Origin of the sequence: Oceanicoccus sp. (genome assembly GCF_029238675.1) — a bacterium.
Lineage (GTDB): Bacteria > Pseudomonadota > Gammaproteobacteria > Pseudomonadales > Dasaniaceae > Oceanicoccus.
Genome location: NZ_JAQWFR010000002.1, coordinates 115,344 through 173,014 on the forward strand (window position 1 = coordinate 115,344; position 57,671 = coordinate 173,014).

Below are 57,671 nucleotides of genomic sequence, written 5' to 3' on the forward strand. Positions count from 1 at the left end.
TTGGTGCTTCCATCCCCGTTCTAAATCCTGCCAATGTACAAGAAGTGTTAGACCTCGGTGTCTATGGTTGGGAACTCTCTCGTTTTTGTGGTTCATGGGTGGGTATGAAAGCGATTACCGATAATATGGACTCCGCCATTTCTGCCGAAGTTGATCCCAACCGCGTCAATATTGTTATCCCTGACGATTTTAAAATGCCAGCAGACGGTGTCCATGCCCGCTGGCCTGATAAGCCTTTAGCCCAAGAGCAAAGGCTGAATAAATATAAAATTTATGCGGCCCGTGAATTTGCCCGTGTTAATGGCCTTAACAAAGTTGTGATTGATAGCGATAAACCACGGTTAGGCATTATGACTACCGGTAAAGCTTACCTTGATGTGATGCAGGCGCTGGAAGATTTAGGGATTAATGAAGAAAAAGCCCGCGCTATTGGCCTGCGTATTTTTAAAGTCGGTATGAGTTGGCCGCTTGAACCCGTAGGCACCCATGAATTTGCAGATGGACTGGAAGAAATTCTGGTGGTAGAAGAAAAGCGTTCAATTCTTGAAGACCAGTTAACCAGTCAGTTATATAACTGGCCTTTAGAGCGCCGCCCGCAGGTGATAGGTGAGTTTGACGAGCAGGGCAATGATCTACTACCCAACCAGGGTGAATTAACACCGGCGATGGTGGCCCGTGTGATTGCTGCGCGTTTGGCGGGCTTTTATCAGGACGATATTATCGATAAGCGTTTAGCCTTTTATGACCAAAAAGAGCGGTCTTTGGCGCAACCACGCAAACTGTTAGAGCGCATCCCGCATTACTGTTCAGGCTGTCCCCATAGCAGTTCTACCCGTGTACCGGAAGGCAGTCGTGCTTTAGGTGGTATTGGTTGTCACTATATGGGCACCTGGGAAAAGGGCGATCGTCGCGCCGATACCTTTACGCAAATGGGTGGCGAAGGGGTGAGCTGGGTAGGGCAGGCACCGTTTACCAATACCAAACATGTTTTTCAAAACCTTGGCGACGGCACCTACTTCCACTCCGGTTTATTAGCTATTCGACAGGCGGTGGCCGCCAACGTTAATGTCACTTATAAAATTCTCTACAATGATGCGGTCGCTATGACCGGCGGTCAGCCTGTTGATGGCCCCTTATCGTTGGATAGGTTGATATTGCAACTTCGTGGAGAAGGTATTGAACGTATTGCGCTGGTATCAGATTACCCTGAAGACCATAAAGGGTTAGAACGGTTTGATGGCTTTAGTTTGGATCACCGTGATGATCTGATCAGTATTGAAAAAGAGCTGCGTGAAATTCCCGGCACCACAATTTTAATTTACCAACAGACCTGCGCCGCCGAAAAACGCCGCCGCCGTAAAAAGGGTTTAATGGTTGATCCACCAAAACGCGTCATGATTAACCCCGAAGTCTGTGAAGGCTGCGGTGATTGCAGCATTCAATCTAATTGTTTGTCGGTAACACCGCTGGAAACCGAGTTAGGCCGTAAGCGTGAAATTGACCAAAGTGCCTGTAACAAAGATTATTCCTGCGTCAAAGGTTTCTGCCCCAGTTTTGTTACCGTAGTAGGTGGCAGTCTCAAGAAAAGCACCTTGGCTGAAAAACCTAACAACTTCACAGAACTACCTGTACCAGCTGTTGCCCCGATTGATGACCAACCCTGGAATATTATTGTTACCGGTATTGGCGGCACGGGTGTATTAACCATTGCCGCGTTGGTCGCCATGGCTGCCCATATCGAAGGAAAAGGCTGCGCCACGATGAACCAAACCGGTTTGGCACAAAAGTTTGGAGCTGTGGTGAGCCATGTTCGTGTTGGCAAAAGTCAGCAAGCGATAAATTCAGTGCGGGTACCCGCTGGCGATGCCGATTTATTATTGGGTTGTGACTTAGTAGTTAGTGCCGGTGACGAAGCTTTGGCCAAGGTCAATGTCGATCGCTCCTATGCCATTATCAACGATCACCAATCAATGACCGCTGAATTTATTACCGACCCTGATCTACGCTTTACTTCCGATGATATGAAAAAATCGATTCTCGAAGAAGTGGGAGACACTAAGACCGGTTTTATCAATGCTACAGCAATTGCTACACAACTCTTTGGGGATTCTATTGCCAGTAATTTATTTTTACTCGGCTATGCCTGTCAGCAGGGTTATGTTCCAGTAACGGTAGATGCCTTAGAGCAAGCGATTGAATTAAATGGGGTTGCCGTCGACTTCAATAAAAAAGCATTTCTATGGGGCCGCCGTGCCGTGGTTGATTTAGAACAAGTACTAAGCTGCGCTGAAATCCAACCAGCCTTTAAACCCTTGTCAAACATCAAAGATATTATTGCCGACCGTAGCCGCCGCCTGACGGGTTACCAAAACAGTGCTTATGCGGAGCGCTACAAACACATTGTTACCCAGGTACAAGAGATCGAGCGAAAAACCATAGAGAACAATGATGGCCGCTTAGCCAAAGCGGTAGCCAAACATCTCTACAAATTAATGGCCTATAAAGATGAATATGAAGTTGCCAGACTCTATAGCAATGGTGATTTTCAGCAGCTTATTCAGCAGCAGTTTGAAGGTGATTACCAGCTACAGTTCCACCTGGCACCACCAGGTTTGGCAAAAAAAGATTCCGATACCGGCCTGCCGCTTAAGCGTAAATTTCCTCAGCTATTAATGGCGGGTTTTAAAGTCCTGGCCAAGTTTAAATTCCTTCGTGGTACGGCTTTTGATGTATTTGCTTACTCAGCAGACCGCAAGCTGGAAAAAGAACTACTGGATGAATACAACGCGCTGATTACAGAGATCACCGAAAAGCTATCACCCAAAAATTATGAAGTGGCGATAGAGCTAGCTTTGATGCCTGAACATATTCGCGGCTATGGTCATATTAAAGCTCGGCATGTTGAGGCTTTATCCGAACGTAAATTAACCCTGCTAAAACAGCTGCGCGGTGAGATTATTGATGTGCTTGCTGTGGCTGCCTAAACCTAAACCCTTACTACCGAGAAAGAGCTATGAATGTTTTTGATCACCCGGACTTTGATCACCACGAATTAGTCGCCTTTAAAGATGACCAGGCTTCAGGATTAAAAGCCATTATTGCAGTACATAATTCTACCCTGGGCCCTGCGCTGGGTGGTTGTCGTATGTTCTCTTATACATCTAATAGTGAAGCCTTGAGTGATGTTTTGCGTTTATCACGGGGTATGACTTATAAGTCTGCGCTGGCAGGTATTGCACTCGGTGGTGGCAAGTCAGTGATTATCGGTAATCCACAGCAAGATAAATCTCGTCAACTGCTATTGGCCATGGGGGGGTTTATTAATAGCTTAAGCGGTACCTATATTACTGCAGAAGACTCGGGCACAGGTGTTGCGGACATGGCTGTCATGGGAGAAAAAACCCCTTATGTATCTGGAGTAATTAGTGGTGAGGAACATGGTGGTGATCCTTCTCCTATTACGGCCTATGGTGTTTACCGGGGTGTGGTGGCCTCGGTTGCGCACAAATTTAAGAGCGACTTAAAGGGTGTGCGTATTGCTTTGCAGGGTATTGGCAATGTGGGCTTTCATCTGGCCCGCCAACTGGTTGAGTCCGGTGCAACGGTTTATGCGGCGGATATTAACCCCGCCAATATCCAGCGGGCTGTTAATCAGCTTGGGGTGATTGAATTACCCCTTGAAGATATTTTAAGCGCCGATGTGGATGTGTTAGCACCCTGTGCATTAGGTGGTGCCATTAATATAAACAGTATTGAAAGCATTAAGGCCAAAGTCATAGCCGGTGCCGCCAATAACCAATTGGCAACTGCAGATATGGGAGATGCCTTAAAACAGAAAGGAATTTTGTATGCCCCGGACTATGTGGTTAACGCCGGCGGTATTATTGATGTCTATTATCAAACCCAGGGTATTCGCGACAGGAAAAAAGTGGATGCCCATGTTGAACGTATTGGCGATACCTTGAAAACTATTTTTACTCGCGCAGATCAAACAGGTAGTGCTACCAGTCGTATTGCTGATGAGTTGGCCGAAGAGATATTGGCCGGTGATGTTAAAGAAATGAGCGCCTGAAATCTCAATGATGCCGATGCCGTGATTGATTTAGCTCAAAACTGCCATAAATCAGGCAGGACAGAGTGCTCTATATTCCCTATAATCCTCGCTGAAATTAACGCACCGGATTTACGTTCCGGCTAGCTGAGGAAGCCACCATGTCTATCGACCCCTATGTCGTCTGTGCGATGTATAAATTTGTCCGTTTGGGTAACTATGAAGCCCTGCGCGACCCCCTGTTAAATGCCATGAAGCAGCTGAATATCTGCGGCACTTTACTATTAGCCCAGGAGGGCATTAACGGCACCGTAGCCGGTTCCCGCGAGGGTATAGATCAATTACTGGCATGGTTGCATGAGCAGCCCGGCTTAAATGATATTGATTGTAAGGAATCAACCACTACCAAACGGCCATTCCTGCGCACCAAAGTAAAACTGAAAAAAGAAATCGTTACCATGGGTGTTGAAGGTATCGACCCCAAAGAAGTGGTGGGAACTTATATAGAACCCAAGGATTGGAATGATCTAATTAGTGACCCTGATGTTGTGCTGGTAGATACACGCAACGATTACGAAGTACAGGTAGGCACATTTAAAAATGCCTTAAATCCAAACACTGAAACCTTTCGTGAATTTCCACAATACGTTAAAGACAATCTCGACCCCGAGAAACACAAAAAGGTCGCGATGTTTTGCACCGGCGGTATTCGCTGTGAAAAGTCGACAGCTTATTTAAAAGAGCAGGGCTTTGATGAGGTTTATCATCTTAAGGGCGGTATTCTAAAATATCTGGAAGAAGTGCCGGAAGAAAATACTCTGTGGGATGGTGAGTGTTTTGTGTTTGATGATCGTGTAACCGTTAATCACCAATTAGAAAAAGGTAATTACGACCAGTGCCATGCCTGTCGTTTACCGATTACCGAAGACGATAAGCGAAGTGATAAGTATCAACAGGGGGTTAGCTGTCCTTCCTGCTATGACAAGCTGAGTGAACAGCAGCGCCAGCGTTTTAGTGAGCGTGAAAAGCAAATGTGTTTAGCCAGCCAGCGTGGCGAGGCCCATATGGGCTCCGAGGTGGTTGACCAGTTACAAAAAAAGCGCGAAGTCAAAGCAAAAATACTTGAACAGCAACGCCAACAAAGCCGGCCTGGTTGCGAATAGTAAAGTTATGGTTGTTAATGCTGAACCTTTGCAGTGCTTGCTGAAGAATCCACCAAGATACTTGACGACTAATTTTCATCCAGATAATTGTTCTGGTAAGTTGTCTGTCCCATCTGTTCTATTTGTTGCGCAATCATCCAATCCATCGTGTTCAATAGCGGCTGATACTTTTTATTGTTCTGTTCCAGGGTTGCTAACACTTCACTAATAGCTTCAACGGTAGAAACCGCTTCCGGTACGGGTTCCTTGCGTATTTTGTAGCGGGATACCGGCATGGGCATGCTGATGCGGGGCAGGTTGGCCAATAGTGTGGATTCATGCAGCATCCTGCGGGTTTTTCTCCAGCTGCCATCTAAAAATAACAACGGTCGAATAGCTTGTTGGCCAACTTCAGCAACGGGCTGGCTTTGTTCACCGGGGTAAACCAGCCATGGTCGTGTTTGCCTTATTTTTTCTGCAAAGTCTTTGTCCTCTTCAGGTGTTGTTGCAATTACCGTCTGGCAATTTTTTAAACTCAGCTGGGCAATACGGGCCGTACCAATAGCATGGCTGGCTTCTCTGGGGTGTTGCAGAATATAAACCGGCCACTCATTGGAGATGCTTGTTAAAGTATGGCAGTAACAAACCCTGGGTGGACGTAAACAGTGCTGGCATATAGTTCTTGGCATAACTAATTAAGGTTTGGGTGAAAGGCTAATATGGAAAAGAGTCGGCCAGTATTTTCCTGTGACCAACAAACGTTTATTCTCTTTGTCGTAGGCAATACCATTTAGCGCATCGGTTTTTTGGCTGCGCTGATTTTTAGGCAATAAATCTTTTAAGAAGACTTTTCCCACCACTTGACCATTATCTGGATCAATCATAATAATCCATTGGCTATGCCAGATATTGGCATAGATTAAACCGTCAATCCATTCGAGTTCATTGATGTTATTGACCGCAGTATTTTCAACGCGAACCGTAATGCTACGCAGAAGCTTAAAGTTTTCCGGGTCGATAAACTGAAGTTGTGAAGAGCCATTGCTGACAATTAATACTTTGCCATTATTGGTTAAGCCCCAGCCTTCACCGTTAATAGTAAATTGCCCGCTGGGTTTTAAGGTTTTGGGGTTATAAATAAAGCCTTGCTGTGATTGCCAGGTTAGTTGATAGAGCTGTTGGTTGAGTAAGGTAATACCTTCGGCAAAAAAACGTTTGTTAAGGTGGTGGTTTTGAATGGGTTGGAGTTTGTCCAGAGTTCGGGTGATTACTCGAGATTGGCCATAGCGGCCAGCACTTTCATAGAGAATACCATGGTGGTATTCCAAACCTTGAGTAAACAAGTCGGGGTCATGTTGAAAACGCTCAACCACTTGATATTGGTATTCAATAACCGGCTGGGCGGCGAAGCTACTAGCGCAAATTAATAAGCTAAACAGGAAGCTTGACGTCTTAGCCTGCATCGTATGCTTTGTTACTGCTATCAACGAACTTAATTGCTTGAGTGACGGCTTTATCGACTTTATCCACCATTTCCTGACGCTCGTTGGGCGACAGATAAAAAGCCATATCTACATCGTGTCGAATATATCGTGGGGGTAAATTATTAAGCGCTACACAGGCAATATCGGCGGTATAATCATTACTGCCAAAGCGATTAGGTATTTTTTCCCGCAGAGCGGTAAATACCATACGTTCATAGTAATTGTGAATACTATCAAGCTCAGTAGGTATGGCTAAAGGGCTTTCGTGTGACAGTAACATAGTGATCTCCAACACAGGGTTGACGGTTCGGCTTATTGTAGAGCATTTTTATAGCTTGTTGCGAATTAGGTCCCTGATGACAAAGCGGGCGGGATTCAATGCCGTTACTAAATGCCTTGGCAATGGTGGTGCCTCGGCACAGATCATGGCCGCGATTAACTCGCTGCACAGTGGGGTTGAGGTCAAACCCCTCGAGCCATGGCCAATATTGATATACAAGTTAGGGTAGTAGCTACCGGGCGTGGCAATATCACTATGGGCGTTTTTGCGCAGTAATGCATAGTCTTCGAGAAATTGCTGCTGATTATGCAGGGGACCTACGATAGGCAAATAATCCGGGCTGGTACAGCGTAAGCCAGCTCTGCCAGAGAGTGTATTGGCATCAATCGCTTGATGTTCGGATAGCAACGAAGGCACCATCCTTTGCAGACTATCGAGATTACGTTGGTGGTCTTCCAGACGAGTACTGGTATCTGTATCGCCATTATCAAAGGTGGCACCTAAATTATGAGTATTGTTTATAGCTGGGGTGACATAGCCTTCGTGGCAAATCACGGTTTTTAAACTCGAGCTAACTTCCGAGGTTTCTAATAGAGTTATTTGTCCGCGAATGGCCTTGGCAGGCACAGATTGGCTTTGTTCAAACTGCAGGGCATCACGGCTATTGGCAATAACCACTGAGTCGGCCTCTAGTATTGTGTTATTACCGCCCAGTAACTGCCATTGCTGATCTTGCTGTTCAAGCTTAATGACTTCCTGATGATAGACTGTTTCAATATTAGGGTGACTGGCTAACGATTGACATAAGTGAGCCGGCGATACCCAGCCAGCCCCGGGAAAAAACCAACCCGGCAAATCAATATCAACACCGGCAAGCTCTGAGGCTTGCTGCGGGTCAACACATTGAATCAGTTCAGGGTAACTGGCAAAAGCTTGTTCTAATAAAGGTACTAAACGCTGCTCTTTTTTATTAATCGCTAATTGCAATACACCACAGAAATCGACATGGTCGGCTGAAATACTATGTTCTTGTTGCCATTGCCGATAAAAGCGTAAGGCATATAAATAACTGCTTAAAGTAAACTGATTTAAGGTGCCAGCTTCAGTAGAGAGTTTGGTATATAACATACCCTGTGGATTGCCTGATGCGCCTGAGGCAAGTTGTTGTTCCCGCTCCACCAGAGTTACTTTGCAGCCGCGTCGTGCCAAGGCGTAAGCGCAGCTGGTGCCGGCTAAACCTCCACCGATAATGGCAATATGGTTGCCGTTGCTGGCAGACTTTTTCCGAAAGTACCAAGGTGCAGTGATGCTTTTATTTTTTGGTTTCTGCGCGGCTGTTTGGTTTTTCATTCGGTTATCGGGATTAAACTGCCCAAACAACATCTCCCGTTTTCGAAAGCCTTTGGCTTTTTGAATATCAAAACCCTGTTGGGATAAACCTCTGCGAACGCTACCAACGGCGGTAAAGGTGGCCAGTGTTGTTGTTGGCCCACTTAGGTCAGCCATTAAGGCATATAAGCGATCATTCCATAGGTCGGGATTTTTCGAGGGTGAAAATCCATCTAAAAACCAGGCGTCAATAGTAGGGTGGTTTTGTGTTTGCCACTGGGGATGGTCATTGCTGCGTAATTGTTCAATGCTTTCAATACCATCACCCAGTAAGAGATGTAGACTGATACGACCATGGTCAAACTTTAGTAGGTGATGGCCGGCTGTTAATGTTGGATACTGTGCCAGTAGTTGTTTTGCGTAGTCGGCCAGTTCCGGCCATGCGGATAATGAACGTTCTAAATCAGTATAAGTTAAGGGATGTTTTTCTACTGAGATGAAATGCAGCTGAGCTGTTTGGTCAGCAGTTTTCTGCCATAGTTGCCAGGCCGCCAAAAAATTTAAGCCAGTGCCAAAGCCTGTTTCACCAATACTAAAATGTTCAAAGGGTTCAAGTTGTTGCCAGCGTTGTTGTAATTGATTGTGTTGTAAAAACACATAGCGGCTTTCTTCCAGACCTTGTTGTAACAGGAAGTATATATCGCCGAAGTCTTTGGCTTCAGGTACATTGTCCTGTTGCCAATTTAATCGAGCAGTCTGTAAATAGTAGGGTGATTTTTCAGACATATTGTCCAGATAGATTGTTACCGTTCATTCTAAAAGTCTTATAACCCACTAGCCAATGCTAATGGGTGGTAATTCAGGTTTTGGCAAAGATAGTTTTTCGGTCGGGGCGATAACCTCAGCGCTGCCTTTGGCAACGGTTGTGCCATCCTGATTAATAGCCACCGTATCCAGGGTGACATAGTTCTTGCGGTCATTCTTATTGGTGACTTCCAGATTAACAGTGATGGTGTCGCCAACCTTAACCGGGGCCCGGAAGGAAAGATTCTGACCCAGGTAAACCGTGCCCGGCCCGGGCAGTTCAAGGGCCAGTGCTGCGGAAATAATCGAGCCAGTCCATGCGCCGTGGCCAATACGCTCTTTAAACATGGTAGTGGCGGCAAACTCCGCATCCAGGTGCACGGGGTTAACGTCGCCAGAAACGGTGGCGAATAGCACCAGATCGTCTTCGGTCAGGGTTTTACTATAGGTCGCGGTCTGGCCAATGCTGATTTCGTCGTAGGTAATATTGTCAATGGTGTTCACGGTAATTCCTCATACTGTCTAAATGGAAGCTGATTTTTGGCGGCCATTGTAAACCATTTTCTCAGTCAATATGGATCATCTTTGCCTATGGCTCCAGTTGGCTGCTGTTGGCGTCAGGTGTGCGGGAATGACGTTTTGATTGTATTAGCGTTATAATGTCGCCTTCACCCTAAGGCGTTTATCAGTACTCGTGGACCAATCGCAACACTCCATTCTCAACAAGCTAACACCAATGGTTAGCCAGTGCATGCTGGTTGACCGCCATCCTGTGCAGAGAAAATTACAGCAATTGGACAAACAGCTGGCTGAAGGCAAGTCGATTACGGATGCCGTGCAATCACTGCAAAGCCGCATTGCAAAATCCATTGCCCTGGTAGAGCAACGTCAGCAGCAAGTGCCCAGCATAAACTTTCCAGACCTTCCTATTGCTGATAAGCGCGATGAAATTGCCCAAGCTATCAGCCAGCATCAGGTGGTTGTTATTGCGGGTGAAACCGGCTCTGGTAAAACCACCCAGTTACCAAAGATTTGCCTTGAGCTGGGTAGGGGTGTGAACGGTTTAATCGGCCATACCCAGCCCCGCCGTTTGGCTGCGCGCACGGTGGCGCAGCGAATTGCTGATGAACTGGAAACACCATTAGGTGAAGGCGTAGGTTATCAGGTTCGCTTTACCGACCATGTTTCGGAAAACTCCCATATTAAATTAATGACCGATGGTATTTTGCTGGCGGAAATCCAGCGGGATAAATACCTGAATCGCTATGACACGCTGATTATTGATGAGGCCCATGAGCGCAGTTTAAATATTGATTTTTTATTGGGGTTTCTAAAACAGCTACTGCCGAAGCGTCCGGATTTAAAAGTGATTATTACCTCGGCGACCATTGATCTGGAAAGTTTTTCCAAACACTTTAACGATGCGCCAATTATTGAGGTGTCAGGTCGTACCTATCCTGTTGAAACCTTATACCGACCGTTAGATGACCTGTCTGCCGAGGGTGATTTAATCACCGGTATTGAAATGGCGATCAGCGAGTTAATGAGTGTCGAGGGTAGCGCCAAAGGTGATGTGTTAGTTTTTCTCAGTGGTGAAGGGGATATTCGCGAGGTTGCCCGGCACTTACGCCAATTACAAAAAGATGAAAGGGCATGGCAGCACTGTGAAATACTGCCCTTATATGCGCGCCTAAGTAATGCCGAACAAAATAAAGTGTTTAATATCACGGGGCGTCGTGGTCGGCGAATTATCCTGGCCACCAATGTGGCAGAGACCTCTTTAACAGTACCGGGTATTCGCTATGTGGTTGACCCGGGCTATGCGCGTATTAGTCGCTATAGTTACCGCACCAAAGTACAGCGCCTGCCTATTGAGCCTATTTCACAGGCCAGCGCCAACCAGCGAAAGGGGCGTTGTGGCCGTGTGGCTGAAGGCGTCTGTATTCGCCTGTATGAAGAAGCGGATTTTAACAATCGCCCCGAGTTTACCGACCCTGAAATTAAACGCACTAACCTGGCCTCGGTGATTCTGCAAATGCTGGGTATGCGCATGGGAGCAGTGGATAAATTCCCCTTTGTAGACCCCCCTGACCATCGCATGATCAGTGATGGTTTTAAGTTATTGGAAGAACTGGGCGCTGTCGATAAAAAACGCCAGCTTACCTCCGCCGGCAGAACTTTAACCCGTTTTCAGGTTGACCCCCGTTTAGCGCGGATGATTATTGCTGCGGAAAAACTGGATTGCCTTGAAGAAATTCTGGTGATTGTTAGTGCCTTGAGTATTCAGGATCCACGAGAACGACCCGCAGACAAACAACAGGCCTCCGATGAAAAACACCGTCGCTTCTGGCATAAAGAATCGGATTTTTTATCCTATGTAAACCTCTGGAATTATTACGAAGAAAAACGCCAGGAGCTGAGCCAGGGGCAGTTGCGCAAACTCTGCCAGCGTGAGTTTTTGGCTTATATGCGGATGCGGGAATGGCGGGAGATTCATCATCAATTACGCCTGGCTTGCCGCGACTTAAAATATAAGCTCAACAAAGAACCGGCAAATTATGAATCTGTGCATAAAGCCTTATTGTCTGGCCTGTTAAGTCATATCGCCAATCTGGATGATGATCGACAATATCTTGGGGCGCGTAACAGAAAACTGCGTATTTTCCCCGCCTCGGCTTTATTTAAGAAAAATCCCAAATGGATTGTCGCCGCTGAAATTGCTGAAACCTCCCAGGTCTACGCCCGTTGCTGTGCGCAGATACAGCCCGAGTGGCTATTGGGTATTAACGACCCCCTGTTTAAACGCAGTTATAGCGAACCCCATTGGCAACAAAAAGCGGGCAGAGTGATGGCCTATGAGCGACTTAGCCTTTACGGCTTAATAATTCGTGAAAAAACCCGCGTTCATTACGGGCCTATAGAGCCCAGGCTTTCCCGCGAGATATTAATTCGTGCCGGCTTGGTAGAAGGCAATATTCCTAAAACCCTACCCACCAGCAAAGCGTCTTTTTTTAGCCATAACCAACAGTTGGTTAAGGATATTGAAGACTTGGAAGCCAAATCCCGCCGCCGGGATATTTTGGTGGATGACCAACAGCTGTTCCAGTTTTACGATGAGCGTATTGGCCTGGATGTTATCACCCTGAAACACTTTGAAAAGTGGCGCAAAGGGGCGGAGCATAAACAAGCCAAACTGTTATATATTGATAAAGAGCGTCTAATGCAACATGGCGCGGCCCATATCAATGAGATGCAATTTCCCGCCCGGTTAAGCGTCGGTGATTTGGTGTTTGGTCTCAGTTATCGCTTTGAACCTAACCACCGGGCTGACGGTGTAACTGTTACCATTCCTATTGGTTTGCTTAACCGAATCCCTCGTCATCGTTTTGAATGGTTGGTGCCGGGTATGCTCAGGGATAAATGCATTGCGCTGGTAAAACTATTACCCAAAAATTTGCGCAAGCAGGTTGTGCCCGTACCTGAATATGTCGACAAGGCATTGGCGCAGATTAGCCCCGATGATTCACCTTTACTGGAAGTGTTAACGCGCCAACTAAAGCAGGTTGCTGGAGTTGTTATTCCCATGGAGTCCTGGTTGCCGGACCAACTGGATGATTTCTACCGCATGAATTACCGCGTCGTTGATGCCGATGGAAAACCGTTGGGGCAGGGGCGCAACCTGGAAAAACTGTTAGCCAATTTTAAAGGTCAGGTAACAGAAACCCTGCAAGAACAAACCCAGCAGCGCTTTCAAACCGACAATATTAAACAGTGGGATTTTGGCGAGCTGCCCACGGAATATCAATTTAACCAGGCGGGTGTGACAGTCACCAGCTATCCGGCTTTGGTGGATTGTAAAAACAGTGTTGCGATTGAGCTAAAAGACTTTCCCGAGCAGGCCGAGTTGGAAAGCCAGCGGGGTTTGGTGCGGCTATTTATGTTGCAAATGCCCCAGCAGTTAAAATACCTGCGTAAGGAATTACTCCGTGGCAATACCATTAGCCTGCAATTAGCCGGTATTTCCCAGCAGCGAGATGAGTGGCTGGATGACCTGTTGTTCTCGGTGTTTCATCGTGTATTTATTGCCGATAAACCGTTGCCACGCTCTGACGAGGCTTTTCAGCAGCGCCTGCAGGCGGAAAAGAAAAATCTGGTAGAAGAAGCTAGTCGTGCCGCTGAAGTACTCTCAGAAATTGCAGCTATCTATACCGCTATCCGTAAACAATTAAAAAGCGCCAATGAGCTGTCCTGGGCTTTGGCCATTGGCGATATACAACAGCAGCTATCACTGTTATTTGCACCGGGTTTTATCAAAGACACCCCCTGGCAATATCTGCAGCAATATCCACGCTATCTAACCGCTATTGATCAACGGTTAGAAAAACTCCGTGGACATTTTCAACGTGATAAGCAATTGCTGGTGGGTTTAAGAGAGCTGAGTGAACCCCTTTATGCGCAGTGGAAAAATAATCATGATGCTGAAATGCGCAGTGAGCAACTACTGGCATTTCGTTGGTTGCTGGAGGAATACCGAGTCTCACTGTTCGCGCAAAAGCTGGGGACCTTACAGCCCGTTTCAGAGAAGCGTTTGAAGGCTATGTGGCAGGAAGTAAAAACTTCTTTACTGGATGTCAGTAGCTAAATTAACGTCATCCCCGCGGGAATGACGTTTTTAAAATAACTGCTAAAATAAACCGTATGAAAAAACAACTTAAATACGAATCTATCACAGTACCTTTGCCCTCGACGGATCAGGCCCACCTTACCCGTTTTTATAGGGATAAGAGAAATCTGGGTACTCCTGTGTTTATGTTGCACTCAACACTGCAAGATGGCAGTACTTTCTTTAGTGATAAAGGCACCGGTCTTGCCTGTTATCTGGCACGGCAAGGCTATGATGTTTTTGTGGGGGATATGCGCGGCAAGGGTAAAAGCTGGCCGCAGGTAAATGCCTCGTCGGTCTTTGGTTCGCATCAAGCGATTAATGAAGACATCCCTGCGATGGCACACAAAATCAAAATGCTGCGAGGCCATATTCCGCAGATTTGGGTAGGCCATGGTTGGGGTAGCGTTTTGATGGCCAGTTATTATGCTCGCTATGGTGATAGCTTGTGTTCTGTGGCAAAAATGGCGCATTTTGCGGCCCGGCGCCAAATCCTTTCCGGCAATTCTGCAAAAACATTTTTTATCAATTTTCTATGGCGCAAGTTGGGTAAGTTGCTGATCTCAATCAATGGTTATATACCAGCGAAGAAAATGCATCTAGGGGCGAGCAATGAATCCAGGGCCCATTACCAGGATTACCTGAGATGGTCGAGCAGCGACCAGTGGGTTGATGCTGAAGATGGTTTTAGCTATGGCGAGGCCATTCGCCAACAGCAACTACCACCAAGTTTCTATTTTGCCGCCAGTTCAGACAAAGCCTATGGCGACCCGGATGATGTGCGGGAATTTATGAAAGAACTGGGCCCGCATGATGGTCGTTTAATGGTCTTAAGTCGCCGTGGCGGCAATGCCAGGGACTACAACCACCTTAATATGGTGCGCCATAAAGACTGCGATACCGACCATTTCCCCCTCCTGTTAGACTGGCTGCAGCAGGCCTAGCTATAGTTTTGGTGGAATATATTTCACCCTACGTGGGGTGGATCGCGATCCACCATCATCCCTGGCACCGTAGAAAGTGAGATTTATTGATATTTTATGATCAATGATGAACTTGTTAGTATGACCTGAGTCATAGCCCTCACAGCAATTGTGGTTGCCTGCATTGGGAATCCGCTTATTGTTGGCGACACCGCTGATACTAGCTACACTAGGAGTGCATGTATTATTTGCACATTATTTAAGATGGAAGCTGGACTAACAGGCTAAGACCTGCAGCAAACTTAATTTAACCCCCGGGCAATTGGAGATCCCTATGTCTAAGTCCTCAAACAAAACCCAAATCGCAGCCGCTTTAGGTGCTGCATTCCTTGCAACTTCAGTTGCTCCCATCGCGTCTGCTGACGTTAACCCATTTTCAGCTACCCAGCTAAATGCCGGTTATGATCTGGCCAACTATGGCGACCACGAAGGTAAATGTGGCGAAGGTAAATGTGGTGGCGATAAAGCCGACAAAGAAGGCAAGTGCGGTGAAGGCAAGTGCGGCGGTGATAAAGCCGACAAAGAAGGCAAGTGTGGTGAAGGTAAATGCGGCGGTGATAAGGCTGGCAAAGAAGGTAAATGTGGTGAAGGTAAGTGTGGTGGCTAAGCATTATGCTTAACCTATCGCTTATCATTTCCTGAAAACATCGTCATTCCCGCGAAGGCGGGAATCTAGCCTGCCTGCTTATGCTGTTATTTCCGCTAAAGCGGAAATTGACAGCACTGGATTCCCGCCTTCGCGGGAATGACGTGTGTTCTAGTACTGACGTTTATTGATCATTCTTCCATGCATAAAACTTTAAAACCCAATACAGCAGGTCTTGGCTTACGCAGAGCCCTGATGGATCCATTGGCAGATTTACCCGACGGTGCCCTCGACTTTATGGAAGTCGCTCCAGAAAACTGGATTAACCTGGGTGGTCGGCTCAAAAAACAATTTCGACAATTCTCTGAACGCTATCCTATTCACCTGCACGGTTTATCCCTCAATATTGGCGGCGTAGCCCCGTTGGATGAAGAGCTGCTGCAAGCTATCAAAGCGTTTATGGATGAGCATCACTGTCCTATTTACACTGAGCATCTCACCTACTGTGGTGACGATGGTCATCTTTACGATTTAATGCCAATTCCCTTTACTGAAGAAGCGGTGAAGCATGTAGCTGCCAGGGTAAAACGGGTACAAGATGTTTTGGGCCAGCGCATTGCCCTGGAAAATGCCTCTTATTATTGTGCGCCGGACCAGCAGATGTCCGAGAGCGAATTTATTAATGCAGTGCTGGCGGAGGCAGATTGTGATTTATTATTAGATGTTAATAATATCTATGTGAACAGTATTAATCACCACTATGACCCCTACCAGTTTTTAGCCAGCCTGCCATTACACAAAGCCCGTTATATTCATATAGCAGGGCATTATGATGAAGCGGAAGATTTACGGGTAGATACCCACGGTGCCGATGTGATTGACCCGGTATGGGATATTCTCAGGGCTGCCTACCAGCATTGTGGCCCCTTACCCACCTTGTTAGAACGCGACTTTAACTTTCCTGCGGTTGAGGAATTATTAGCCGAAGTGGACATGATTCGCTCATATCAAACCGCCTTTAATCCCAGTGAAAAGGTGGCACAGTAAGATGAGTTTAGACTCAGTGCAGCGCCAACTGGCCTCCCATATTCGCAACCCTGAAAAAGTGGCTGGACCTCAAGGGGTTGAGCCTCGCCGCCTAAAGATCTATCAGGACCTGTTTTACAAAAATATTGAAAACTTTATCGCCAACGGTTTCCCTATATTACGCAGCCTTGTTGACGACGAAGCCTGGCATGCCATGGTCAGGGATTTTATGGTTCATCACCAGTGTCATACTCCTTACTTTTTGGAAATCAGCCAGGAGTTTTTGCTGTATTTGCAAAACCAGCGTCAGTGGCAAGCTGGTGACCCGGTGTTTATGCAGGAGCTGGCTCATTATGAATGGGTAGAGCTGGCATTGGATGTGGCGGACGAAGACCTGGCCAACTTTGAGGGTGACCCGCAAGGGGATTTGCTAACGGCTTTGCCCGAAGTATCGCCCCTGGCCTGGTCACTGGCTTACCAGTTTCCCGTGCACCAAATCGGTGTGCAGTTCCAACCCACTCAGCCCGGTGAGCAGCCCACGTTCCTTGTTGTCTACCGCAACCGGGACGATAAGGTGGGCTTTATGGAAGCTAATTCGGTGACGGCCAGACTGCTGGAATTACTACAGTCAGACGAGGCGGTATCTGGCCAGCAAGTTCTGGAGCAAATAGCTCAGGAAATACAGCATCCCGAGCCGCAACAAGTTGTAGCCGGTGGCTTGGTTATTCTTCAGGAGCTGCTCTCTCTCGATATTATTTTGGGCACAAAATAATCATATAGCCCTCCTGATGTTAAATCCGGCTCTTTTTCTCGGGCTATAGCCCATAGAATACTGGAAACTCGGTTTTGTTTAGATTATTGTTGCCTGCTTAGCGGGGAAAGGGCCGTTGCCAGGTCCATAAGACTATAAATATCGGATAAAAAGAATAGATGATTGGCACAGGGGTATTTTACAAGACCAGGGCGCAGGGCTTAACGGCCATGTTACCTTTACTGCTGTCTTTATTATTGCTGCTTTCAACGGTCGCCACCGCCGAAGCTCAAACTCCGCAAGAGGATGGAGATGCCCGCTTCTGGGAAGTGTGGAATGCCTATATCGTTGAGTTAGTGGAGCAGGAATTATCCACCCCGGACCCCTGGGAGCCACTCAACCGCAAGATTTTCGCCTTTAATGATTTCGCCGACCGCTATGCATTAACCCCTGTAGCCAAAACCTATCAGTTTATTACCCCTGACCCGCTGGAAGCCGGTATTGGTAATATGTTTTCCAACCTGTTTGAAATTACCACCATCCTTAATGACCTGTTGCAGCTTAAGTTTGGCCAGGCTGCCTCGGATGCCGGGCGATTTTTATTAAACTCCACGGTTGGTCTGTTGGGGCTATTTGATGTGGCCACACCGGTCGGCTTAGAGAAGCATGAAGAGGACTTTGGCCAAACACTGGGTTATTGGGGCATGGGCTCAGGTCCCTATATCGTCGTGCCTATTATTGGTTCTTATACCCTGCGTGATGGTGTGGGTGCCTATATCGATAGTTACAGTGACTATGTCACTGATCTCAACCATATCCCCACCCGCAATCAACTATGGTTGATGAGGAATATCGACAATCGAGCAAGGCTATTTGCTGCTGAGGAATTGATTACCGGTGATCGCTACACTTTTATTCGCGACGCCTATTTGCAGCGCCGGGAATATTTGGTCAACGATGGTGTGGTGGTGGATAGTTTCGGTGAAGAAGACTGGGATGACGAAGACGACTGGAACGAAGAGTAGGGGGCGGGTGGATTAAAATCCACCATCCCTGCCGGATTACGCTACGCTAATCCAACCTACCTAATCACGGATTTCTTTAATCGACAGCCCAATACTAAACTGCCCATCCTCTGTTGGCTCAATCCTGGATACTTCTGCGGTGGCATTAAAGGGCAGATGGGTTTCACCCTGCTGGGCAATAGAGACTTCCAATTTAGACCCTGGCTCAAAAGACTGTTCTGACCGCACGTACATACCCGCACCACTCAGGTCTTTACAGATACCCTCATAGTCTTGCCCATTCTGGCGCATCGTCAGCTGAGAATTAATCTTCATGCGAATAAAATCGCGTTTTTCGTTATAGCTTCTCTCACTACAGTTTTTTTCATTGATCGACATAAAAACACCCTTATCGCATATCCCGTTGCATTTATAGTACGACAGCCAAGCCGCGTCAATCCACAGCATTGAGCACTGGTTTATATTTTGGCAAATTTCTTTCATTGTCAGCGCTTTTAGGTTGCACAGCCTGCTGCTTAAGAGTAGTGTTCTGCGGCAACAATAAACACCCGTGATAGAGCAATGACTACTGCAGTCCCGTCTATTTTATTGATTGATACTAACGCCAGTGAGCGTGAAGCCTATGCCGCCTATCTTAAGCAGCAGGGTTATAGCGTTTATGGCACTGCCGACCTTCAGCAAGCCTACGGCATTGTTGAACAACATAGTCCCCAGCTTGTCCTCTGTGACTTAAATGTTCCAACACTGAGCGAGCAAACGATATTACAAGCCATCCAGTCAAATTTTACCCATTGCCCGGTCATCGTGATGTCCAGCGGCGGGGTAATGGCGGATGTGTTGGCGGCTTTGCGCCACGGTGTCAGTGATTTTCTGGTTCGCCCCCTGGCCGATATGGAGGTACTGGCTCACGCGGCTAAGCGGGCTCTGGAACAGAGCCAGTTACGCCAGCAAAACCAGGACTACCGCGAGCAGTTGGAGCGCACAAACCAGGAACTACAAGCCAGCCTGCAACTGCTTGAGCAGGACCAGCTTGCCGGCAAGCAGGTGCAGCGCAAAATGCTACCTGCTAATAACAAGCAGTTTGGCAATATCACCTTTAGTCGCCGCATCGTACCCTCAGTTTATATCAGCGGTGATTTTATCGACTACTTTACCGTGGGTGATGACTATGTGGTGTTCTTTATCGCCGACGTCTCTGGCCATGGGGCATCTTCGGCCTTCCTGACGGTGTTATTAAAAAATATGTTTGCCCGCAAGCGCAGCGACTTTTTTCACCGGGATGACAATACCATCCTGTCACCGGTGGGTATGTTGGATGTTGCCAATCGCAACCTGCTCAATACCAGTATCGGCAAGCATGCAACTCTGTGTGTGGGGGTGATAAACCTCAAAGATAATAGTCTGCTCTACAGTGTTGCTGGCCATCTGCCATTGCCGATTATGGCGGCAGGGGGAGAAGCCAATTATTTACACTGTGAAGGTATGCCAGTTGGCTTGTTTGAGCATGCGCACTATTCAGAAAACACGCTATTATTACCAGAGAATTTTGTTATGACCTTTTTTTCTGATGGTATATTAGAGGTTGTTGAGGCAGAGGGTGTTATCGCCCAGGAGCAGTTCCTGTTAGATAAATTGCAAACTGCCCCCGATAGTATTGACAGTATTGTTGATGCATTGGGATTGAACGAATTAGTAGAGGCACCGGATGATATCGCTGTGTTATTGATATCCCGTTAAAGTAGTAGGTAGTAGCGTCATGCAAGCAGGTAAGATACTGGTAGCACAACATCAAGCGACATTCGTCATCAAGCTGGTTGGCGATGTGCGGCTGACTTTGTGTACTACCATTGACGATTATTTTACCCAGATGTTTTCCAGCCCTTCGATTGATGGTGTGGTTATAGACCTGTCAGAAGCTGAAGGTATAGATAGCACCTCACTGGGCATGCTGGCCAAATTAGCCGTGCAAGCCAAACAGCTTTATCGCCTGGTACCAATAATCCTTTCCCCCAACCCCAACATTACTCGCCTGTTAGACAGCATGGGGTTTAACCAAGTGTTTGATATTCACCAGAATCTCGATGACCAGGCCTGTGATAATTTAGGCGAATTACCGATGAAGTCCGCCGATGAAGCGGGCTGTCGCAGCAAGGTGATAGAAGCCCACCGGATTTTGATGGATCTTAATGAAAGTAATCGGGAAACCTTTTCTTCTTTAGTAACTACCCTGGAAACCGCTTTCTAATAGTTATCAGTTTTTATAATAGTTAACTTTTGCAGATAGAGCGGTGATAATAGTGCTTCTGATAATAACAGTCTATGCGCTAGCGTTTAACCTATGGCTTCTCTAACCACAAACCCCGATAGTTTTCGTGATTTATTGCGTAGCGATACCCCCTTTCTTGATGTGCGGGCTGAGCTGGAGTTTGCTGCTGGAACACTGCCAGGCTCCTTTAACATCCCGATTCTAAATAATGATGAGCGCCATCAGGTGGGGACCTGTTATAAACAGCAAGGGCAGGCGCAGGCGATAGAGTTGGGGCATCAACTGGTTAGTGGTGATACCAAACAACAGCGTATAGCGCGCTGGTGCCAGTTTGCCAAAGACAACCCAAACGCTCACCTCTATTGCTGGCGAGGTGGTATGCGTTCCAACCTAACGCAACAGTGGATGCAACAAGCGGGTGTGGATATTCCTCTTATTGAGGGAGGCTACAAAGCCCTGCGCCGGGTATTACTGGATGAGATAGAAGCGACCACCCATTCCCCAATGATCATTATCGGCGGCAAAACCGGCACCGCTAAAACTCCGTTGATTAATGAACTGGCTACCGGTATTGATCTTGAAGGCTTTGCCCATCATCGCGGTTCCAGTTTTGGTCGTCGGGTTGAAGAACCTCCCTGCCAGGTTAATTTTGAAAATCGTTTGGCGATTGAGTTGCTAAAAAAGCGGCATGCTTTTAACCATCACCCACTATGTTTTGAAGATGAAAGTCGAATGATTGGGCCAATCAGCTTACCCCATAATTTATGGCTGGCGATGTGTGAAACCCCTATTGCTGTGGTGGAAATGTCACTGGAATTTCGTGTTCAACGTATTTTGCAGGAATATGTTGTGGAGATGGAGCAGGAGCACCTGGCTGTAGATACTGAGCAAGGCTATCAAAACTATCGCCAGCATTTATTAGCGAGCTTATACCGTATTCGCAAGCGCCTGGGCTCAGAGCGTTATCAACAATTAGAAAAAGTCATGAGCGGTGCGCTAGACCAACAACAAAGCAGCGGTGATGTCTCAGCCCATGAAGCATGGATTGAAACCTTGCTGGTCGACTACTACGACCCTATGTATGAACACCAACTGCAAAACAAACAGTCCCGCATTCAATTTAGCGGTGATTACCAACAAGTTGCAGCATGGGTTTCTACCCAGCAGTATACTGATTAATAGAGCGGTTAAAGGGAATTGGCTTTACTCAACAAGAAATTCAGTTGCAGCACTTCGGTCGCTGGTAATCGGCTATCCATCAGGTTTTGGACCCACTCAGCGTAGGCCTGTGCCATTTCCTGGTGCAATTGCCGGCCACCCATAGTCATACTGATTTCAGTCAGGCGCCGATCTTTGCGATTGCTGCGTCTCTCCAGCAGATCTTCGTTTGCCATCCGCTCAACGAGTTTAGTGATATTGCCATTGGAAGCCAGTAGCTGGTTGGCTACTTTACCTATGGATTGCCAGGGATCTTCGCCCTTGGCCAATTGGGACAATAAATCAAAACGGGTAAAGCTTTGATTAAAGTGTTTGCGAAAACGCTGGTTTATTTCCTGCTCGAAGCTTTTTGAGCAGCGTAGAAGTTGCTGGGTAAACTCAAGGTAAATTTGTTGCCCTTGTGGTAAGTCCTGTTTCGTTCTTGTGTCCATGCTTGCAGTCCATATGGCCTAATTATCAATTATTAAAATATCCTTACTTACATGTAAATAAAATTCAAAAATCCTTTTCTGCAACCTCTTAGTGCTGATTAGTATAAACCATACCTCATAATAGTGATAAAAAACATACCCCATTATACCTACTAACACTTTTATTTAGCTCTATTGTTTATTTGACTCTGGGACTACGCATGGTAACAAATTCTTCAGCGGCGGTTGGGTGAATGCCAATCGTGTTGTCAAAAATCGCTTTCGTGGCGCCAGCTTTCATCGCTACAGCCATACCTTGAATAATTTCACCGGCATCTTCGCCTGCCATATGAATACCCACTACTCGGTCGGAGGCCGTATCCACAATAAGCTTCATATAGGTACGTTCTGCTCTACCGCCAATGGTATGTTTCATAGCGCGGAACTCAGAATCGTAAACGGTAATATCTGAATATTTTTTTCTTGCCGCTTCTTCAGATAATCCACAAGTACCAATATTAGGCTGGCAAAAAACAGCGGTTGGAATAGTGTCGTAATCTACGGTGGTGGCTTCGTTGTTATACAGTGTTTTTGCGAATGCCATACCTTCTGCCAGAGCCACTGGAGTTAGTTCCATACCGCCGGTAATATCTCCCAAAGCATAAATGTTAGATTCACTGGTTTGAAAGTTTTCACCGATTTTAATGGTGCCGTTATCGTTAAGTGCCACGTCGACATTATCAAAACCTAAATTTTGTAAATGAGGCTTGCGGCCGGTGGCATATAAAATAGCGTCAGCTACTATTGAACTTCCATCTTCCAAAAGTGCTGTTAAACTACCGTCAGCCTGTTTTTCTATGGTGGCGATATTACTGTTAAAACGCAGGTCTATGCCGGAAGCGGCAATTTCTTTTGCGGCAAACTCTCTAATATCCTGATCAAAACCACGTAAAAACAATGGGCCGCGATAAAGTTGTGTGGTCTGTGCACCAAGGCCATTAAAAATCCCCGCGAATTCTACGGCTATATAACCACCTCCAACCACTAACATACGTTTAGGGAATTCCTCCAGGTCAAAAACTTCATTAGAGCTAATGGCATATTCGCTGCCTGGAAATTCAGGAATATAGGGCCAGGTGCCGGTGGCAATCATAATGCGCTCTGCCGTGTATTGCTGGTCATTAACCGCAACAGTGTGATTATCGACAAAGCGTCCACGGCCATCAATAACGGTTACACCGGCGCCGCCCAGCATAGTGTCGTAAACCCCGTTTAAGCGGGAGATTTCTTCGATCTTGTTATCACGTAGTGTTGGCCAGTCAAATTCGGGAGCACTGGTACTCCAGCCAAAGCCCTGGGCGTCTTTAAATGCATTGCGATACTCTGAGGCATAGACATACAGTTTTTTGGGTACGCAGCCTACATTGACGCAGGTGCCACCCATATAACGATCTTCTATAACCGCCACTTTGGCGCCGAAGGAGGCGGCCATGCGGCTGGCCCTAACACCGCCAGAACCGGCACCAATAATAAGCAGGTCAAAGTCGTATTGATGTGTACTCACAGTATTTCTCCGTAATGTTTTCAGTTTGTTATTGCGCAGTGGTGAGGATATTAGTGCCTCAAGGCAAAAATATAAACTTGTTAATCACTATTTGTTTCTTTGCGCTTGCGGTGTACTCCGCAAATGCAAGCGGTGCCGTAATTGCCGCGAGCCCTGGTCAACAAGGATATTTAACAGTGCACTGACAGCAATCAGTATTACTGCAACATCCAGCCGAAAGCTCTCAAACGCGCTATCAATATAAAAACCCAGGGTATGCACGCCAAGTATCCCCAAAATAGCACTCTCTCTTAAGATGACCTCCCAGCGGTAACAAAGAAAGGCTAAAAATTGCCCGTATATGCGCGGCATAATTTCAAAACAATAACGATGAAAGCCCTTACTGGCATCCAGTCGCAACGTTATTTGATGGCTATGGCGACTGATTAGGTTGGCGATAATAGCGCCATTATGAATAGCCAGTGCAATAATTGCGGGCAGCATGGATGGCCCTAACAGAAGTAATAAGGCGAAAGCGATAATCAGTTCAGGGGTTGAGCGCAAAATCACCAAAGCCAGGTGACTGCTAAAACGAATCGGTAGAGAAAAGAATTGCCGGGAACTAAAAGGAAACAGACAAAGAGCAATTACGGCGGTGAGCAGTAAGGCAATTTGGGTAACCACCAGAGTGTTGCCAATACCTGGCCCTATTTCAGTACTGCCTAAATGACTAAGCCAATATAAAATGCCGTTAATATCTTCGCCATTTCGAATCGGCAGGGGGATGATATCGTGGAGAAAATGACTGGCCAGTGAGAGTTGTAGGCCCTCTTGCCCCCACAAACTAAATAGCGCAACCGCAAAATACAGTGGCAACAATGTGGGCCGCATCCACCAGCGCAGTGATGCAATCATAATATAGAAAATAAACAGAATACCGGCGGCCTGGCTGTAAAGGCCTTGCATAAAAGCCGTTTCCAAATGAAAACCCAGGGTAGGCAGACCAATAAAACCTAATACAGTGCTGGAACGTAGGCCGCACTCTAATCGGTATAGGCTATAGCTGCGAAAATGCGGCAACAGTTGTGGCCACTGAGCATAAAAAAAATGACTAAAACGATCGCTGTGTCTGGGGGCAACGGCTTGGGATTGGTGCTCTTCAATAATTTCAGCAAAAACTTTGGCAAAGATACCGGTATAGGGCAGGGCAATAGCCAAATAGCCTGCTAGTGGGTGAATACCAATCAGTTGAATAAATAGCAGCCCCCAAAATAATTCATGTACAGAGCGAATGGCGGCACATAAAGAGCGCAGCCATAACTGGTGAAAGAACAGACTTAAAAAAAGTCCGCCCACCGCCGCTGTGCACACCGCTAAAAAAGCGTAGCTAAATGTTTGCGCAATAGCGGCAATCAGTTCGTCAAAAGGTAACAGCGTAGGTTGAAAAAATCCTCCCGCCATTGCCGCAAATTCCTGCCATGGGCTGCGGTTGCTGATTTCAATATCGGCAAAGGGTAAACATAACAGGGCCGCCGCCAGCAATAACAGAAAACTGCGAATACCTGTGGGCAGATGATAGCGCGGTGCGCTAATCATGGTCGTAAAGGGGCTCTAGTTGGTCGGGGGTGATATTATCAGGGTGGTCGTTTAAAACGATTTTTCCCTGTTGAATACCAATAATCCTGTCGGCAAAAGCCAATGCTTGTTGGGTGTCATGCAGGGCGATCACACAACTTTGGCTATGTTGTTGGCTATGTTGTTCGCTATGTTGTAACAACGCTGAGATAACCGTGTCGGCCATGGTTTTATCCAGGCTGGAAGCGGGTTCATCGGCAAGGATAATATCAGCCTGGCTGTAAATGGCTCGGGCAATGGCAACCCTTTGTTGTTGCCCGCCGGATAGTTGGCTAACGGTTTTATAAAGTTGCTGGTCCAGGTTAAAGCTGCCTAACAGCTTGCTTATCGCTTCAACATGTTTAGGACGTGGCCACAGTAAATTGATTAAGTTATAGCTTCGTGAGTGTTGGTCCAGTCGGCCCATATAGATATTGTGAAAGACCGAGAGTTTGTCCACCAGCCCCAACTGCTGTGGCACCCAGCCAACGCGATGATCCGTGTTGCTGAGATGTTGGTAGATCAGTTTCAGTAAGGTTGATTTACCCGCGCCACTTTTCCCCAGCAAGGCAATGCGCTCTCCTTGATGAAGCTCCAATGTGACCTCATCTAACACCCGTTGCTGCTGATAAAAAACTTCAGCATTTTCAAGGCGGAGTAAAGGTTGTGGCGAGGGGGTCATTGCTTAGTCCAGCAAGCCAATGGCGCGGGCGGTATCTTCAATAGCTTGATAATCCTTATTGCTGGCCGGCACAAAAGCTTTTCTGGGGAAGGCGTTAAGTAATTCCGGGTTTTTCATATCGAGCAGGGCTTGTTTTACTTTTTGTTTAAAGCCTTCTCCCCATCGTTTGTCTACATCGCCCCTGACAGTCCACTGATAATCAGGATAATGGGGTGTAGTCCATATAATACTGACTTTATCCAAATCGACTTTCCCTGCGGCTAATTCTTTTAACCAGACCTGGTAATTTAATGCCCCCAACTGATAGCTACCACTTTGTACCAACGCAATAGTGCGTGAATGGTTGCCAGAAAACCCGACCCGGCTAAACAGTTGCTCAGGGCTTTGTTGAAATTGCTGTTGTAAATAATACTCCGGCATCAGGCGTCCCGATGTTGAGCTTTTAGAGCCAAAGGTAAAGGTCATGCCTTTAATGTTTTCGCTAAGCTGTGCACCGTTAATAAGCCCAGTGCTGTGGTGGGCTATAAAATAACTTTTAAATTCGGGGTCTTCGGCCCCTTGGGCAATGGCTGCTGATCCCGGCGTTAGGCGTCGGGCTTGTACGCCGGTTAAACCACCAAACCAGGCCAGTTGTACCTGGTCATTGCGAAAGGCGCTAACGGCGGCGGCATAAGATTTTACCGGAACATATTTTACTGCTACGCCCAGTTGTTGTTCCAGATAGTCGGCTACTTTAGAAAAGCGGGCGTTTAACCGGGTTTCATCGGCATCGGGGATCGCGGTAAAGACAAAAGTCTCGGCGGCGGCAGTGCTGCAGAGTAATAAGGTCAGTAAGGTTTTCGATAGTTTGCTAATCATAATTTCTCTACAGTTTGTAAGGTAATATGGTTGCGGTTGTCGATGTGGCCAATAATGGCAGCATGGGGACAATCACTGTGTTGTAGTGCTTTCAGGCAGTCGTCAGCTCTGTCGGCATCAATCGCCGCTAATAAACCGCCTGCAGTTTGTGGATCAAACAGCAGTGGAAAAAAGCTATGGGTTTTAAAGTCATCAGCATTGCTTAGCCCTTGCTGCGCTTTGGCATTATCCGGGTGCAGTGAGCTTAACCAGCCATTGCCCGCGCATTCGGCGGCGCCATTTAACACGGGTAATTGATCAAGTTCAAGGCTGGCACCGCAGTCTGTGGGTTTTAGCATTTCTAATAAATGGCCCAGCAAACCAAAGCCGGTAATATCAGTACAGGCGGTGGCACCATGGTGGTAAATAATCTCTGCCGCGTTTTTATTGCTGATGAGCATTTGCGCAATAGCTTGATCTATCCAGCGGCCCTGTGCCTGTCCCTGCATATTGGCGGCCAGCAAGGTGCCAGTGCCTAATGGCTTGGTGAGTATTAGCGCCTGGCCTTGCTGGAGATTACCTTTGGTCAGTAGTTGCCCTTTATCAGCCACACCATTTACCGATAGGCCAAAACCCAGTTCAGCGCCTTCACTACTATGCCCACCGATTAAAGCCGTGTTCTGTTCGTTAAGACTGTCTACCGCGCCACTCATCATTTGCAACAAAGTATCTTCCGTCAACGTTTCGCTGGCATAAGGAATGGTTGCTATCGCGAGGGCAGAGTGGGGTGTTGCACCCATGGCGTAAATATCACTGAGGCAATGGTTGGTGGCAATACGTCCAAGCAAGTAAGGGTCATCAATAAAGGCGCGAAAATAATCAACGGTTTGCAACCATTGTTTATTAGCCGGTGGTGTAATAACAGCGGCATCATCGGGAGCATTAAGGCCAATGGGGGTGTCAGGGTTATCGGTAATATTCAGTTGTGCCATCACGCGATTAAGAATTTGATGACCCACCTTGGCGCCGCAACCACCGCAACGCATGGCGACTTCATCTGCTGGCATTTTGGTGGTTTTAGTTGTATTGGGCAGCTGTTGGTACTGGGCCATAAAGGCTCGATCAATACGATCTTTCCAGCGCCATAACCATTGCCCTGAAACGCTCAATGGCCCTCTTGAGGCAATCGCCTGTTTATCCCCGGTCATTAATAAACTGAGAAATTGCCGCTGCGGTCGATAGGGTAATAGTGCCTGTCCCATAATAGCCCGGCGCAGGTTGTTGCTTAAATGTTTGCCGGCACGCACGGCATAGACACCACTTTTAGCCAGGGGCTGCTGGCTAAAGTCTGCAATATCTCCGGCAGCAAATACATTGGGGTGTGAGGTGCTTTGCAGGTATGGGTTAACGCTGATAAACCCCTGTGAATCACAGGCCAGCCCCGTTTGTTGTGGCCACTGCGGGCTGCCGGCATGAATCGCCCAAATGATTTCGTCGGCCTTGCTGTTCTGGGCGTTATTAAAATTAAGCTGGTATTGCTTGTCGATTTTTTCAGCACTGGCTACTGTGTGCTGAACTTTCAGGGTGATGCCTCGCTGCTGCAGTAGCGCTGTCATTTTTTTCCGTGTACGGGGGTTATGGGTTGGCAGTATTTCATTGGTGCCGCAGTAAAGGGTGAAGTGTGGGCTTTTGCTGCTACCGTTGCGCTGCTGCCATTGGTACTGGCAGGCCAGGGCGACTTCAGCGCTGGCGGCGCCACCGCCAATAATGGCGACCTTAGATGCTGGCGTTAACTGGGAGGCTGTCTGTTCCCAGCGGGCTAAAAAAACGTCGATGGGTTTAACCGCAATGCCATAATTTTCGGCACCAGGTATGCTTTGAGTAGCCGGTTGCGAACCAATATTGATGGATAACCAGTCATAGCGAATTGGGCTGCGGTCGTGGCAAAGCACCTGTTGCTGCTCCAGATCGATATCGCTGACCTGGGATTGGAAGAAGCGAACCTGGGCAAACTGGCATAGCTTGCGCAGATCGATATGGGCTTCATCATACTGGTAGTGGCCGGCAATCATGCCGGGCATCATGCCGGAGTAGGGGGTATGGCTGTCTTTACTGATAACCGTAACCCGCAGGCCCGGCACAGGGTTCATCCCCAGTTGTTTGATCACCGCCAGGTGGCTGTGGCCACCGCCAACCAGTACCAGGTCCTGTACCAGATCAGTAGTGTTAACTTGAGATGTTGTTGAGTCCATATACCCTTTAAAGCTTATTCAGTAAAAAGCTTGTTATTCAGGGGCTTAGCTTAACAGGCTGTAGCCAAATGACACAATTGGTACCTACGGTTGGTGCATGGGGTGATACCTCATGGTCATCATTCGCAGGTAAAATGCTTGTTATTCTGGTTATTGCTATAATTCACGGCTCACGAGCTAACAATATTAAGAAATGCTGGAGTTTGATTATGATCGGTCAGATGATGAATTCGCCTTTAACTATTACGTCATTAATGGCGTTTGGCGAGAAGGTCTATGCCAATTCTGAAATAGTGTCGGTAACAGCGGATAACCCCTTATTTCGCTACACCTTTGCGGATGCCTTTAAACGTACCCGCCAGCTGGCCAATGCTCTGAACACCCTGGGAGCCAAGCCCGGCGATTGCATTGGCACCCTGGCCTGGAATGACCACCGTCATTTTGAATTGTATTATGGCGTGAGCTGTTCCGGCATGATTTGCCACACCATGAACCCCCGCCTTTTCCCCGAGCAAATTGACTACATCATTAACCACGCCGAAGACCAATTTATATTTACAGATATTCTCTTTTTACCGCTGCTTGAGAGCTTAAAAGATCGCTTGAGCACGGTTAAGGGCATTATCGTACTGACCGACGAGGCCCATATGCCAGACACATCGCTGGAAGATGTGTACTGCTATGAGACGCTTTTAGCCGCCGAGACCGATGCCTTTAGCTGGCCAGAAATTAATGAATTAGATGCTTCCAGCCTGTGTTATACCTCGGGTACTACTGGTAATCCGAAGGGAGTTCTATACAATCACCGCTCCACCGTATTGCATGCTTTAACGGGTAACCAGCCGAGCGTTATGGGGCTTGGAGAAAACGATGCCGTGTTGCCCATTGTGCCTATGTTTCATGTCAATGCATGGGGCATTCCTTACGGTAGTGTTATCACCGGATCAAAGATGGTTTTCCCCGGCCCCAAGATGGCCGATGGCGAAGCACTAACCACACTGATCAATGAAGAAAACGTCACCTACTCGGCAGGTGTGCCAACCATATGGTTGGCTTTACTCGACTACCTTAAGCAGTCGGGTAAATCCATAGAGCCACTGAAGCGAGTGACGGTAGGTGGTGCCGCTTGCCCACTATCCATCATGGAAGATTTTGATAAGTACGGCGTTTACACTCATGTTGGTTGGGGTATGACCGAAATGAGCCCGCTGGGTAGCTACAATGGCGAGCTGGACCGCGAAGCATTAGGTGAAGAAGAATTTGCCCGTTTAAGAGTCAAAGCGGGGCGCTGTATCTACGGCGTAGAAATGAAAATTACGGATGAAGACAATAATGAACAGCCCTGGGATGGTGAAGCTTTTGGTTCATTAAAAGTACGCGGCCCCTGGATTTGCGATAGCTACTTCAAAATGAAAGATAGCGATTCCCATGATGCCGATGGTTGGTTTGATACTGGTGATGTTGCCACCATTGACCCTACCGGGATGATGCAAATTACTGACCGCAGCAAAGATGTTATTAAGTCCGGTGGTGAGTGGATCAGTTCCATCGATCTGGAAAATACCGCTGTTAATCATCCCTCTGTGGTTGAGGCAGCAGTCATTGGTTTATACCACGAGAAGTGGACCGAGCGTCCTTTATTGTTAGTGACTAAACAGCCCGGTGCCGAGTTAAGCAGAGAAGAGATGCTGGCCTGGTTTAAAGGTAAGGTAGCCACCTGGTGGATACCAGACGATTGTTTATTTGTTGAAGAGCTGCCCCATACCGCTACCGGCAAGCTCAGTAAAAAAGATTTACGTGAGCAATATAAAGATTACCGATTCCCCACTACTTAAGTTGGAGTTGGCGTTAAAACTAAAATTTAAAACATTGAACCTGAAACACCGTTTGGAGAAGTATAGCTATGTCTGATTACGTTGCACCCATTAAAGAAATGAGTTTTGTACTCAATGAGCTGGCGGGCTTATCTGAAGTATGTGAACTACCGCGCTTTGAAGATTCCAGCGCAGATGTGGTCGATGCCGTTCTTGAAGAAGCCGGCAAATTTGCCGGCGGTGTGCTGGCACCTTTAAATACCGTTGGCGATAACAATGGCGCCCGATGTGTTGATAATGCGGTACAGGAAACCGAAGGTTTTGCCGGTGCCTACCAACAGTTTGTTGAAGGTGGCTGGGTGGCCTTGCCCTGTAACCCCGAGTTTGGCGGCATGGGCTTACCGGAAAGTGTCGGTATGGCCAGTATGGAAATGTGGAATGCGGCCAATATGGGCTTTAGCCTGTGTCCGCTTCTTGGACAGGGTGCGATTGGAGCTATCGAAGCTCACGCCAGCGATGCATTAAAAGCGACCTATCTGGAAAAAATGGTTTCTGGTGAATGGACCGGAACCATGAACCTGACTGAACCACAGGCCGGCTCCGATTTGGCGGTAGTGCGTTCAAAGGCAATCCCCAACGGTGACCACTATCTGGTTAGTGGCACCAAGATTTATATTAGCTGGGGTGACCACCAGATGACAGACAATGTGATCCACCTGGTATTGGCCCGTACACCGGATGCCCCGGAAGGGGTTAAAGGTATTTCCCTGTTTATAGTGCCCAAATTTTTAGTCAATGAAGACGGCTCTATCGGTGAGCGCAACGACGCTTATGCGGTAGGCGTTGAGCATAAATTAGGCATCCACAGTAGCCCGACCTGTGTAATGAGCTTTGGCGATAACGGCGGAGCTGTGGGCTATTTGGTCGGTGAAGAAAATAAAGGCCTGGCCTATATGTTTACCATGATGAACCATGCCCGGTTAAATGTAGGTGTCCAGGGCGTTGCTATTTCCGATCGCGCTTATCAGCATGCGGTGGTTTATGCTAACGATCGTGTTCAGGGCTTGGCTCCGGGAGACAAAGAGAAAGGTACCATTATTCGTCACCCGGATATTCGCCGTATGTTGATGGTGATGCGTTCTATGACGGAAGCTTCCCGTGCAATATGTTATGTGGCTGCTTCAGCCTTTGATATGGCCCATCATGGTACAGATCAGGAACAGCGCCAATTGGCCAATGCTCGCGGCGAATTATTAACGCCCATTGCCAAGGGGTGGTCCACTGAGATTGCCCAGGAAGTGACTTCCCTGGGGATACAAATTCACGGCGGTATGGGCTTTGTTGAAGAAACCGGTGCTGCCCAGTATTACCGTGATGCCCGTATTACTACTATCTATGAAGGCACTACCGGTATTCAAGCCAATGATTTAATTGGCCGTAAACTGATTCGTGATAAGGGTCAGGAGTTCGCGCGCTTGATTGCCGAAATCCGTGAAACGCAGGCGGAAGTAACAGCCAGTGGTGATGACATGGCCGCTATAGCCAAGTCTTTAGCTGAGGGTGCAGACTCTCTGGAGCAGCTAGCCAATTGGGTGGTTGAGCACCATAGGGACAACCCGCAATTACCTGGCGCAGTTGCGGTTAACTTTATGATGGCTGCGGGTACTGTAATCGGCGGCTGGTTACTGGCCAAAGGTGCATTAGTCGCCTCAGCTAAGTTGTCAGAAGATGAGAGTTTCTTCGGCGCCAAAATAATTACCGCCAAATTCTATGCCGAACAAATTATGCCAAGGGCAGCAGCGCACGTAAAAATGGCCGAATCGGGCAGTGCTATGACGATGGCATTAGCAGATGATCAGTTCTAATTCTAATAATTTAAATCTGGAGTGACTCTGCTATGAGTGATTTTAAAAAGTGGGAGTGTGTGATCTGCGGTTATATCTACGATGAGGCCTTAGGTGCGCCGGATGATGATATTGCTGCGGGTACCAAGTGGGAGGATGTTCCGGAAGACTGGGAGTGTCCTGACTGTGGTGTTGGTAAGTCGGACTTTGAGATGGTTGAAATCTGAAGTCCCATTGTTAAAACGCCCCGTCCCGCGAACAAGGTGTACGTTGTATAGCCGCTGCTAATTAGTGGTGATACAAATGTGATTCCAACTCATAAAGCAGGGACCGCAAGTGCTTTAGCTCGCGTTCCCTAATCTGGCTTAACTCCCGGGTCTTGGTAACTAACAGATCTAATTCATCGGCGGTAATGTGTTGGGTGGCGGCTCGGGCCAGGATTTCCTCAACGTTGATTTTTTCACTTTGCATAATGGCTGGCTCCCTTTCTACTGCTTATCTTTAAGTGTAGAAGCTTTGGAGAGAGCCGTGTTAGTAATAACTCGGGTTATTAGATTGTTGGGCTATTACTACTGGGTGGGGTGAGTAGCTCTATTGCATATAGAGGCGGCTAGCTGCCAGACTTTTGATCGTAGCGCTGGCTGAGCACATCGTAGAACTGCTCGCGCATCTGGGAGACTTCCGTTTTTAGTTGTCTGGCATCGTCTACCTTGTTGTAACGCCCAGGGTACACTTGCTTGCGAAATTGAGCCATCTTGGCGGTATAGAGCTTCATCGCCTTCTCCAGCTTTTGCTCGCCCAGCAATAACAGCTTGGACTCTGCAATAGAAATCTCCTCATACACCGCAACCAGTTCTTCACTGAGACTCTCTAGTTCACGCTCTTGTTTGGCGGACATGCGCTCGACCTTAGGGCCAATCTCCGCAACCAGTGAGGCGTACTTACTAAACACATGGCTGACCTTACCCACATGCTGCGCCACCTGTTCCAGTAGCCCAATACGACGTATGGACATCGCCTGTTGCTGCTGTTGCAGTTTATCCTTCAGGGTATAAAACACCGCCGCGGCGCCAAAAATGCTACCGAGAATAAAAATAATACTAGTGCCAATAATGTCGAAGTTATCCATATCTAACCCGTCTGGTAGGGTGGATTACAATCCACCATTGTCTTAAGCCTTAACCGCCACTTAATTTGACGGTATAGCCTTTAGCCTGCAAGGTCTGTTCCAGAACTTTTCTCTGGTCCCCCTGGATTTCTACTACTCCATTTTTGATGGCACCGCCTGTGCTGCAGCGTTGCTTCAATTCTTTGGCCAGCTTTTTCAATTCTGCACCGGCCAGGGGCAGGCCGGTGATCAATGTCACTCCCTTACCTTTACGGCCTTTGGTTTCAAGTTGCAGCCTGACAATACCGTCTCCAGCAGGAGCCGCTGCCTGCTTTTTACAGTGGCATTCGTCGATAGGGTAGCTGCATTCCGGGCAGTGCCTGCCCTGGTCGGTGGAGTAGACCACTCGGTTCATATAGGTGTCCTGTTAGGTGGCTGTGTTGTTGTTATTGTTGTTGTTATTGTTGTTATTGTTGTTGCTATTGGTGTTGCGCTTTAGTTTTAAGGCCAGCCGATTATAATGGCCCCCAAGGCCCTAACCAAATGATTCATCGTCTTTTTATAAGGTATTGATGCCAGTGACCAGTCCCACAGAACTAGAGCAACTCAAACAGCAGTTATTTGACCTGCAATCCCAAGTAGCCTTCCAGGAAGATACCCTGCAAGACCTAAATGATATCGTTACCCGGCAGCAGCAACAGATTGAAAACCTCCACGAACTTTGTAAAAGCCAAAAGTCTCAACTGGAGTTGATGACAGAAGAGATGGGTGGTGCCCAGGTCGATGAGAAACCACCACATTATTGAGCCCCGTTGATTGAGACTTAGCCAGACTGGTCTACACTGTCCTGATGCGGTAGGTGTTTGAGTCGTTAATAAAAACAATCGGGCTGTCTGTAGTGCGTTATTGTTTAATAAACAACCTATAAATCTGGACGTAAAGCAGAGGAATTGCAAAAGGGTACGGTTGGCACGGTCTTATCCGTAAAACCATCCCTTAGAGTGTATTGAATGTCGAATACCGATTTCAACGAAGATATTAGAGATGGAATTCAAGAGGTGACCAATGTTGCGGTTGGCGAGGCTGCAGATAAGATCGCACGCAGTTTCTCCACCTTCGTTAATATCCCCATCCCCAGTGTTCATTTGTTAGATGCCGTTGATGTCAGTATGGCCCTCAGTGCCATTGAGCAGAATGAGCGAGTGACCGCTGTCACTCAGCCGTTTTTTGGTAGTGGTATTAGCGGTGAGGCGCTGCTTATTTTTACTGATGCCAGTATGAGTGAGTTATCCCAATTAATGGGTTACCAGTCGATGGTGGGCGATGATCACCAGCAGGTTGAGCACGTGCTGGAAATGGCCTCACTGCTGAACGGTTCTTGTATACACGGCATCTGCGCACAGTTGGATATCAGCGTACTGCTAAAACATCCCACTTTATTAGGCCAGCATAGAGCCCTGAGCGATATACTTCGTCACTCGGACTTTCCCTGGGATCAAACACTGGCCATTGAATTAAATTATGCCTTTGAAGATTACAGCATTACCTGTGACTTAATTATTTTGTTTCATGAAGGATCACTGGCGTCCCTGTTCCGGCAGGTGAATTTTTTACTGGATTAGAAATCACTTGGCAATTTATGGAAACACCTAATTTTCAGGATTTGCATTGGCTATTGGATATTATCCAGAGCACGGATATCGGCATTGTGGTAATCGATAAAAATTTTAACATTGAAATTTTTAATCGCTTTATGCAGGTGCACAGCGATATTGGCCCGGAAGATGCGATAGAAACCAGCATCTTTGACTTATTTCCCTATCTTGAAGATGACTGGTTTAAGCGCCGGGTTAACACTGTGTTTGAGTTGGGTATTTCGGTTTATACCACGTGGGAACAGCGTGACAATGTTTTCGATTTCCCCCTCAAGCTGCCCATCCATTATGAAACCCAGATGATGTACCAAAACACCACTTTTATTCCGCTGCGCTCTGCCGCGGATGCAGTCGAGAAAGTGGGTATTGTCGTTTACGATGTAACTGACAATGCAGTTAACCGCGGCAAGCTGGAGTCAGCCAAAGATGAACTGCTGCGCCTAAGCCGTACCGATAAACTGACTACACTGTGGAATCGTGGTTACTGGGAAGAGCGGATGATCGATGAGTTTAAGCGTAATCAACGCAGCGCTCATCAAACTGCGTTGGTTATGTTTGATATTGATCATTTTAAAAATATCAATGATACCTATGGCCATCAGGTAGGTGATGATGCGATTCGCATGGTAGCCAAACTATTTTTAGAAAATTCCCGCGATGTCGATATTTGTGGTCGCTATGGCGGTGAAGAATTTGTGGTGCTACTGCCTGAAACCGATACAGAAGGCGCCAAAATCTACAGTGAACGCTTGCGCAAAACTATTGAAGAGACCATCGTTCGTTCACAAGGCGAATCAGTTAATTTCACCATCAGTTTGGGTATTGCCGTTTTAGATGAGCAAACCAAATTACCAACGGACTGGATAGTTAATGCTGATAAAGCACTGTATAAATCCAAACAGAGTGGCCGCAACCAAACCCGTGTGTTTGAGGGTTAATTCAGCTTCTTTCATTTTCGCCTGCGCGCATTGCTGTCCGGGATAATCCTTCTTGTGTAATCTACCCCCGACTCCTCAGCGGGGATGCTTAACCAACCCATGACCTATATCCCGAACAGCCATGCACCTTCACCAGAATGACCAGCTGATCATTCCTTAAAATGAATTATAAAAAAACAAACTGTTATAAGCTTATATGTTTTATTTATAACTAATTGATTTTATTGGATTTTTAACCCGCTATACAGTATAGTCGCCAACCTTGTTTAGGCCTGATGGGCTCGAATAACATCAATTTAAGACACTGTGAGCGGCATGAGTTTAGATCTTGATACATTAAATCAGCAGTTAAAGGGCCTATCCCCCGTGGAGATCGTCCAATGGGCCACGGGCCTTGGTAAGCAAGTGATTGCCACTACCAGCTTTGCTCCCAATGCTGCCGCTATGCTGAATGTGGTGGTTGAGGCGGATAACAGTATTCCTGTGGTTTGGGTCGATAGCGGTTATAACGTCCCCGATACCTACCGCGTGGCTGAAGTGATTATGGATAAGCTAAAGCCCAATATGCAGATTTATATTCCCCAGTGGACCGCCGAGCGTCGCAACGCGATTATGGGGGGTATACCGCATCCGGATGATGATCCCGAAGTACATGAAGAGTTTACCCGTCAGGTGAAGTTAGAACCGTTTCAAAAAGCGCTAGATGATTTAGCCCCTGAAGTCTGGATTAGTGGCATTCGCCGTGAAGAGACAGAGTTCAGAAAAAGCCTGGATATTCTTTCTTACGATAACCGCGGTATTTTAAAAGTAGCGCCGTTTTTCTATTGGAGTGAAGAGCAGGTGCAAGATTATATGGACAGTAATGAGTTACCTAGCTGCCGCCATTATTTTGATCCCACCAAAGTTGAAGACGGCCGCGAGTGCGGTTTGCACACCTCAGCGTAGCCCGTCATACCCAAACCCCCGTCATTCCCGCCTTCGCGGGAATGACGGGGTGGGGGTTAATTTGAATATAGTGGTTTTAAACCAGCAGCCTTGGTGCTTTTGTTTTTCCCATTTTCCCTGACCAACTTAATCACCGACAACAAACTTTCCCCATGCCAACCACTACTATCCTGCTGATTGCCGTAAAGTACGTTGTCCAACTGCGCTAAGGCTGTATTTAAAGAGGGGTGGTCACTCTGCGCCTGGATATCTTGCAGGCTTTGAATATTCTGTTCTGGCCAGTAGGCTCTGGCCCAATTTACTAAGGCTGTACGTACTTCGTGAATATCATTATCCCTACAGGTTTGCGATAACAGCCCAAATGTTTGTTGCTCGGATAAAGATTTTGCTACTACAGAATCCTCCTGAACAACGTCTATAGTTCCCTTACTTTTTAACTGCCACCAAAGATAAAGCGTAAGCAGCCAAGCCAAAGCAAAGCCCGCGGCAACAACTTGCCAGAGTAAGTTATCGGCGGTTTGTGAATCCGCAGAGACGGTTGAGACCTTGGCGGCAGTTAGGCTGTGATCCATAGCCAGTGGTGTGCTATTGCCCTGTGTGCCATTTAGAGCCGGTTTTACCAAGAGTGTGCTTGCAGGAATAACCGCTTCCTGCATTTTATTGCGCTTGGTATCCCACCATTGCAGGCGTATTTCAGGAAGAGTGATTTCCCCTTCACGGGTAGGAATAATCGCGGCGCTATCGGCTCTTGAAGAGAGGCTGCCTTTATCCGTGACGGAAGTTTCGCTGCTGCCTTTATCCGGATAAAACTTGGCGCCCTCAATGGGGCTAAAGCTTAAAGGGGGTAATTGCGAATCTAATAAACCGTCTGCTTCAATTGTGATGGTGCGAGTAATTGAATCGCCAACATAAATGTTACCGGGGCTATTGCTCCAGGTTTCGATTAACTTAACTGACTTGGCGGGTAACCATGTATCACCGCTAAAGCTGGGAGGGGGCGCTTTGACTTTAATTTTATGTTGCTGGGTCATTTTTCTTATACGCTTACCTTGGCCGGGTAAACTAAATGCCGAGCGACGAGCCATCGCCTCATTGGCACTAAACATCATTTCAGGAATAATAAAATCGCCAGTTTCCTGTGGGTAAATCGCATAGCGTAATTCATGGACGCGGTAGGGTGAATTTTGAATACGACGCTGAAAAGAGTTTTGTCCCAGCTTTTCCATAGCGGCATTATCAAATTCCGGCTCGGTGATATTCATATTATCCAATTGCACCGATTGAAAAATTCGCAGAGTAAAAATAATCTGCTGCTGAACATAAACACTACTGGTATCCACTTCCGATTCCAGAAAAACCGGCTCAAGCGTTCCGCCGGGGGTAGGGATGCTGGGTTGTACACTGATTGAAATGGGCTGGGTGCGTTGGCCGTCCACATTAATAGCAGGAATCTCAAGCCGGCCTTTGCGCTTGGGCATTAGGGTGATTACCCATTCCGTCCACGATTCTGATTTACCATTGCGAATCATATGGCGACTGCTTTGGCTATTGCCTAAAACATAAAAGCTGGTTTTAACAGGGTTAAGGTCCGGGCCGGTATAGGAGCCACCGTCATTAATGCGTATTGTTAGCGTCAGGGTGTCATCAATGGCAATCACACTGCGGTCGATACTGGCTATAGGTACCGCAGCCATAGTGGTTCCGATCATAGTAAAGATAATAAAAGTGATGGCTGCTATAGAGCGCTGCATTACCACTGTGGTTGCTCCCGTTGCGTTTCGCCCTGTTGTTGGCGAACTTTTGATTCATGGTTAAATTTGCGACGTAGCAGGCCGGAGGGGTCATCGGGTATTTGGCGTAACCACTGCTCCATAGCTTGCTTTTGTTGCTGGCTTTGCTGATCTTGCTCTGAGGCTTGAGCTTGCTGCTGCTCGCTTTGCTCTTGTTCCTGTTTTTCTTGCTGTGCCTGCTGCTGTTCTCTTTGCTGTTTTTCTTCTTCAGATTCTTCGGCGTTTTGTTGTTCGCTATTTTGCTCTGACCCTTGCTTTTCTGACCTTTGCTTTTCCTTATCGCCTTGCTGATTCTGTTCGGATTGCTGGTCGCTTTCCTGTTGTTCACCGTCTTGATTCTGTTGGTCGCCTTGCTGCTGATCCTGCTGCTCCGAATCCTGTTTTTCCTGATCGGACTCTTCGCCATTATCAGAGGATTGTTGCTGTTGTTGTTCTTGTTGTTCCTTAAGCTGCTCCAGTAGCTCTTTATTAAATTGAGCATCTTCCATATCGGGTCTTTGCCCCAAGGCTTTATCATAGGCCTCTATGGCTTCATCTAGTTTGCCGGCTTTAGCTAAAGCATTACCACGGTTGTAATGGCTGGTAGCGGTATCTTGCTGGGCAAATTGTTTGGCGGCATTGTCAAAATTACCGGCCTGATAGTTGGCGCTGGCTTTCCATTGATTATCTTTAAATAAACCGGCGGCGGTTTTGGCATCGCCATTGTGTAAGGCTTTAGCCGCTTGCTGGTCAGGGCGTTCCCAGAGGTCTTGCCACTCAAAGGCGTGGCTGGTTTGTGGTTGAGCCAGTATCAACAGTGGTAAAACCAATAACCAACCACGACGAAAGGCCAGCAGGGCCAGAGGTAGTAATGCCAGAATCAACAGGGGACCACGATCATGCCACTGATCAAACTCTCTCTCGGTAAGCACGGTATTATCTTCTAACTCAGTGGTCAGCTTGGGTAACAGAAAGCCCACATCATTATCGTTTAAACTGATATCGGCATAGCGACCCTTATTATGTTTTGCCAATTCCTCTAACCGCGAGCGTTGCAATTGCGGCACAATAATATTGCCACCGTCATCTTTAAGAAAGCCGGATTTAGCCGGTATCGGTGCACCATCGGGAGTGCCTACCCCCATAATTGATAACTCATAGCCGCTGCGACTAAGCAGGTTATCAATATCATCAACATCGCTTTCAGTAACACCGTCGGTAATTAATAAAACACGGCCATTAGTGGCGCCGGCATTTTTAAACAATTGTTTGGCGAGTTTAAGTGCGCCAACAGGGTCGCTGCCAAACACCGGCATCATTCCCGGCGATAGGGCAGGGGTTAGATTGGCAATCGTTGGGTTATCGTCGGTTAATGGCGATACGATATGGGCATCACCGGAATAAGCGATTAAGGCCGTTAGACCCTCATCACGCTGCGCTAAAATATCAAGAATCTTATGGCGTGCCCTGACTAAGCGTGAGGGCTTAATGTCTTCCGCCAGCATAGAGAGTGATAGATCCAACACGACAACCAGCGCATCCTGTTTTTTATGGATAGGCTGGGGTAGTTTGGTCCAGGTGGGCCCTGCCATGGCAATAGCAGCAATAATCCAGGCCAGTAATAAAAGAAGCCAGGGCCAGCGCGCGGTTTTTTTACTGCCACCATCAATAAGGTGGTCTAGCAACTGTGGGTTGATTGCCCCGCGCCAATTAACGGCACTACTTTTTTGTCGCCAGAAAAAAAGCACAAGCATAGTGGCGGGAATGATGGCCAATAACCATTCAGGCCGCAAAAAATGAAACTGATCAATAACTAGCGGTTCAATCATGATGACTTCTGCGCTGATAACGGTTTATTAGTCAGGCTTGACCACCAGAATTGCCATGGCAATAAGCCCAGTGCTAATAAACCACTTAAACCCAAAGCAAAAGCCAGTGGCCAATAAAATAGGGCTTTTTGTGGTCTAAAGGTTTCCTGCTTGTCTTCTACTGGTTCCAGTTCATCAAGAATGCGGTAGATCTCTAACAGTTGTTCCGGGTTGCGGGCACGAAAGTATTTGCCGCCAGTTAGATCGGCAATCTCTTGCAGTGTTTTTTCGTCGAGATCAGCAGAAGGGTTCACCCGACGAGAACCAAAGCTGCTACCAAAAATACCTTTGGTGATCATCTCATCAGCACCCACACCGACGGTGTAAATAACAATATTATTTTCGGCGGCCAGTTTGGCTGCGGGTATGGGTTTAACTTCACCGCCGTTATTTTGGCCATCTGTGAGTAAAACCATCACATGGCGATCACCGGGGCGGTCGCGTAAGCGTTTGACGGATAAACCAATCGCATCGCCTATAGCGGTATTCTGCTCACCGGCAAAACCAATTTGCGCTTCTTTCATAAAGCGTTGCACAGTGGTGCGGTCAAAGGTCAGTGGGGCTTGTACATAGGCTTGGCTACCAAATAACACTAAGCCTAAGCGGTCGCCTTTACGACGCTGGATAAAGTCATTAAGGACAGCTTTAACCGCAATAATACGTTCCGCTTGCTCACCACGGACCACCATATCTTCAATTTTCATACTGCCGGAAAGGTCGACGGCAAGTAATAGGTCACGACCACTGGCGGGTAAGCTAACGGGGTCGCCTATCCATGTGGGGCCGGAGGCGGCGGCAATTAAACCGCACCAGATTAAAGCCAAAGAACTCAGTCGTAGTTTGCGTTGATTAATAGAGCTGGTGGTTTGTTGCTCTAAGCCGGATAGCTCACTATAAAAAGGAACTCTAACAGCTGCCTGCTGTTGTCTGGCTTTGGGTAACATCCAAAAGGCCAGCAAGGGAAGGGGTAATAGATAAATTACCCAAGGCAATTCAAAAGTCAGCATGACGGTTGGGCACTCCGTCGTATATCGTGGTTTTTAATCCATTGTTCGGCGACTTTTTCTAGCTCTGTGATATTGAGGTCAGTGACGGTTGGAGCATAGGGCCCATCAAGCAAAGCCTTGGCAGCGCCTTGGCTAAAGTCGGTGCTATTGCCGCTGGTATCTAAAAAGGCTAGCCACTGTTGACCACTTAAGCCAGCAATATCAAAACTTGGTTTGGCAGCTATGGCAGTTTGCTTAAGTAGCCGATTTAACTGCTGCAGATAATCTACAGGATTTTGTTGTTCCAGTGTGGCTAGCTGCTGTAGAGCGTATTTACGATAACGGTTGCGCTGGATATGGTTGCGCCAGTAAATAATCAAGGTAGCTAGCAGGGCAACGATAAGAATCAACAATAGCCACCAACCTGGCGCAGGCGGCCAGGCACTTATTGCTTCCGGTAAATGTATATCACGTAACTGTGTGAGTGGATCTTGCTCGGGCATAACTAACGTTTTACTCCTGTTGCGGTGCCATAATAGCGGAGTAAATGTTGTAGCGGTGCTTGCTCGGTAGAAACTTCGATGAGAGGAATACCCAGTTTGCCCAGTTGTTGTTTTAGCTCTTGTTGTTTGTCTTCAAAATGTTGCGTGTAGTTTTGTTGGGCTATATGACTGCCGGTATGGATTTGGCTGCGTTGGTTGCCATCGGTGACGGTATATTGGCCGGGCGGCGGTAATTGTTTTTCCAGCGGGTCATAAATGTAGAGGGCGGTGATCTCACAGTGACGGGATAGCTGATGTAAATGTTTAAGCACGTCTCCATCATTAAAACCGGCGAAGTCGCTAATGATATAAATGGTACTGCCAGGCCTGGCGATACGCCGTAACTCAATCAATGATTCTTCCAAACGCTGAGCGGAAGATACTTCAAGCTCGCTGTCTTTCGTCAGGGCCTGATTAAATTCCAGCATCAAATGAATCAAGGCTAAAGCGGATTGCCGGCTGCGGCGGGGACGTATTTCCTGTTGCCGACTATTGCCAAAGACTAAACCACCGACACGGTCGCTATTCTGCAAACCTGACCAGGCGATTAGGGCGCCAAGATAGCAGGCCATCACTGATTTAAAACAGGTCTTGCTGCCAAAGAACATGGATTGCCGTTGGTCGGTGACCACCAGCATGGGGCGTTCCCGTTCTTCTTGAAATAGTTTGGTATAAGCTTTGCCGCTGCGAGCTGTGACTCGCCAATCAATGGTGCGAATATCATCACCGGCCTGATAAGCTCGGACTTCTTCAAAGTCGATACCGCGACCACGGAAATTAGTTTTGTTGGGGCCTGCCAAAAGGCTCAGTGCTTTGCGGCGCTGTTGTAGTTTTAAGTCCTTGGCGGAAAAACGGGCGCTAATCATATCGTCAAGGTCGATATAAGCACCGCTTAAACGTTGTTCCAATCGGTTTTTATGGGTTGTTATGGCCATTGAGCGAGAGCCTCTATGCTACGGGCACTTGTCGTAATAACTCTCCTACCACCTGGTCGGCGCTAATTCCGTTGGCTTCCGCTTCAAAGCTTAGGATCAGCCTGTGGCGTAATACATCGGCGGCAACTGCTTGTACATCGTCGGGACTGACAAAGTCCCTGTCGTTGATCCATGCGTGGGCGCGGGCGCAACTGTCGAGGGCGATGGTGCCTCGAGGGCTGGCACCAAATTCTATCCATGCAGCCAGTTCACTGCTGTAGTTACCGGGTTCACGGCTGGCCATAATCAGTTGCACAATATATTCCTCAACCGCAGGGGCGGCATGCAAAGCAAGAATCTGCTGTCTGGCGGAAAAAATGGTTTGTTGTGGTACTGGTGTAGGTGTTGGAATCGGCTCGGCGTTTTGGATGGACTCATCGCGGACTAATTGCAGAATCTTACGCTCGGCATCGACATTGGGGTAATCCACTCGCACATGCATTAAAAAACGATCTAGCTGGGCTTCAGGTAGTGGGTAGGTACCTTCCTGTTCAATCGGGTTTTGTGTGGCCATCACTAAAAACAGTTCGGGTAAGGGATAGGTGGTTTTGCCTACACTGACTTGCCGCTCTGCCATGGCCTCTAATAGAGCGGATTGCACCTTGGCAGGGGCACGATTAATTTCATCGGCCAATACCAGGTTATGAAAAATCGGCCCTTGCTGGAATTGGAAACTGCCATCTTCGGGGCGGTAGACATCGGTACCGGTCACATCGCCGGGCAGTAAGTCGGGGGTAAACTGAACGCGGTGAAAGTCACCTTCAATACCATCAGCCAGGGTTTTGATGGCCTTGGTTTTGGCTAGCCCGGGGGCACCTTCAACCAGTAAGTGGCCGTTGGCTAACAGGGCGATTAATAGGCGCTCAACCAGGGCTTGCTGGCCAATAATCTGGCTTTCCAACCAGGTCTTTAAGGTGTTGACTGTGTTTTGTTCACTCATTATTGCGTTTATCTTCCGTATGTTGGTCTGGGAATAATATCGTTTCTGGCATTGTTTGCCCGTAGGGTGGATTGTAATCCACCCTGTGTCCCGGGTGGGGTTTTCCCCAAGCTAAGTGTCTTATACGGGAGATATTTGACTCTTTATGGGGGACAAGTTCCAACCGCGCTGGCTATTGTACAAATTTCTATCAAAATCGGTAGCTTAAGCTAAACTTTTAAAGCAAATATCTGGAATAAACAAGTTCAAAATAAACTCTACTGTACATCGTTTATGAAATAGGAACAGATATGGTCATTAATCAGGGAAAGGACAGGTTAGTTGCACAAGTGGTTGCACTAATACACGAGCGGTTGCCCGCGGATGAGGCAAGCTCAGTCACTGAATTTGCCAATCAATATTTTACCGGTTATGCCTGCGAAGATATTATGTCGCGGGAGGTGTCGGATATTTCTGCAGCTATTATGGGAAGTTGGGCGTTTATCCAGCGGCATGATATTGCATCTCCCAAGGTGAGGGTATTTAACCCCGATTATAAAAAGCATGGTTGGCAACTTGGCAGGACGGTGATAGCTGTTCTTGCTCGCAATACTCCCTTTATTACCGAATCCATCCGCGGTGAGTTGAACCGTCGTAATATTGTTATCCATACCCTGCATAGCACTATTTTTTCTATGATCAGGGACCAGCAGCACCAGCTTAGTGAGTTGTTACCTGCCCGTTCCGTAATGAAAGCGCCAGAGGGCCACCAGCAGAGTGAAGAGGTTTTGCTATATGTTGAAATAGGGCATTGTACTGATCAGGCCGAGCTGGCTGATATTACCGCAACGTTAAACAGCATATTGTCAGAGATCTTTTTGGTGGTCGATGATTATGAGGCCATGACCGCCTGTGCCAAACTGGCAATTGCCGATGCTAAAAACCTCCCTTCAAAGCAAAGTGCTATTAATGATGATGTGCCTGAGTTTATTCAATGGATGATCGATGATCATTTCACCTTTTTGGGTTATGAAAAATTACAGGTGGATTACAGTGGTAGTGAACCCAGTGTTTCCCGTGTGGAAGGTTCTGCCTTAGGTCTATTAAGACAGAGGCAATCTCTTGGTGGTACCGATGTCTACAATTCTATTAAAGCGGCAGCCACACCTGAGGCACTGATGGAACGCTCCATTATGTTTGCTAAATCATCGGTTCGCTCCCGCGTTCATCGTTTGGTTTACCCTGATTATATGATGCTGCGCTGTTTTGATGAACAGGGACGACTGATTGCCAAGCATCGTTTTTTGGGGATGTATACCGCTGATGTATATAACCTCACACCAACACTGATTCCATTGATTCGTGGCAAGGTTCAAGCGGTATTGGATCGCTCAGGTCTGGATTTAAATACCCATGAGGGCAAAGATTTAATCAGGTTGTTAGATGTTTTTCCCCGAGATGAATTATTCCAGGCTAGCGTTGATGAATTGCTGTCCACCACAATGGCGGTGAATAAGATTCAGGAGCGGCGTCAGGTGCGCTTATTTATTCGCTATGACGTTTACCGGAAGTTTGTTAACTGCCTGGTGTATATGCCCAGGGATATTTACCATACCCAGCTGAGAATGAAGCTGGAGGCTCTACTCCGTGATGCCTTTGGTGCCAAAGAATGTGAGTTTACTACCTATTTTTCTGAATCGATTTTATCGCGTACTCATTTTGTGTTGCGGGTTGACCCCAAGCATGAAATTACTGTGCATTCTAAATCACTGGAAGAGGAAGTCGTTAAAGTGACTATGTCGTGGAAAGAACATTTAAAAAATCACCTGACAGAAGAATTTGGCGATGAGCAGGGTTCGCTGCTGATTGATAACTACGGAGATGCCTTTAGCCCAGGTTATATGGATGATTTTGAGCCCCGTGCTGCCATTAATGATATTAGAAAAATTAACGGACTTAATGGCGACGGTGATATAGCGATGAGTTTTTATCGTCGTCTGGGGGATGCGCAGGAGGCAGTGTACTTTCGATTAATCCATTTAACCAGCCCCTTGTCTTTATCGGATGTGATGCCGATTTTAGAAAATCTGGGCCTGCGGGTTGAGAGTGAGCACCCCTATGGCATTAAGCGCAAAGACGGACAAAGTATCTGGGTGCACGAGTTTAGGTTGACCTATGGCCTGGATACTCATATTGATTTACAGAATGTTACCGAGACCTTTCAGCAAGCTTTTCTCCGTATTTGGTCAGGGGACGCTGAGAGTGATGCCTTTAATAAACTGATTTTAGGCACTCGTTTGGATTGGCGTGCCATTGCTATGCTGCGGGCTTACTCTCGCTATATGAAGCAGATTCAGTTTAATTTTAGTGGGGATTATATTGCCGAGACATTGTGCAATCACCTGGTGCTTAGCAACAGTATCGTCGAGTTATTTAATATTCGCTTTTCCTGCGATTGGACCGGCACTAAAGCAGAAAGGCTAGAGGCTGAACAGGATATGGAGCGGTCCATTATTACTGCATTGGATGGTGTGGAAAACCTCAGCGAAGACCGAATCATTCGTCAGTATTTAGCCTTGATTAAGGCTACCCTAAGAACCAATTACTTTCAGGAGTGCGCTGAAGGCAAACGTCATAACTACTTCTCGTTTAAATTATCACCCGGTTTAATTCCCGATGTGCCGTTGCCGGTGCCTATGTTTGAGATTTTCGTCTATTCATCGCGGGTAGAAGGTGTGCATTTGCGCGGCGGTAAAGTGGCCCGTGGTGGCTTGCGTTGGTCGGATCGTTTAGAAGATTTTCGCACTGAAGTGTTGGGTCTGGTCAAAGCCCAGCAGGTTAAAAACGCGGTTATTGTACCGATGGGGGCCAAGGGTGGTTTTGTGGCTAAACAGCCACCCACTGAAGGTGGGCGTGAGGCCTTTCAGCAAGAGGGTATTGCTTGCTATAAAACCTTTATTCAGGGCCTGCTGGATGTTACTGATAATCTGGTCGAGGGTAATGTCGTCCCTCCAAAACAGGTTGTACGTAAAGATGAAGATGATACCTATCTGGTGGTTGCGGCTGACAAGGGTACAGCTACCTTTTCTGATATCGCCAATGAGCTATCAACCCATGCCGGCTTCTGGCTGGGGGATGCTTTTGCCTCCGGTGGCAGTGCTGGTTATGACCATAAAAAAATGGGCATTACCGCAAAAGGTGCCTGGGTCTCGGTGCAGCGTCACTTCCGGGAGTTGGGTATTAATGTTCAGGATACTGACTTTACCGTTGTCGGTATTGGCGATATGGGTGGCGATGTCTTTGGCAACGGTATGCTGTTATCTGAACATATCCAGTTAGTGTGCGCCTTTAACCATATGCATATCTTTATTGACCCCAATCCGGATTCTGCAGCGAGTTTTAAAGAGCGTAAGCGTTTGTTTGAAATGCCGCGTTCCAGTTGGGAGGATTATGAAGCGTCGCTAATTTCCAAAGGCGGCGGTATTTTTAAACGGGCAGCCAAGTCCATTGATATCTCCCCGCAAATGCAGCAGCGTTTCGATATTGCCGAAAGCAAATTAACCCCCACAGCATTGCTGACAGCAGTATTAAAAGCACCGGTTGATCTGCTTTGGAATGGTGGCATCGGTACCTATGTTAAAGCCAGTAGCGAATCCCATGCGGATGTTGGTGATAAGGCGAATGATGTACTAAGGGTCGATGCTAAAGAGCTTCGCTGCAAGGTCATCGGTGAGGGCGGTAACCTGGGTGTCACCCAATTATCCCGGGTAGAGTTTGCCTTGCAGGGTGGCCGCTCCAATACCGACTTTATTGACAATGCGGCAGGTGTTGATTGCTCTGACCATGAAGTGAATATCAAAATTCTACTGAATGAAGTGGTTGCCAATGATGAAATGACTGAGAAGCAACGCAATATTCTATTGGAAGAAATGACCGACAGTGTTGCTGATTTGGTATTGGAAAATAACTACCGCCAAACTGGTGCACTCAGTATGGCTGAGAGCGATGCCGTTATGCGCGGTGGTGAATATCGCCGCCTGATCCAGACTCTGGAATCCAGTGGAAAACTGAATCGCGCGCTTGAGTTTATTCCCGAAGAAGATGTTTTGCAGGAACGAAAGGCTATGGGCAAGGGCTTAACTCGCCCGGAATTATCGGTGCTGATTTCCTATGTAAAATCGGAGTTAAAAGAGGAGCTGGCAAATACCGATGTGCCTGATGACCAGTATATGTTAGCTGCAGTTGAGACCGCTTTCCCGCAGCGTTTGCGGGATGATTTTAATGGCTTGGTGCATAACCACCGCCTACGCAAAGAAATTATTGCTACCCAGTTAGCCAACGATATGGTTAATCATATGGGCATTACCTTTGTTGAACGTTTGGTTCAATCTACGGGTGCTAACAGCAGCGATATTGTTCGCGCTTATGTTACCGCCAGGGATGTTTTTGATATGCCTAATTTGTGGGCACAGATTGAGGCGTTGGATTATAAGGTCAGCTCTGAGGTGCAAACGGAATTAATGTCTGAGTTAATGCGTTTGGTGCGCCGAGCCAGTCGCTGGTTTATTCGCAATCGCCGTGGTTTGATTGAGCCTGCGGTTGAGGTGGCGAACTTTAAGCAGGCTGTTGGTGATTTGCATGAAGTCCTGCCAACTATTTTGCGGGGTGACCTCAAGGAAATACGTTACAATATTTGCCAACAGTATATTTCACAGGGAGTCCCCCAGGAATTGGCCAGCGCTATTGCCAGCGTGCGTGAGCTGTATCCTTTCCTCGGCATTATAGAAGCATCCCAGTCTATGGATGTGGCACCTGCAAAAGTAGCCGACTTATTTTTCTGTCTGGCAGATAGGCTGGAACTTGATTGGTTTGCCAAACAAATCTCGGATTTAAAAATTGATAACTACTGGCAAGCGATGGCCAGGGAGACCTATCGCGATGACCTGGAGTGGCAGTTACGGACGTTAACCGAAGGAGCTATGCGCCATATTTGCCAGAAGGGTGATGTTGAAGCCTGTATCGAACGCTGGATGGAACAGCAGCATTTATTGGTTGATCGTTGGCGCATTATGCTGGCAAAATTGCATGCCACAGATGTTCATGAATTTGCCATGTACTCTGTTGCTATACGAGAACTGTTAGATATGGCGCAGAGTAGTAAGTATGGCGAAGTGGCTTAGCAAGATGGTAGTTAACAATTTAGCTTATGCGTACAGTAATAGTTGATATTTCAATCTCGGCGGATGAGTTTATCAAACAGTACCAGTTTTCCAGTGCGGTGGTTTCAACCCATAGCCGAGATGGCCGCAGTGTACGTTTCCCCGCTAATATTTTGCAGCGTTTTATTACTCACGCTGGTGTGAAAGGCAGCTTTCGTATTCAGTTTGATAACAACGGAAAATTTAGCGGAATCGAAAAACTGTAGGATGGATTAGAATCCACCTCAGCTCTTGCATCTCGTTTACGTTTTCTTTCTATTCGTCATTCCCGCGAAGGCGGGAATCCAGCCTGCATGCTTACGCTGTCCGGGATAAATATGGCCTCATTGCACCAAAGGCCGCAACCCCCACCTAATACCTTGGCGCCGCTAACCACAAAAACCACCAGCATTACATAAGAAGAATTATCCCGCACAGCAATGCGCCCCCGCGGGAATGACGTCTTTTTTTAGAAGAGAATTTATGAGAAAGCAGTAGATTTTAATCCACTCTACCTGACAAAAACGGCCCATCAACACAAAGCCTTCTACCATCCGGTGCATTACAGGCTCCACAAATACCCACGCCACATTTCGTCATATAGTCGATAGCACTATGAATTTGTTCATCGCGACAAAACTCTTTCTGCACAGCAACCGCAGCATGTACCATGGGCTCCGGGCCGCAATTATAGAAATACAAATTATCTAACTGCTCTGGTGATAATTCTTGCAAGCGCTTGCGTAGCATCTCAGTGACTAAGCCGTGATGACCTCGGCTGCCATCATCGGTGGCAATATGCAAGGTACTAATATCTTCACATTCTTGGGTAAAGTACAGGCGGTCAGCACTACGGGCACCGACAAAAATTTCAGCTTTGTTTTCACCCTCACCGCCCAGATCGCGGGCAATCTGGTAAACCGCCGCCAAACCGGTGCCGCCACTAACGGCCATAATTTTAGCGCCTTCAGGGGGTTGCACAGGAATACCATGTGGGCCACGGACATAGGCTTCGGTGCCTACTTCCAGTTTAATTAACCGGTCAGTAAATTCACCAAGGTTAATCACCACTAATGAGAAAGGGTCATCGATTAAAGCAGAAAACGGTTTTTCCCCTAAACCGGGAATCCATAAAAAGATAAATTCACCGGCTTGTACTCCCACCTTTTTATCAAAGGTCAAAATAGAAATATCTTCACTGACTTTTTCATTCTTAACCAAAGTGACAGGGTCAAAGCCCATATCAATATCATAACGAATTAATGATTCTGCGTTATCCGTACCGCGCTCAAGGTCAGCTGTTAGAGTGGTGAAGTAGTCAGCTATCTGCTGGGTAGTCATGCCGACTAAAGCAGAGCCTATACCAAAGATGCTGGCGCCGGCGCCTTTAAAGGAGCGCACATTATCAGCACTGCTAATGCCGCCGCAGCCAATAACGGGGATGCTAACAGCCTCGGCAATTTCACTGGCGCATTTAAGGGCAATGGGTAGTACACCTTTACCGGACATACCGCCCAAGCCATTACTTAATACCGGCGCGCCATGACTATAATGGCTACCAGGCCCCAGGGTATTAATGGCACAGATGGCATCGGCGCCACCTTGTTCCGCAGCTTTGGCAATTTCAGCGATATTAGGCACATTGGGGGTTAATTTGGGTACAACCGGCACATCAACCGCCGCTTTAACCGCCGCCGTGATTTCCCTGACCAAGTCAGGGTCTTGTCCCATGGCCATACCGTAGCCCTTGGCATGTGGGCAGGAGAGGTTGAGCTCCAGTCCGTCAGCATGGGGCGCCATAATCCTGGCCACTTCAACATACTCTTCCACGCTGCCACCAAAGATAGAGACCAGTAAAAAGCGGTCTTCGGGAATATTCAGCTCAGCCATAAGTTCGGCAGAGCGCTCAGCTCCCGGGTTGGTTAGGCCTACGGCATTGACGAAGTTACCCGGTGAATACTGGCTTAGAATCGGCTCGCGGTAGCCAGCCCTTGGAGTAGGGCCAATACTTTTGGTGGTCAAAACGCCCACTTCTGGGATTTGATCAAAAAAGGCCTGAATAATTGGGGCGGAGCAGGTCACAATGCCCGATGGGATAGTAAAGGGCGCAGATAGGCTTTTACCGAGGAATTCTGTTTTCAAGAGATGAAGTTCCAGTGCTGATGGTTTGGGAGGCGGTATTTTACAGATATCTGGGGGATAACGCACTACCTGCACTCCCGCTTTCGCGGGAGTGGTATGTAAGGTGTTTTAAGTACGGTGTCTCCTATGGTTTTTAGGATAGCGGCTGGTATGCTTTTTGGAGTTCCTTTTGTTTTGCCGGTGCTTGCCTTTTTTACTACAGATAAAATAAAGCTCTCCCTTGTGGGCTACGGCCTGGCGGAAAACATGATCTTCAGAGTTTGTGTGGCTGTTTTGCATAATATGATTTCCTTATCATCGGGCTGACCCGCTAGCGGGCCAGCAGCTTGGTGAATATTGATACATTTAATAAAAAACTATCCGTTCTGTGATCGCTTACGGGCCATAACTACCCCGGACAAGGCGGTAATAAACAACCATCCCGCAGCAGGAATGGGTACTTCGGCAACCGGTGTGTAACTTCCAGCACTGCCGGGAGTGCCTATATCTCCTGCGCCATAGCTTAAGTTGGCTGGTGTTAGGGCATAGCCTCCACTAATGATCTCAATGCTATTGCCGGGAGTACCAAACATCGAGCTGTTGTAGATAAGGCTATCAATCAAGCTGCCATTAAATTCCAGGATAATGGCATCACTACTATTACCCAGCGTGAAATCGCTATAAACATAATCTGCGGTATAGCCGCCATTACTACTGCTATCGCCATTTCGCCCTAATACAAAATAGTCCCGGGGAGGGATCCATAAGGGCATTGCTGTGTTAATAGTGTGTTGATTGGAGCCATTGTCTCTTATATGCAGGCCATTGAGGTCAATGGGGTTGGAGGTGGTATTAAAAATCTCAAACCATTCTCCATTGCTGTCACTGACGGCGGCCGGGTTGGCCATCATTTCAGTGATAAGCACATTGCCGGGAAAAATTGCAGCCGGTGAAAAGTGAGAGAAAAGAGCGAGTGAACAAATAGTTAAGATGCGCTTGGATAAGCGTTGAAGTGCTGATAACTGCATAGTCATATTCCTTATGTGTGGTTAATCCATTAGTGCCTAATCATTAGGCAAGTTGAATATATCAAAAAAAATTTAAAATGCAATCTAAATAGTTTTTAAGTTTTTCAAGGAGAGTAAGAGCTGATACTCCCCAGACTTTTTAGCAGGGAAAGCTGTATTTTTACCATTTTACTAGCTGTAAAAGTCACTAGTCTCTATGGCCAGCTACTCGTATTGTAATAAAAAATAACAAGAGATAAGTCTGCTATGCAACGCAATACTGCCGAAGTAAGTTTAGAAACCTTAGTCTCCCTGGCCCGTGATGCGGGTATGTCGGTCCATGAAGAATTGCCTGAGCGTTTACAGGGTATGCTGCAATCTCGTCGTGCTAGTGATGGTGCGGCTTATAGGTCGGGTAATAGTAATGCGTTAGAGCGTTTGATGTCTTCAATAAAAATTTAACACCTACTGTCATTCCCGCGAAGGCGGGAATCCAGCCTGCATGTCTATGCTGTTATTTCCACTAAAGTGGAAATCTACAGTGCTGGGTTCCCGCCTTCGCGGGAATGACAGTTGAAACAAAAAAGGCCCGCTCAGCGGGCCTTTTTTGTTGGTAATAATTATTGCGGAAAGACGTTAATGCATTTCCATTTTGTGTATGCCTGAGACGCCGGTATAGCCATCCCATTGGTCGGTGCGCCCTTCGCGCCAGCCGGTTAACCATTGTTGGCGTATATCGCCGTTTTCGTGGGGGCAGGTTTCTTTGTTGCGGCCAGTGGATCCTGCCTGGTAGCCTTTGGAAAATGCTCTTTCAGTCATATCGCGTTTTTGTCTTCTCATAGAATAAGCCTCGTTCTATTTAGTATTTTTAACACAGCATATTGAGCACCCATAAAGCCCATTAGTTCCGCCCTTAGGCTGAGCTATTGGTCGATGTTGGGTGGTTGAAAGGTTGAGCCGATTTTCTTGTTCCTTTTGTTTTCCTTCTGGTTAGGTAAAGCCTGTGAATATTCTTTGTTTATTGTTAGTAGTGGTGAGGGGCTGGAATTGATAGAATCCCGCGCAACTCACAACCTAATCTAAGCAAAACTACCGAATGATGTCGACTGTTGAATTTTTGGCGTTTTGCTAAGACTTGATAATGACACTAACACATAGATTTAGTGTTGTTAAATCAATGGCTTATTTTGTGTAAAATGTGAACTATTCCTTGCTGATAGCTCCTTTGGGTTTGTTTATCTCCATATAGTCTAAGCGCAGTGGGCTGGCTGTATTGTCTCTTTAATTATCGGGTTTTCTACTTCATGTCTCAACCGCTCAGTTTTTTTGCTACCTGTCCCAAGGGATTGGAATCTTTATTGTTGGATGAAATCCGGACTATGGGCGCCTCAAAAGTAAAGGAAACCGTAGCCGGGGTGCATTTTGAGGGTGGTCTGCCATTAGCCTATCGCGCCTGTTTATGGTCTCGTTTGGCGAACAGGGTGCTTATGCCGGTCGCTACAGAGGAGTGTCATAGCGCTGATGATCTGTATAAGGCGGTTAAAGCCATTGACTGGAGCCAGCACCTAAGCCTGGATGGCACCTTTGCTATCGATTTTTCAGGCAAGTTGCGTGATATCAACCACAGTCATTTCGGTGCTTTAAAAGCCAAAGATGCCATTGCTGACTACTTTATGCAGCGGCATGAGCGTCGTCCCAATGTAGATACCGATACCCCGGACGTCAGGGTCAATGTCCGTGTTGCCAAAGGCAAAGTCGTAGTCAGCATCGATTTATCCGGTGAAAGCCTGCACAGGCGCGGTTACCGCCTTAGCGGTGGCAGCGCCCCCCTGAAAGAGAACCTGGCTGCGGCTATCTTATTGCGCGCCGACTGGCCGGGCATTGCTGCCCAGGGTGGTGCCTTATTAGACCCTATGTGTGGTTCGGGCACCTTGCTGATTGAGGGGGCGTTAATGATGGCCAATATCGCTCCGGGCCTATTTCGCGAACGTTGGGGCTTTGATGGTTGGTTACAACATGATGCTAAAAGTTGGCTGCAATTAGTCGATGAAGCGGAAGCGTTAGAGCTACAAGCCAAAAGTCGCCAATGGCCTGAGATACGCGGTTATGACGCCAGCCCCAAAGCGTTAGAGAGTGCCCAGGAAAATATCGACCGTGCCGGTCTTAATGGCAAAGTGAGGGTGCTACGTAAAGAGTTGTCGAAGTTTGTTAAACCGACTCACTCGGATATTGATAGAGGTTTAGTGGTCACCAATCCTCCCTATGGTGAGCGTTTGGGTGATGAGTCTTCACTAATCCACCTATATCGCCACTTGGGCACACGCCTTAAAGAGGAATTTAGTGGCTGGAAAGCCAGCGTTTTTACCGGCAACCCTGACCTCGGTAAGCAGATGGGTATTCGCAGTATCAAACAATACCAAATGTTTAACGGTGCCATTCCCAGTAAATTATTAAATTTTGATATCGGCGAAGCCTCTTTTGTACACGATAGCAGCCGTAAAGTCGGCGCGCCAATTCAAAAGAAAACACTGGATGATTTAGGGGATGGTGCCAGAATGTTTGCCAACCGCCTGCGTAAAAATAAAAAGAACCTGGGCAAGTGGTTAAAGAAAAATGATATCAGTTGTTATCGCCTCTATGACGCCGATATGCCGGAATATGCGGTTGCCGTCGATTATTACGAGGGCTGGGTGCATGTGGCTGAGTATGCTGCCCCTGCTAAAGTGGATGCCGCCGCTGCAGAGCAGCGTCTAAATGATGTGATGCAAGCCATACCCATTGCGTTAGAGGTAGATGCGAAATATGTGGTGTTAAAACAACGCAATCGTCAAAAGGGAAGTAGCCAGTACCGCAAGCAAGAAGAAAGTGGTGAGTTATTTGAAGTCAGGGAAGGGCAGGCCAAACTACTGGTTAATATGAAAGATTATCTGGATACCGGTTTGTTCCTGGATCACCGCCCTGTGCGTTTAAAAATTGCTGAGCTGGCCAAGGGTAATCGTTTTTTAAATTTGTTTTCTTATACATCCACTGCCAGTGTGCATGCCGCTATTGGTGGTGCCACCTTTACCGACAGCGTTGATCTTTCCAGTACCTATCTGGAATGGTCAAAAAAGAATATGGCGCTCAATGGTTTCAGCGAGACCCAGCATCGGATGATTCGTGCCGATGTACTGGAGTGGTTAAAAACCTGTGAAAACCGCTATGATTTAATTTTATTAGACCCCCCCACCTTTTCCAATTCCAAGAAAATGGATTCCACGTTGGATATACAGCGGGATCATATTGAAATTATTCAAGATACGATGAAGCTGTTATCCGCGGATGGCTTGCTAATCTTTTCCAATAACCAGCGCAAGTTTAGTTTGGATAATGACGCCTTAAGCGAATTTACCGTTGAGGATAAAACGGATTGGTCTTTGGATAAGGATTTTCAGCGTTCAAAGAAAATTCATCAGTGTTGGTTTATTCGGCATAATAGCTGACTGTTACCTACGCCGGCGCGAAGTAGAAGAGGTATTTTTCCGTGACTTGGGGCGGCTAGTACCGGGCTTGTTGCGCTTAACGCGGCTGCCATCGGCTCTTGGCGGCAGACCCGTATGCTGGGTTTGCATGAGTTGGCCCTTGGGGGGGACCCAGCTTTTGGGTTGGTAGGGCGGGATCAAATGCTTTTTACCGGTGCCAATTAAATCGGCTCGCCCCATCTCTTTCAGGGCTTCACGCAGCATTGGCCAGTTATCCGCATCGTGGTAACGCAAAAAGGCTTTATGCAAGCGGCGGTGGCGGTGGCCCCTGGGGGTGATAACGCGCTCGGTATTACGGCCTACTTTCTTCAGCGGGTTGCGCTCGGAATAATACATCGCTGTGGCACTGGCCATAGGCGATGGGTAAAACGCCTGTACCTGGTCTGCTCTAAATTCATTGCGTTTTAGCCACAGTGCCAGGTTCATCATATCTTCATCGGTGGTGCCTGGGTGGGCAGCGATAAAGTAGGGGATTAAATACTGCTTTTTACCCGCCAGTTTGGAGTATTTTTCAAACATCTTTTTAAAGCGGTCATAGGTGCCCATGCCCGGCTTCATCATTTTAGATAAAGGGCCGCCCTCGGTATGCTCCGGGGCAATTTTTAAATAGCCGCCAACATGGTGAGTAACCAGTTCTTGAACATACTCCGGTGTTTCTACAGCCAGGTCATAGCGCAAGCCGGAGGCAATTAGAATTTTTTTAATGCCGGGTAATTCGCGGGCATCTCGATATAAATCCACTAGTGGCATTTGATCGGTATCGAGGCTTTTGCAAATATTCGGATAGACACAGGAGAGGCGTCGACAGTTTTGCTCGATTTTTTTGCTCTTACAATTTAAACGCCACATATTGGCGGTAGGGCCGCCAAGGTCCGAGATAACGCCGGTAAAGCCCGGGGTTTTATCGCGGATGTTTTCTATCTCTTGCAGAATAGATTCTTTAGAGCGGCTCTGAATAATACGACCTTCATGTTCGGTAATAGAGCAGAACGTACAACCACCAAAACAGCCGCGCATAATATTGACGGAGTTTTTGATCATATCAAAGGCGGGAATTTTGGCATCGCCATAGCTGGGGTGAGGCACACGCTGATAGGGCAGGCCGAACACGCCATCCATTTCATCGGTTTCTAACGGAATGGGTGGGGGGTTTAACCAGACTTCACGTTCACCATGTTGTTGGACTAAGGCGCGGGCATTACCGGGGTTGGTTTCCAAATGTAACACCCGTGAAGCATGCGCGTATAACACGGGGTCGCTTTTAACTTTCTCATAAGCCGGTAAACGAATAACACTGGTATCGCGGTTTAGTTTATTTTTACGGGCGCTTAGCGGGTCAATAATGGTGACGGTTTGTACATCACTTTGCTTGTCTTTGTCACAGTCTTTGCTGCCGCCACTGTCGCTAACCTCGTAGGGGTTTAAGTGGGGGGTGACTTTACCCGGACTATCTATGGTGGAGGAGTCAATAACTGTCCAGCCATCCGGTACGCGTTTGCGGACAAAAGCGGTGCCA

General features: G+C 47.3%; 48 protein-coding genes (2 of these 48 cut by a window edge). 23 read left to right on the plus strand and 25 right to left on the minus strand.

Annotation, left to right across the window (positions count from 1 at the left end; all coding sequences use genetic code 11):
• From P8H32_RS00760 to P8H32_RS00770, 3 genes are all read left to right on the plus strand, one after another.
• Window positions 1-2,984, plus strand: the 3' portion of a protein-coding gene (locus tag P8H32_RS00760) for an indolepyruvate ferredoxin oxidoreductase family protein (RefSeq protein WP_301088204.1). It extends 487 nt beyond the left edge of the window; 2,984 of the gene's 3,471 nt are visible here — the last part of the coding sequence; its start codon lies off the left edge, out of view; it ends in the stop codon at window positions 2,982-2,984.
• Window positions 2,985-3,013: 29 nt separating this feature from the next.
• The gene (locus P8H32_RS00765; protein ID WP_301088205.1) at window positions 3,014-4,072 is read left to right on the plus strand and encodes a Glu/Leu/Phe/Val dehydrogenase dimerization domain-containing protein; all 1,059 of its coding nucleotides are present in this window, start codon (window positions 3,014-3,016) and stop codon (window positions 4,070-4,072) included.
• Window positions 4,073-4,218: 146 nt separating this feature from the next.
• On the plus strand, window positions 4,219-5,214 hold the full coding sequence (locus P8H32_RS00770) for a rhodanese-related sulfurtransferase (RefSeq protein ID WP_301088279.1): 996 nt from the start codon (window positions 4,219-4,221) through the stop codon (window positions 5,212-5,214).
• Between the two features lie 68 nt (window positions 5,215-5,282).
• On the opposite strand, the gene P8H32_RS00775 is transcribed toward P8H32_RS00770, so the two are convergent.
• Genes P8H32_RS00775 through P8H32_RS00795 form a run of 5 tightly spaced genes read right to left on the minus strand, consistent with a single transcriptional unit; the run spans window position 5,283 to window position 9,594 of the window.
• Window positions 5,283-5,882: a tRNA-uridine aminocarboxypropyltransferase gene (locus P8H32_RS00775; RefSeq protein ID WP_297291453.1), complete on the minus strand. Its 600-nt coding sequence runs from the start codon at window positions 5,880-5,882 to the stop codon at window positions 5,283-5,285.
• A 6-nt stretch (window positions 5,883-5,888) separates the two neighbouring features.
• Window positions 5,889-6,656 (minus strand): glutaminyl-peptide cyclotransferase, encoded by a 768-nt coding sequence (locus P8H32_RS00780; protein WP_297291454.1) that lies wholly within the window; start codon window positions 6,654-6,656, stop codon window positions 5,889-5,891.
• Window positions 6,646-6,957, minus strand: coding sequence for a late competence development ComFB family protein (locus P8H32_RS00785; RefSeq protein ID WP_297291455.1), 312 nt, complete (start codon window positions 6,955-6,957; stop codon window positions 6,646-6,648). Before P8H32_RS00785 ends, P8H32_RS00780 begins: the two co-directional genes overlap by 11 nt.
• A 48-nt stretch (window positions 6,958-7,005) precedes the next feature.
• Window positions 7,006-9,072, minus strand: a complete 2,067-nt coding sequence (gene mnmC, locus P8H32_RS00790) for a bifunctional tRNA (5-methylaminomethyl-2-thiouridine)(34)-methyltransferase MnmD/FAD-dependent 5-carboxymethylaminomethyl-2-thiouridine(34) oxidoreductase MnmC (RefSeq protein WP_301088206.1) — start codon at window positions 9,070-9,072, stop codon at window positions 7,006-7,008.
• 48 nt (window positions 9,073-9,120) lie between these two features.
• Entirely contained in the window at window positions 9,121-9,594 is a 474-nt protein-coding gene (locus P8H32_RS00795; protein ID WP_297292087.1) for a MaoC/PaaZ C-terminal domain-containing protein, read from the minus strand.
• Between the two features lie 190 nt (window positions 9,595-9,784).
• Between P8H32_RS00795 and hrpA the strand changes: the two genes are divergently transcribed.
• The 6 genes from hrpA (at window position 9,785) to P8H32_RS00825 (ending at window position 18,124) form a co-directional block, all read left to right on the plus strand.
• Window positions 9,785-13,732: an ATP-dependent RNA helicase HrpA gene (hrpA, locus tag P8H32_RS00800; protein ID WP_367279132.1), complete on the plus strand. Its 3,948-nt coding sequence runs from the start codon at window positions 9,785-9,787 to the stop codon at window positions 13,730-13,732.
• A gap of 56 nt (window positions 13,733-13,788) precedes the next feature.
• A complete protein-coding gene (locus P8H32_RS00805; RefSeq protein WP_301088207.1) occupies window positions 13,789-14,697 on the plus strand; it encodes an alpha/beta fold hydrolase in 909 nt (302 codons plus the stop codon).
• A gap of 313 nt (window positions 14,698-15,010) precedes the next feature.
• Window positions 15,011-15,343, plus strand: coding sequence for a hypothetical protein (locus P8H32_RS00810; RefSeq protein ID WP_301088208.1), 333 nt, complete (start codon window positions 15,011-15,013; stop codon window positions 15,341-15,343).
• A 180-nt stretch (window positions 15,344-15,523) separates the two neighbouring features.
• Complete coding sequence (locus tag P8H32_RS00815; protein ID WP_301088281.1) at window positions 15,524-16,369, plus strand: DUF692 domain-containing protein; 846 nt, start codon at window positions 15,524-15,526, stop codon at window positions 16,367-16,369.
• A gap of 1 nt (window position 16,370) precedes the next feature.
• Entirely contained in the window at window positions 16,371-17,120 is a 750-nt protein-coding gene (locus tag P8H32_RS00820; RefSeq protein WP_301088209.1) for a DUF2063 domain-containing protein, read from the plus strand.
• A gap of 209 nt (window positions 17,121-17,329) precedes the next feature.
• The gene (locus tag P8H32_RS00825; RefSeq protein ID WP_301088210.1) at window positions 17,330-18,124 is read left to right on the plus strand and encodes a VacJ family lipoprotein; all 795 of its coding nucleotides are present in this window, start codon (window positions 17,330-17,332) and stop codon (window positions 18,122-18,124) included.
• Between the two features lie 60 nt (window positions 18,125-18,184).
• Here P8H32_RS00825 and P8H32_RS00830 read toward each other — a convergent pair whose 3' ends face one another.
• Window positions 18,185-18,502 (minus strand): PilZ domain-containing protein, encoded by a 318-nt coding sequence (locus P8H32_RS00830; protein WP_297293225.1) that lies wholly within the window; start codon window positions 18,500-18,502, stop codon window positions 18,185-18,187.
• 183 nt (window positions 18,503-18,685) lie between these two features.
• Here P8H32_RS00830 and P8H32_RS00835 point away from each other — a divergent pair, with 183 nt between their 5' ends.
• The 3 genes from P8H32_RS00835 (at window position 18,686) to mnmH (ending at window position 21,569) form a co-directional block, all read left to right on the plus strand.
• Complete coding sequence (locus P8H32_RS00835) at window positions 18,686-19,861, plus strand: SpoIIE family protein phosphatase (RefSeq protein ID WP_301088211.1); 1,176 nt, start codon at window positions 18,686-18,688, stop codon at window positions 19,859-19,861.
• Window positions 19,862-19,880: 19 nt separating this feature from the next.
• Window positions 19,881-20,369: an STAS domain-containing protein gene (locus P8H32_RS00840; protein WP_297293227.1), complete on the plus strand. Its 489-nt coding sequence runs from the start codon at window positions 19,881-19,883 to the stop codon at window positions 20,367-20,369.
• A gap of 93 nt (window positions 20,370-20,462) precedes the next feature.
• Complete coding sequence (mnmH, locus tag P8H32_RS00845; RefSeq protein ID WP_297293228.1) at window positions 20,463-21,569, plus strand: tRNA 2-selenouridine(34) synthase MnmH; 1,107 nt, start codon at window positions 20,463-20,465, stop codon at window positions 21,567-21,569.
• A gap of 8 nt (window positions 21,570-21,577) precedes the next feature.
• Here mnmH and P8H32_RS00850 read toward each other — a convergent pair whose 3' ends face one another.
• The 6 genes from P8H32_RS00850 to selD form a co-directional block, all read right to left on the minus strand.
• A complete protein-coding gene (locus P8H32_RS00850) occupies window positions 21,578-22,039 on the minus strand; it encodes a MarR family transcriptional regulator (protein ID WP_301088212.1) in 462 nt (153 codons plus the stop codon).
• Window positions 22,040-22,217: 178 nt separating this feature from the next.
• Window positions 22,218-23,582 carry a glutathione-disulfide reductase gene (gorA, locus tag P8H32_RS00855; RefSeq protein ID WP_297293230.1) on the minus strand — a complete coding sequence of 455 codons (1,365 nt, stop codon included), beginning with the start codon at window positions 23,580-23,582 and terminating at the stop codon, window positions 22,218-22,220.
• 87 nt (window positions 23,583-23,669) lie between these two features.
• On the minus strand, window positions 23,670-25,157 hold the full coding sequence (locus P8H32_RS00860; RefSeq protein WP_297293231.1) for an ABC transporter permease: 1,488 nt from the start codon (window positions 25,155-25,157) through the stop codon (window positions 23,670-23,672).
• Window positions 25,150-25,857, minus strand: a complete 708-nt coding sequence (locus P8H32_RS00865; RefSeq protein ID WP_297293232.1) for a phosphonate ABC transporter ATP-binding protein — start codon at window positions 25,855-25,857, stop codon at window positions 25,150-25,152. Before P8H32_RS00865 ends, P8H32_RS00860 begins: the two co-directional genes overlap by 8 nt.
• A 3-nt stretch (window positions 25,858-25,860) precedes the next feature.
• The gene (locus P8H32_RS00870; protein ID WP_297293233.1) at window positions 25,861-26,715 is read right to left on the minus strand and encodes a putative selenate ABC transporter substrate-binding protein; all 855 of its coding nucleotides are present in this window, start codon (window positions 26,713-26,715) and stop codon (window positions 25,861-25,863) included.
• Window positions 26,712-28,946 carry a selenide, water dikinase SelD gene (gene selD / locus P8H32_RS00875; RefSeq protein WP_301088213.1) on the minus strand — a complete coding sequence of 745 codons (2,235 nt, stop codon included), beginning with the start codon at window positions 28,944-28,946 and terminating at the stop codon, window positions 26,712-26,714. The genes P8H32_RS00870 and selD overlap by 4 nt, the downstream gene beginning before the upstream one ends.
• A 209-nt stretch (window positions 28,947-29,155) precedes the next feature.
• Here selD and P8H32_RS00880 point away from each other — a divergent pair, with 209 nt between their 5' ends.
• The 3 genes from P8H32_RS00880 (at window position 29,156) to P8H32_RS00890 (ending at window position 32,831) form a co-directional block, all read left to right on the plus strand.
• Window positions 29,156-30,781, plus strand: a complete 1,626-nt coding sequence (locus P8H32_RS00880) for a long-chain-fatty-acid--CoA ligase (protein WP_297293245.1) — start codon at window positions 29,156-29,158, stop codon at window positions 30,779-30,781.
• 68 nt (window positions 30,782-30,849) lie between these two features.
• Entirely contained in the window at window positions 30,850-32,625 is a 1,776-nt protein-coding gene (locus P8H32_RS00885; protein WP_297293235.1) for an acyl-CoA dehydrogenase, read from the plus strand.
• Window positions 32,626-32,657: 32 nt separating this feature from the next.
• A complete protein-coding gene (locus P8H32_RS00890) occupies window positions 32,658-32,831 on the plus strand; it encodes a rubredoxin (RefSeq protein WP_297293236.1) in 174 nt (57 codons plus the stop codon).
• A 61-nt stretch (window positions 32,832-32,892) separates the two neighbouring features.
• Here P8H32_RS00890 and P8H32_RS00895 read toward each other — a convergent pair whose 3' ends face one another.
• From P8H32_RS00895 to P8H32_RS00905, 3 genes are all read right to left on the minus strand, one after another.
• The gene (locus tag P8H32_RS00895; RefSeq protein ID WP_297293237.1) at window positions 32,893-33,075 is read right to left on the minus strand and encodes a hypothetical protein; all 183 of its coding nucleotides are present in this window, start codon (window positions 33,073-33,075) and stop codon (window positions 32,893-32,895) included.
• A 139-nt stretch (window positions 33,076-33,214) separates the two neighbouring features.
• Complete coding sequence (locus P8H32_RS00900; protein WP_297293238.1) at window positions 33,215-33,733, minus strand: hypothetical protein; 519 nt, start codon at window positions 33,731-33,733, stop codon at window positions 33,215-33,217.
• Between the two features lie 49 nt (window positions 33,734-33,782).
• Window positions 33,783-34,127, minus strand: coding sequence for a translation initiation factor Sui1 (locus P8H32_RS00905; RefSeq protein ID WP_297293239.1), 345 nt, complete (start codon window positions 34,125-34,127; stop codon window positions 33,783-33,785).
• Between the two features lie 163 nt (window positions 34,128-34,290).
• On the opposite strand from P8H32_RS00905, the gene P8H32_RS00910 reads away from it, so the two are divergent.
• From P8H32_RS00910 to P8H32_RS00925, 4 genes are all read left to right on the plus strand, one after another.
• Window positions 34,291-34,518 (plus strand): SlyX family protein, encoded by a 228-nt coding sequence (locus P8H32_RS00910; protein WP_297293240.1) that lies wholly within the window; start codon window positions 34,291-34,293, stop codon window positions 34,516-34,518.
• A gap of 204 nt (window positions 34,519-34,722) precedes the next feature.
• Entirely contained in the window at window positions 34,723-35,334 is a 612-nt protein-coding gene (locus P8H32_RS00915; protein WP_297293241.1) for a histidine kinase, read from the plus strand.
• A gap of 17 nt (window positions 35,335-35,351) precedes the next feature.
• Complete coding sequence (locus P8H32_RS00920; protein WP_301088214.1) at window positions 35,352-36,305, plus strand: GGDEF domain-containing protein; 954 nt, start codon at window positions 35,352-35,354, stop codon at window positions 36,303-36,305.
• A gap of 315 nt (window positions 36,306-36,620) precedes the next feature.
• A complete protein-coding gene (locus P8H32_RS00925) occupies window positions 36,621-37,250 on the plus strand; it encodes a phosphoadenosine phosphosulfate reductase family protein (protein WP_297293243.1) in 630 nt (209 codons plus the stop codon).
• Between the two features lie 56 nt (window positions 37,251-37,306).
• Here P8H32_RS00925 and P8H32_RS00930 read toward each other — a convergent pair whose 3' ends face one another.
• The 6 genes from P8H32_RS00930 to P8H32_RS00955 are packed head-to-tail and all read right to left on the minus strand — an operon-like array spanning window position 37,307 to window position 44,329.
• Entirely contained in the window at window positions 37,307-39,001 is a 1,695-nt protein-coding gene (locus P8H32_RS00930; protein WP_297292887.1) for a BatD family protein, read from the minus strand.
• Entirely contained in the window at window positions 39,001-40,848 is a 1,848-nt protein-coding gene (locus tag P8H32_RS00935; protein WP_301088215.1) for a VWA domain-containing protein, read from the minus strand. The genes P8H32_RS00930 and P8H32_RS00935 overlap by 1 nt, the downstream gene beginning before the upstream one ends.
• On the minus strand, window positions 40,845-41,894 hold the full coding sequence (locus P8H32_RS00940; protein WP_301088216.1) for a VWA domain-containing protein: 1,050 nt from the start codon (window positions 41,892-41,894) through the stop codon (window positions 40,845-40,847). Before P8H32_RS00940 ends, P8H32_RS00935 begins: the two co-directional genes overlap by 4 nt.
• The gene (locus P8H32_RS00945; RefSeq protein ID WP_301088217.1) at window positions 41,888-42,376 is read right to left on the minus strand and encodes a DUF4381 domain-containing protein; all 489 of its coding nucleotides are present in this window, start codon (window positions 42,374-42,376) and stop codon (window positions 41,888-41,890) included. Before P8H32_RS00945 ends, P8H32_RS00940 begins: the two co-directional genes overlap by 7 nt.
• A gap of 2 nt (window positions 42,377-42,378) precedes the next feature.
• Window positions 42,379-43,350, minus strand: coding sequence for a DUF58 domain-containing protein (locus P8H32_RS00950; RefSeq protein ID WP_301088218.1), 972 nt, complete (start codon window positions 43,348-43,350; stop codon window positions 42,379-42,381).
• Between the two features lie 13 nt (window positions 43,351-43,363).
• Window positions 43,364-44,329, minus strand: a complete 966-nt coding sequence (locus tag P8H32_RS00955) for a MoxR family ATPase (protein WP_297291159.1) — start codon at window positions 44,327-44,329, stop codon at window positions 43,364-43,366.
• 290 nt (window positions 44,330-44,619) lie between these two features.
• On the opposite strand from P8H32_RS00955, the gene P8H32_RS00960 reads away from it, so the two are divergent.
• A complete protein-coding gene (locus tag P8H32_RS00960) occupies window positions 44,620-49,488 on the plus strand; it encodes an NAD-glutamate dehydrogenase (RefSeq protein WP_301088219.1) in 4,869 nt (1,622 codons plus the stop codon).
• A gap of 26 nt (window positions 49,489-49,514) precedes the next feature.
• Window positions 49,515-49,733 carry a DUF2835 domain-containing protein gene (locus P8H32_RS00965; RefSeq protein ID WP_297292347.1) on the plus strand — a complete coding sequence of 73 codons (219 nt, stop codon included), beginning with the start codon at window positions 49,515-49,517 and terminating at the stop codon, window positions 49,731-49,733.
• 274 nt (window positions 49,734-50,007) lie between these two features.
• Here P8H32_RS00965 and P8H32_RS00970 read toward each other — a convergent pair whose 3' ends face one another.
• Together P8H32_RS00970 and P8H32_RS00975 are read right to left on the minus strand one after the other, a co-directional pair.
• On the minus strand, window positions 50,008-51,648 hold the full coding sequence (locus P8H32_RS00970; protein ID WP_301088220.1) for a tRNA-dihydrouridine synthase: 1,641 nt from the start codon (window positions 51,646-51,648) through the stop codon (window positions 50,008-50,010).
• A 356-nt stretch (window positions 51,649-52,004) separates the two neighbouring features.
• Window positions 52,005-52,655 (minus strand): lamin tail domain-containing protein, encoded by a 651-nt coding sequence (locus P8H32_RS00975; RefSeq protein WP_301088221.1) that lies wholly within the window; start codon window positions 52,653-52,655, stop codon window positions 52,005-52,007.
• 246 nt (window positions 52,656-52,901) lie between these two features.
• Between P8H32_RS00975 and P8H32_RS00980 the strand changes: the two genes are divergently transcribed.
• Window positions 52,902-53,096, plus strand: a complete 195-nt coding sequence (locus tag P8H32_RS00980; protein WP_301088222.1) for a hypothetical protein — start codon at window positions 52,902-52,904, stop codon at window positions 53,094-53,096.
• Between the two features lie 174 nt (window positions 53,097-53,270).
• On the opposite strand, the gene rmf is transcribed toward P8H32_RS00980, so the two are convergent.
• Entirely contained in the window at window positions 53,271-53,474 is a 204-nt protein-coding gene (gene rmf, locus P8H32_RS00985) for a ribosome modulation factor (RefSeq protein WP_297291666.1), read from the minus strand.
• Window positions 53,475-53,938: 464 nt separating this feature from the next.
• Here rmf and rlmKL point away from each other — a divergent pair, with 464 nt between their 5' ends.
• Complete coding sequence (gene rlmKL / locus P8H32_RS00990) at window positions 53,939-56,116, plus strand: bifunctional 23S rRNA (guanine(2069)-N(7))-methyltransferase RlmK/23S rRNA (guanine(2445)-N(2))-methyltransferase RlmL (protein WP_297291667.1); 2,178 nt, start codon at window positions 53,939-53,941, stop codon at window positions 56,114-56,116.
• 3 nt (window positions 56,117-56,119) lie between these two features.
• Here the strand turns inward: rlmKL and P8H32_RS00995 are convergent, their stop codons facing one another.
• A protein-coding gene (locus P8H32_RS00995; RefSeq protein WP_297291668.1) for a YgiQ family radical SAM protein crosses the window boundary here: on the minus strand, window positions 56,120-57,671 show its 3' portion. It continues 656 nt past the right edge of the window; the window shows 1,552 of its 2,208 coding nt (coding positions 657-2,208); its start codon lies beyond the right edge, outside the window — the gene reads right to left on this strand; it ends in the stop codon at window positions 56,120-56,122.

Coding starts and splice junctions, on each gene's coding strand:
- P8H32_RS00765 (WP_301088205.1), top strand. CDS start 3,014: ATGAATGTTTTTGATCACCCGGACTTTGATCACCACGAATTAGTCGCC.
- P8H32_RS00775 (WP_297291453.1), bottom strand. CDS start 5,882: ATGCCAAGAACTATATGCCAGCACTGTTTACGTCCACCCAGGGTTTGT.
- P8H32_RS00780 (WP_297291454.1), bottom strand. CDS start 6,656: ATGCAGGCTAAGACGTCAAGCTTCCTGTTTAGCTTATTAATTTGCGCT.
- P8H32_RS00785 (WP_297291455.1), bottom strand. CDS start 6,957: ATGTTACTGTCACACGAAAGCCCTTTAGCCATACCTACTGAGCTTGAT.
- mnmC (WP_301088206.1), bottom strand. CDS start 9,072: ATGTCTGAAAAATCACCCTACTATTTACAGACTGCTCGATTAAATTGG.
- P8H32_RS00805 (WP_301088207.1), top strand. CDS start 13,789: ATGAAAAAACAACTTAAATACGAATCTATCACAGTACCTTTGCCCTCG.
- P8H32_RS00810 (WP_301088208.1), top strand. CDS start 15,011: ATGTCTAAGTCCTCAAACAAAACCCAAATCGCAGCCGCTTTAGGTGCT.
- P8H32_RS00815 (WP_301088281.1), top strand. CDS start 15,524: ATGCATAAAACTTTAAAACCCAATACAGCAGGTCTTGGCTTACGCAGA.
- P8H32_RS00820 (WP_301088209.1), top strand. CDS start 16,371: ATGAGTTTAGACTCAGTGCAGCGCCAACTGGCCTCCCATATTCGCAAC.
- P8H32_RS00825 (WP_301088210.1), top strand. CDS start 17,330: ATGTTACCTTTACTGCTGTCTTTATTATTGCTGCTTTCAACGGTCGCC.
- P8H32_RS00830 (WP_297293225.1), bottom strand. CDS start 18,502: ATGTCGATCAATGAAAAAAACTGTAGTGAGAGAAGCTATAACGAAAAA.
- P8H32_RS00835 (WP_301088211.1), top strand. CDS start 18,686: ATGACTACTGCAGTCCCGTCTATTTTATTGATTGATACTAACGCCAGT.
- P8H32_RS00840 (WP_297293227.1), top strand. CDS start 19,881: ATGCAAGCAGGTAAGATACTGGTAGCACAACATCAAGCGACATTCGTC.
- mnmH (WP_297293228.1), top strand. CDS start 20,463: ATGGCTTCTCTAACCACAAACCCCGATAGTTTTCGTGATTTATTGCGT.
- P8H32_RS00850 (WP_301088212.1), bottom strand. CDS start 22,039: ATGGACACAAGAACGAAACAGGACTTACCACAAGGGCAACAAATTTAC.
- P8H32_RS00860 (WP_297293231.1), bottom strand. CDS start 25,157: ATGATTAGCGCACCGCGCTATCATCTGCCCACAGGTATTCGCAGTTTT.
- P8H32_RS00865 (WP_297293232.1), bottom strand. CDS start 25,857: ATGACCCCCTCGCCACAACCTTTACTCCGCCTTGAAAATGCTGAAGTT.
- P8H32_RS00870 (WP_297293233.1), bottom strand. CDS start 26,715: ATGATTAGCAAACTATCGAAAACCTTACTGACCTTATTACTCTGCAGC.
- selD (WP_301088213.1), bottom strand. CDS start 28,946: ATGGACTCAACAACATCTCAAGTTAACACTACTGATCTGGTACAGGAC.
- P8H32_RS00880 (WP_297293245.1), top strand. CDS start 29,156: ATGATCGGTCAGATGATGAATTCGCCTTTAACTATTACGTCATTAATG.
- P8H32_RS00885 (WP_297293235.1), top strand. CDS start 30,850: ATGTCTGATTACGTTGCACCCATTAAAGAAATGAGTTTTGTACTCAAT.
- P8H32_RS00890 (WP_297293236.1), top strand. CDS start 32,658: ATGAGTGATTTTAAAAAGTGGGAGTGTGTGATCTGCGGTTATATCTAC.
- P8H32_RS00895 (WP_297293237.1), bottom strand. CDS start 33,075: ATGCAAAGTGAAAAAATCAACGTTGAGGAAATCCTGGCCCGAGCCGCC.
- P8H32_RS00900 (WP_297293238.1), bottom strand. CDS start 33,733: ATGGATAACTTCGACATTATTGGCACTAGTATTATTTTTATTCTCGGT.
- P8H32_RS00905 (WP_297293239.1), bottom strand. CDS start 34,127: ATGAACCGAGTGGTCTACTCCACCGACCAGGGCAGGCACTGCCCGGAA.
- P8H32_RS00915 (WP_297293241.1), top strand. CDS start 34,723: ATGTCGAATACCGATTTCAACGAAGATATTAGAGATGGAATTCAAGAG.
- P8H32_RS00920 (WP_301088214.1), top strand. CDS start 35,352: ATGGAAACACCTAATTTTCAGGATTTGCATTGGCTATTGGATATTATC.
- P8H32_RS00925 (WP_297293243.1), top strand. CDS start 36,621: ATGAGTTTAGATCTTGATACATTAAATCAGCAGTTAAAGGGCCTATCC.
- P8H32_RS00930 (WP_297292887.1), bottom strand. CDS start 39,001: ATGCAGCGCTCTATAGCAGCCATCACTTTTATTATCTTTACTATGATC.
- P8H32_RS00935 (WP_301088215.1), bottom strand. CDS start 40,848: ATGATTGAACCGCTAGTTATTGATCAGTTTCATTTTTTGCGGCCTGAA.
- P8H32_RS00940 (WP_301088216.1), bottom strand. CDS start 41,894: ATGCTGACTTTTGAATTGCCTTGGGTAATTTATCTATTACCCCTTCCC.
- P8H32_RS00945 (WP_301088217.1), bottom strand. CDS start 42,376: ATGCCCGAGCAAGATCCACTCACACAGTTACGTGATATACATTTACCG.
- P8H32_RS00950 (WP_301088218.1), bottom strand. CDS start 43,350: ATGGCCATAACAACCCATAAAAACCGATTGGAACAACGTTTAAGCGGT.
- P8H32_RS00955 (WP_297291159.1), bottom strand. CDS start 44,329: ATGAGTGAACAAAACACAGTCAACACCTTAAAGACCTGGTTGGAAAGC.
- P8H32_RS00960 (WP_301088219.1), top strand. CDS start 44,620: ATGGTCATTAATCAGGGAAAGGACAGGTTAGTTGCACAAGTGGTTGCA.
- P8H32_RS00965 (WP_297292347.1), top strand. CDS start 49,515: ATGCGTACAGTAATAGTTGATATTTCAATCTCGGCGGATGAGTTTATC.
- P8H32_RS00975 (WP_301088221.1), bottom strand. CDS start 52,655: ATGCAGTTATCAGCACTTCAACGCTTATCCAAGCGCATCTTAACTATT.
- P8H32_RS00980 (WP_301088222.1), top strand. CDS start 52,902: ATGCAACGCAATACTGCCGAAGTAAGTTTAGAAACCTTAGTCTCCCTG.
- rmf (WP_297291666.1), bottom strand. CDS start 53,474: ATGAGAAGACAAAAACGCGATATGACTGAAAGAGCATTTTCCAAAGGC.
- rlmKL (WP_297291667.1), top strand. CDS start 53,939: ATGTCTCAACCGCTCAGTTTTTTTGCTACCTGTCCCAAGGGATTGGAA.